Annotated in this window: 46 protein-coding genes (2 of these 46 cut by a window edge); 23 read left to right on the forward strand and 23 right to left on the reverse strand. The window is 63.8% G+C overall.

Annotated features, from left to right (window positions below; genetic code table 11):
• Positions 1-208, forward strand: the final stretch of a protein-coding gene (gene ribB, locus C443_RS10970; protein WP_005536333.1) for a 3,4-dihydroxy-2-butanone-4-phosphate synthase. It extends 467 nt beyond the left edge of the window; the window shows 208 of its 675 coding nt (coding positions 468-675); its start codon lies off the left edge, out of view; it ends in the stop codon at positions 206-208.
• A gap of 137 nt (positions 209-345) precedes the next feature.
• Here ribB and C443_RS10975 read toward each other — a convergent pair whose 3' ends face one another.
• Positions 346-576 (reverse strand): hypothetical protein, encoded by a 231-nt coding sequence (locus C443_RS10975; protein WP_005536334.1) that lies wholly within the window; start codon positions 574-576, stop codon positions 346-348.
• 213 nt (positions 577-789) lie between these two features.
• Between C443_RS10975 and C443_RS10980 the strand changes: the two genes are divergently transcribed.
• Positions 790-1,722: a branched-chain amino acid transaminase gene (locus tag C443_RS10980; RefSeq protein WP_005536336.1), complete on the forward strand. Its 933-nt coding sequence runs from the start codon at positions 790-792 to the stop codon at positions 1,720-1,722.
• 20 nt (positions 1,723-1,742) lie between these two features.
• Here the strand turns inward: C443_RS10980 and C443_RS10985 are convergent, their stop codons facing one another.
• From C443_RS10985 to C443_RS10995, 3 genes are all read right to left on the reverse strand, one after another.
• The gene (locus tag C443_RS10985) at positions 1,743-2,402 is read right to left on the reverse strand and encodes a DUF502 domain-containing protein (protein WP_005536337.1); all 660 of its coding nucleotides are present in this window, start codon (positions 2,400-2,402) and stop codon (positions 1,743-1,745) included.
• A 93-nt stretch (positions 2,403-2,495) separates the two neighbouring features.
• Positions 2,496-3,671: a galactonate dehydratase gene (gene dgoD / locus C443_RS10990; protein WP_005536338.1), complete on the reverse strand. Its 1,176-nt coding sequence runs from the start codon at positions 3,669-3,671 to the stop codon at positions 2,496-2,498.
• A 223-nt stretch (positions 3,672-3,894) separates the two neighbouring features.
• Positions 3,895-4,779, reverse strand: coding sequence for a ketopantoate reductase family protein (locus C443_RS10995; RefSeq protein WP_005536339.1), 885 nt, complete (start codon positions 4,777-4,779; stop codon positions 3,895-3,897).
• A gap of 89 nt (positions 4,780-4,868) precedes the next feature.
• Here C443_RS10995 and C443_RS11000 point away from each other — a divergent pair, with 89 nt between their 5' ends.
• On the forward strand, positions 4,869-5,426 hold the full coding sequence (locus C443_RS11000; RefSeq protein WP_005536340.1) for a hypothetical protein: 558 nt from the start codon (positions 4,869-4,871) through the stop codon (positions 5,424-5,426).
• A gap of 48 nt (positions 5,427-5,474) precedes the next feature.
• On the opposite strand, the gene C443_RS11005 is transcribed toward C443_RS11000, so the two are convergent.
• The 3 genes from C443_RS11005 to C443_RS11015 form a co-directional block, all read right to left on the reverse strand.
• Entirely contained in the window at positions 5,475-5,777 is a 303-nt protein-coding gene (locus tag C443_RS11005; RefSeq protein ID WP_004594080.1) for a DUF7130 family rubredoxin-like protein, read from the reverse strand.
• Between the two features lie 105 nt (positions 5,778-5,882).
• Positions 5,883-7,091, reverse strand: a complete 1,209-nt coding sequence (metX, locus tag C443_RS11010) for a homoserine O-acetyltransferase MetX (RefSeq protein ID WP_005536341.1) — start codon at positions 7,089-7,091, stop codon at positions 5,883-5,885.
• Positions 7,088-8,374 carry an O-acetylhomoserine aminocarboxypropyltransferase/cysteine synthase family protein gene (locus tag C443_RS11015; RefSeq protein ID WP_005536342.1) on the reverse strand — a complete coding sequence of 429 codons (1,287 nt, stop codon included), beginning with the start codon at positions 8,372-8,374 and terminating at the stop codon, positions 7,088-7,090. Before C443_RS11015 ends, metX begins: the two co-directional genes overlap by 4 nt.
• A gap of 143 nt (positions 8,375-8,517) precedes the next feature.
• Here C443_RS11015 and C443_RS11020 point away from each other — a divergent pair, with 143 nt between their 5' ends.
• A complete protein-coding gene (locus C443_RS11020) occupies positions 8,518-9,471 on the forward strand; it encodes an AAA family ATPase (protein WP_005536344.1) in 954 nt (317 codons plus the stop codon).
• Positions 9,472-9,520: 49 nt separating this feature from the next.
• Here C443_RS11020 and C443_RS11025 read toward each other — a convergent pair whose 3' ends face one another.
• Genes C443_RS11025 through C443_RS11040 form a run of 4 tightly spaced genes read right to left on the reverse strand, consistent with a single transcriptional unit; the run spans position 9,521 to position 15,904 of the window.
• Positions 9,521-11,134, reverse strand: coding sequence for a DUF7519 family protein (locus tag C443_RS11025; protein ID WP_005536346.1), 1,614 nt, complete (start codon positions 11,132-11,134; stop codon positions 9,521-9,523).
• A gap of 2 nt (positions 11,135-11,136) precedes the next feature.
• Entirely contained in the window at positions 11,137-12,525 is a 1,389-nt protein-coding gene (locus tag C443_RS11030; RefSeq protein WP_005536347.1) for a DUF58 domain-containing protein, read from the reverse strand.
• Positions 12,526-12,527: 2 nt separating this feature from the next.
• Complete coding sequence (locus C443_RS11035; RefSeq protein WP_005536349.1) at positions 12,528-13,127, reverse strand: DUF7269 family protein; 600 nt, start codon at positions 13,125-13,127, stop codon at positions 12,528-12,530.
• Entirely contained in the window at positions 13,127-15,904 is a 2,778-nt protein-coding gene (locus tag C443_RS11040) for a transglutaminase TgpA family protein (RefSeq protein WP_005536351.1), read from the reverse strand. Before C443_RS11040 ends, C443_RS11035 begins: the two co-directional genes overlap by 1 nt.
• Positions 15,905-16,207: 303 nt before the next feature.
• Here C443_RS11040 and C443_RS11045 point away from each other — a divergent pair, with 303 nt between their 5' ends.
• From C443_RS11045 to C443_RS11060, 4 genes are all read left to right on the forward strand, one after another.
• Positions 16,208-17,473 carry a right-handed parallel beta-helix repeat-containing protein gene (locus C443_RS11045; protein ID WP_005536352.1) on the forward strand — a complete coding sequence of 422 codons (1,266 nt, stop codon included), beginning with the start codon at positions 16,208-16,210 and terminating at the stop codon, positions 17,471-17,473.
• Between the two features lie 56 nt (positions 17,474-17,529).
• Positions 17,530-17,805: a hypothetical protein gene (locus tag C443_RS11050; RefSeq protein WP_005536353.1), complete on the forward strand. Its 276-nt coding sequence runs from the start codon at positions 17,530-17,532 to the stop codon at positions 17,803-17,805.
• 95 nt (positions 17,806-17,900) lie between these two features.
• Positions 17,901-18,839, forward strand: a complete 939-nt coding sequence (locus tag C443_RS11055) for an ABC transporter ATP-binding protein (protein ID WP_005536355.1) — start codon at positions 17,901-17,903, stop codon at positions 18,837-18,839.
• Positions 18,836-19,840: an ABC transporter permease gene (locus tag C443_RS11060; protein WP_005536357.1), complete on the forward strand. Its 1,005-nt coding sequence runs from the start codon at positions 18,836-18,838 to the stop codon at positions 19,838-19,840. The genes C443_RS11055 and C443_RS11060 overlap by 4 nt, the downstream gene beginning before the upstream one ends.
• 164 nt (positions 19,841-20,004) lie before the next feature.
• Here the strand turns inward: C443_RS11060 and C443_RS11065 are convergent, their stop codons facing one another.
• From C443_RS11065 to C443_RS11085, 5 genes are all read right to left on the reverse strand, one after another.
• Positions 20,005-22,203 (reverse strand): hybrid sensor histidine kinase/response regulator, encoded by a 2,199-nt coding sequence (locus tag C443_RS11065; RefSeq protein ID WP_005536359.1) that lies wholly within the window; start codon positions 22,201-22,203, stop codon positions 20,005-20,007.
• Between the two features lie 154 nt (positions 22,204-22,357).
• Positions 22,358-24,436, reverse strand: coding sequence for an NAD-dependent DNA ligase LigA (gene ligA / locus C443_RS11070; protein WP_005536360.1), 2,079 nt, complete (start codon positions 24,434-24,436; stop codon positions 22,358-22,360).
• A gap of 143 nt (positions 24,437-24,579) precedes the next feature.
• Positions 24,580-24,897: a HalOD1 output domain-containing protein gene (locus C443_RS11075; protein WP_229727272.1), complete on the reverse strand. Its 318-nt coding sequence runs from the start codon at positions 24,895-24,897 to the stop codon at positions 24,580-24,582.
• Between the two features lie 139 nt (positions 24,898-25,036).
• Entirely contained in the window at positions 25,037-26,140 is a 1,104-nt protein-coding gene (locus tag C443_RS11080; protein ID WP_005536362.1) for a pyridoxal-phosphate-dependent aminotransferase family protein, read from the reverse strand.
• Positions 26,141-26,436: 296 nt separating this feature from the next.
• Positions 26,437-26,910 (reverse strand): hypothetical protein, encoded by a 474-nt coding sequence (locus C443_RS11085; RefSeq protein ID WP_005536363.1) that lies wholly within the window; start codon positions 26,908-26,910, stop codon positions 26,437-26,439.
• A gap of 137 nt (positions 26,911-27,047) precedes the next feature.
• Here C443_RS11085 and C443_RS11090 point away from each other — a divergent pair, with 137 nt between their 5' ends.
• Both C443_RS11090 and C443_RS11095 read left to right on the forward strand, forming a co-directional pair.
• On the forward strand, positions 27,048-27,674 hold the full coding sequence (locus tag C443_RS11090; RefSeq protein WP_005536364.1) for a hypothetical protein: 627 nt from the start codon (positions 27,048-27,050) through the stop codon (positions 27,672-27,674).
• Positions 27,675-27,707: 33 nt separating this feature from the next.
• Positions 27,708-29,453, forward strand: a complete 1,746-nt coding sequence (locus C443_RS11095) for an excinuclease ABC subunit C (protein WP_005536365.1) — start codon at positions 27,708-27,710, stop codon at positions 29,451-29,453.
• Between the two features lie 107 nt (positions 29,454-29,560).
• Here C443_RS11095 and C443_RS11100 read toward each other — a convergent pair whose 3' ends face one another.
• Complete coding sequence (locus C443_RS11100; RefSeq protein ID WP_005536366.1) at positions 29,561-30,277, reverse strand: fumarylacetoacetate hydrolase family protein; 717 nt, start codon at positions 30,275-30,277, stop codon at positions 29,561-29,563.
• Between the two features lie 262 nt (positions 30,278-30,539).
• On the opposite strand from C443_RS11100, the gene C443_RS11105 reads away from it, so the two are divergent.
• The 7 genes from C443_RS11105 (at position 30,540) to C443_RS11140 (ending at position 40,882) form a co-directional block, all read left to right on the forward strand.
• Positions 30,540-31,496, forward strand: coding sequence for a M48 family metallopeptidase (locus C443_RS11105; RefSeq protein ID WP_049944010.1), 957 nt, complete (start codon positions 30,540-30,542; stop codon positions 31,494-31,496).
• 1,270 nt (positions 31,497-32,766) lie between these two features.
• Positions 32,767-34,212, forward strand: a complete 1,446-nt coding sequence (gene xacF / locus C443_RS11115) for a 2,5-dioxovalerate dehydrogenase (RefSeq protein WP_005536372.1) — start codon at positions 32,767-32,769, stop codon at positions 34,210-34,212.
• A gap of 670 nt (positions 34,213-34,882) precedes the next feature.
• On the forward strand, positions 34,883-35,965 hold the full coding sequence (gene gfo6 / locus C443_RS11120) for a D-xylose 1-dehydrogenase Gfo6 (RefSeq protein WP_005536374.1): 1,083 nt from the start codon (positions 34,883-34,885) through the stop codon (positions 35,963-35,965).
• Positions 35,966-36,009: 44 nt separating this feature from the next.
• Positions 36,010-36,876, forward strand: a complete 867-nt coding sequence (locus tag C443_RS11125; protein ID WP_005536376.1) for an MBL fold metallo-hydrolase — start codon at positions 36,010-36,012, stop codon at positions 36,874-36,876.
• Between the two features lie 127 nt (positions 36,877-37,003).
• Positions 37,004-38,179, forward strand: coding sequence for a mandelate racemase family protein (locus C443_RS11130; protein ID WP_005536378.1), 1,176 nt, complete (start codon positions 37,004-37,006; stop codon positions 38,177-38,179).
• Between the two features lie 140 nt (positions 38,180-38,319).
• Positions 38,320-39,627 carry a DUF7405 family protein gene (locus tag C443_RS11135; protein ID WP_005536380.1) on the forward strand — a complete coding sequence of 436 codons (1,308 nt, stop codon included), beginning with the start codon at positions 38,320-38,322 and terminating at the stop codon, positions 39,625-39,627.
• A gap of 94 nt (positions 39,628-39,721) precedes the next feature.
• A complete protein-coding gene (locus tag C443_RS11140) occupies positions 39,722-40,882 on the forward strand; it encodes an iron transporter (protein WP_311241269.1) in 1,161 nt (386 codons plus the stop codon).
• A 173-nt stretch (positions 40,883-41,055) separates the two neighbouring features.
• Here the strand turns inward: C443_RS11140 and C443_RS11145 are convergent, their stop codons facing one another.
• The gene (locus C443_RS11145; protein WP_005536382.1) at positions 41,056-42,744 is read right to left on the reverse strand and encodes a bifunctional metallophosphatase/5'-nucleotidase; all 1,689 of its coding nucleotides are present in this window, start codon (positions 42,742-42,744) and stop codon (positions 41,056-41,058) included.
• 269 nt (positions 42,745-43,013) lie between these two features.
• Positions 43,014-43,940, reverse strand: coding sequence for a nucleoside hydrolase (locus C443_RS11150; RefSeq protein ID WP_005536383.1), 927 nt, complete (start codon positions 43,938-43,940; stop codon positions 43,014-43,016).
• Between the two features lie 365 nt (positions 43,941-44,305).
• Between C443_RS11150 and C443_RS11155 the strand changes: the two genes are divergently transcribed.
• Together C443_RS11155 and C443_RS11160 are read left to right on the forward strand one after the other, a co-directional pair.
• Positions 44,306-47,758: a CehA/McbA family metallohydrolase gene (locus C443_RS11155; RefSeq protein WP_049944011.1), complete on the forward strand. Its 3,453-nt coding sequence runs from the start codon at positions 44,306-44,308 to the stop codon at positions 47,756-47,758.
• 3 nt (positions 47,759-47,761) lie between these two features.
• Positions 47,762-48,487 carry a hypothetical protein gene (locus C443_RS11160; protein ID WP_005536385.1) on the forward strand — a complete coding sequence of 242 codons (726 nt, stop codon included), beginning with the start codon at positions 47,762-47,764 and terminating at the stop codon, positions 48,485-48,487.
• An 84-nt stretch (positions 48,488-48,571) separates the two neighbouring features.
• Here the strand turns inward: C443_RS11160 and C443_RS11165 are convergent, their stop codons facing one another.
• Positions 48,572-48,766 (reverse strand): XapX domain-containing protein, encoded by a 195-nt coding sequence (locus tag C443_RS11165; RefSeq protein ID WP_004518274.1) that lies wholly within the window; start codon positions 48,764-48,766, stop codon positions 48,572-48,574.
• 459 nt (positions 48,767-49,225) lie between these two features.
• On the opposite strand from C443_RS11165, the gene C443_RS11170 reads away from it, so the two are divergent.
• The 3 genes from C443_RS11170 to C443_RS11180 all read left to right on the forward strand — a co-directional run bounded on the left by C443_RS11170 (position 49,226) and on the right by C443_RS11180 (position 51,949).
• Entirely contained in the window at positions 49,226-50,266 is a 1,041-nt protein-coding gene (locus C443_RS11170; protein ID WP_005536388.1) for a zinc-binding dehydrogenase, read from the forward strand.
• Positions 50,267-50,631: 365 nt separating this feature from the next.
• Positions 50,632-51,405 (forward strand): CbiX/SirB N-terminal domain-containing protein, encoded by a 774-nt coding sequence (locus tag C443_RS11175; protein ID WP_005536390.1) that lies wholly within the window; start codon positions 50,632-50,634, stop codon positions 51,403-51,405.
• 76 nt (positions 51,406-51,481) lie between these two features.
• On the forward strand, positions 51,482-51,949 hold the full coding sequence (locus C443_RS11180; protein ID WP_005536392.1) for a DUF2062 domain-containing protein: 468 nt from the start codon (positions 51,482-51,484) through the stop codon (positions 51,947-51,949).
• A gap of 24 nt (positions 51,950-51,973) precedes the next feature.
• On the opposite strand, the gene C443_RS11185 is transcribed toward C443_RS11180, so the two are convergent.
• From C443_RS11185 to cobN, 3 genes are all read right to left on the reverse strand, one after another.
• Positions 51,974-52,732 (reverse strand): cobalt-precorrin-7 (C(5))-methyltransferase, encoded by a 759-nt coding sequence (locus tag C443_RS11185; RefSeq protein WP_005536394.1) that lies wholly within the window; start codon positions 52,730-52,732, stop codon positions 51,974-51,976.
• A gap of 66 nt (positions 52,733-52,798) precedes the next feature.
• A complete protein-coding gene (locus C443_RS11190) occupies positions 52,799-53,524 on the reverse strand; it encodes a precorrin-8X methylmutase (protein ID WP_005536396.1) in 726 nt (241 codons plus the stop codon).
• Positions 53,514-57,410, reverse strand: a complete 3,897-nt coding sequence (cobN, locus tag C443_RS11195) for a cobaltochelatase subunit CobN (RefSeq protein ID WP_005536398.1) — start codon at positions 57,408-57,410, stop codon at positions 53,514-53,516. Before cobN ends, C443_RS11190 begins: the two co-directional genes overlap by 11 nt.
• Positions 57,411-57,445: 35 nt before the next feature.
• Between cobN and C443_RS11200 the strand changes: the two genes are divergently transcribed.
• Positions 57,446-57,671, forward strand: the start of a protein-coding gene (locus C443_RS11200; protein ID WP_005536400.1) for a VWA domain-containing protein. It continues 1,931 nt past the right edge of the window; only the first 226 of its 2,157 coding nucleotides appear in the window; it begins with the start codon at positions 57,446-57,448; the stop codon falls past the right edge of the window.

Below are 57,671 nucleotides of genomic sequence, written 5' to 3' on the forward strand. Positions count from 1 at the left end.
TCCGGACGGCCTTTCCGACCGCGAAGGTCACACTGAATTCGCGCTTGCGCTCGCAGCCGCGGCCGACCAGCCCGAAGCCGCCGTCGTCTGTGAGATGTTGGACGACGAGACGGGTGCAGCGCTGCCCCCGGCAGCAGCACGGACCTACGCCGACCGCGAGGGACTCGTGTACGTCGAAGGTGCCAGCTTGCTAGAGCGCTTCGACTGATACTGGCGGCTGTAGCTGAGACAGAGTAGTCGCCACTTCGTGGCATCGGGAGTATTGAGGGACGTACGTCCGACACCATGAGAAGCGGGCAGCCAGTGTTTATGTCCGGCAATCATGGGGCTGGACCGGTTTGCGAGTCAGAAGGGTGTATCCGCGGCCGCGGCAAGTTGTCTGAGACCGCTGACGACGAGGTACAGCACCGCTCCAGTGAACAACGCGATACCCACGGCCCGAGAGAGCCCGGGGACCGGTGATTCGACGACACCGGAGAGATTGCGCGTGATGACCTCGGCCTGAATCAGGAGCAGGCCCAGCGGAAGCAACAGAACAGCGACGCTACGGTGGAGCGACCGCTTCAGCGAGGACATGTAGGTGCGAACGGCCAGATTTTACTAAAGCGTTTGCGGTCGGCAGGGCAGTGCGCCGTGCCAGACGTGCCAGACGGCGCAGCCCTGAGCCGCAAGGGTATCGTCAACACTCTTAACCACGGGAATCAATGGGGTAGATATGACACACGACGAGACAGCAGGAGGCATCACCCGCGGACATCGCGACGGCCGACTCAGCGGAGGGGTCGTGCGATGAGCGACCGTCCGGAGATGTTCGAGGGAACCGAGCGCATCTGGATGGACGGCGAGTTCGTCGACTTCGAGGACGCGCAGACCCACGTCCTCACCCACGCGCTGCACTACGGGACCGGCGTCTTCGAGGGCGTCCGTTGTTACGACACCGAGCAGGGACCGGCCATCTTCCGCTGGGAGGAACACCTGGACCGCCTGTACAAGTCCGCGAAACCGTACGACCTCGACATCGAGTTCAGCAAAGACGAACTCACCGAGGCGACGACGGAACTCATCGAGACGGAAGGGTTCGAATCGTGTTACATCCGCCCCATCGTCTACTACGGCTTCGACTCGCTCGGCGTGAGCCCGAAAGACTGCCCGACGAAGACCACTATCGCAGCGTGGCCGTGGGGCGCGTATCTGGGCGAGGAAGCGCTGGAGGAGGGCGTCGACGTGATGGTGTCGTCCTGGCGCAAGCACGCCTCCAGCCAGATTCCGACCAACATCAAGACCACGGGGCTGTACGTCAACAGCATGCTCGCCGGCGAGGAGGCCCGCCGGAACGGCTACACCGAGGCCATCGTCCTGAACAAGGAGGGCAACGTCGCCGAAGGGCCGGGCGAGAACATCTTCATGGTCCGGGACGGCGAAATCTACACGCCCGGGCTGGCAGAAAGCATCCTCGAAGGCATCACCCGCAACACCGCAATCACGCTCGCCGAAGAAATGGGCTACACCGTCCACGAGGAGGCGACCATCTCCCGCGGTGAGCTATACACCGCCGACGAACTGTTCTTCACCGGGACGGCGGCGGAAGTCACGCCGATCCGGAGCGTCGACGACAACGAGATCGGTGAGGGGACCAAAGGGCCAGTCACCGACGAGCTGCAGTCGGCCTTCTTCGACGTGATCGAGAGCGGCGACCGCGAAGAGTGGTTCCACTACGTCTGAAAGCCCGCTAAACGGCGCTGTTAGTCGTTCGCGAGGTCGTCCTCGTCGGCGACCGGAATCGGCGTGGCGGTGCTACGGTCCGTATCACCGAAGCCAGCGCTGAGGATGCGCGTCAGTGCTTCCTCGACGCGTTCGTCGACTTCCTCGTAGCGGTGCGGTTCGACCTCGACGACGTAGCCGGTCGTGATGTTCGGCGCCGTCGGTAAGAAGAGCACGTCGCGGCCGTCGTCAGTCGTCTGTCCCGTTTTGAACGCCGTCATGCGCATCCCGTCCCACACTTCGAGTTTCACCGGTGCCTGGAGGTCTTCCGTTCCCCCGACAGCCGTCTCGACCGCCATCTTCGAGGCGTTGTACACCACCCGGAGCCCGGGGACGTGGTTCATCGCGTCGTCGATAGCTCGTTCGACGATGTCGCCGAAGGCCGTCCGCATCAGATAGCCGATAGAGAACACGATGAGGATGAAGATAATCAGCGTCGTGAACACCCGGGCGAGTTCGACAGACGAAGTTCCCGAGGGTAGGCCAAGCATCGCTAGCAGTTCACTATCGATTGCAGGGATGACCGCCGCAGACGCGAGGATAGAGTAGAGATAGAGGATAACGTAAATCGTCACCAGCAGGGGCAATAGGACGATGAGGCCGCTCGCGAAATCGCGCTTCCACGACGTTGAGGAGGCCATACAGGTACGTGTCGGGCGCGGGATATGAGCCCTTTCCTTTGGTGCGTGTTCGTGCTGTTACCCACGTAGTTCTGACAGGGAACTGCGACCGGACTACCACTCGGCGACGCTGCCGTCGTCGTGTCGCCAGACGGGGTTGTGCCAGTCGACCTCCTGCTGGGACTGCGCCCGGAGAAACGCCTCGTCAATCTCGATTCCGAGGCCGGGGTCGGTGGGCACGGTGACGAACCCGTCCTCGTAGTCGAACACGGACGGGTCGGCGAGGTAGTCCAGCACGTCGGTGGTCTCGTTGTAGTGGATGTCGATGCTCTGTTCCTGAATGAGCGCGTTGGGCGAGCAGGCGTCGACCTGAACACACGACGCCAAGGCGACCGGGCCGAGCGGGCAGTGAGGGGCCATCGCCACGTCGTAGGCCTCGGCCATCGACGCGATCTTGTACACCTCGGTGATGCCGCCGGCGTGGGAGAGGTCCGGCTGAATCACGTCGACGGCACCGTCCTCGAACACCTCCTTGTAGTCCCAGCGCGAGTACATCCGCTCGCCGGTCGCAATCGGGATATCGGTGTGGGCCGCCAGTGCCGGCAGCGCGTCGTTGTGTTCGGGCAACACCGGCTCCTCGATGAACATCGGCTCGTAGGGCTCCAGCGCGGACGCGAGCCGTTTGACCATCGGCTTCGTGACGCGACCGTGGAAGTCGACGCCGATGTCGACCTCGGGACCGACGGCCTCCCGGACTTCTCGCAGGCGTGTCGCGGCGGCCTCAACGGTGGCTGGGGTGTCGACGCGCTCGATTTCGGGCGTCGCGTTCATCTTCAGCGCCGTGAACCCAGCGTCGACCTGCGCCTGAGCGGCGCTGGCTACGTCGGAGGGTTCGTCGCCGCCGATCCACTGGTACACCCGAATCCGGTCCCGGGCCTGCCCACCGAGCAGCTGGTGGATCGGCGCGCCGAGTTGCTTGCCCTTGATGTCCCACAGCGCCTGGTCGATGCCGGCGATGGCGGACATCAGGACCGGGCCGCCGCGGTAGAAGCCACCGCGATACATCGCCTGCCAGTGGTCCTGAATGTTCTCGGGGTTTTCGCCGACGAGATAGCTGTCGAGCAGTTCCTCGACGGCTGCACGCACCGTATGCGCCCTGCCCTCGACAACGGGTTCGCCCCAGCCGACGGTGCCATCGGCTGTCTCCAGTCGAAGGAAGAGCCACCGGGGCGGCACCTCGAACAGTTCGTAGTCGACGATACGGTTCCCACCCGCGCCGTCGGCTGTCATGCCGGTGTCCTCCGCGCTGTGCCATGCAGATCAATCCTCTCAAGGACAATACGCGACGTTTCGAACCGTACTCTGTCGGTGTGTGGAGTCATGTGAGACACACATAGGAGACGTGTATATAGTCATTGTGTGATTCCAGAACGGCCGTCAGCGCCGGTATCTCGGTGTCGGTGAGCAGCGCAGACCGTCCGCTATCGCATCGGTAGCGGTCAGTTTCGGCTAGTTACTGCTCACGGTGGCGCTCCCACGTACTGACGAGCCCGGCAAGCGTCTCGTTGACCGGGGCCCGCTCGGTCGCAGTCTCGGCGACGTAGCCGTTGATGGCGTCGATTTCCGTCCGACGGCCGGCCGAGGTGTCCTGAAACATCGACGAGTGATTGGCGGCGGTGTCGTCGACGACACGCTCAACGAGCGACACCGCACGCTCGTCGGAAAGGTCGATGTCCTGTTCGCGGGCAACGGCGGCCGTCTCGCGGGCGGCCTCTGCGGCGATAGCGTCGGCCGGTGAGTCGGCCAGCGCACCGTTCGGCACGCGGGCGAGCGCTGTCACCGCGTTGATGCCAGCGTTGACCGCGAGTTTCTCCCAGAGGCGAGTCGGCATGTCCGCTGCGACAGTCGTCTCGATGCCAGCCATACGGAACGCCGCCCCGATGTCGTCGGCGACTGCCGACCGGCCGCCGTTGCGGTCCCCCAGCACGACTTCACCGCGGCCGGTGAACGCGACGGTGCCCGGCTCTCGAAGTCGCGCGCCGTAGGAACACGTCCCTGCCAGCACCGGACAGTCGAGTTCGGCAGCCAACTGCGATTCGTTGCCCATCCCGTTCTGGAGTGAGAGGCAGGCATTGAGCGTACAGTCGGCAAGGTCTGCTGCCGTTGCAGCGGTGTCGTATGCCTTGACTGTCACCAGCGCGAGGTCGGCACGCTGCGGAATCGTCGTCTGTGCGTTCGGGTGGACCCGAAACACCTCGGTCCCGACGACGGAAAGGCCACGCTCGGTAACGGCGCTCACGTGTGGCTCGCGGCCCACGAGCGTCACGTCGTGTTCGCGGGCGAGCAGGCCACCGACGAGACTGCCGAGGCTCCCGGCCCCGACGACGACGATATCCATACCGCCTCGCAGGGACGGCCGGGACAAAAACCTACCACTGGCGCGTCGGAATCAGCACGCACTTGGCCGCGAGTGGCGAACGAGTGGGCATGGGCGACTCCGACGACGCCGAGGCAGTAGTTCGGGCCATCGACGAGATCGGTATCGACCGACTGACCGAGACGATCGTCACGGCGTGGGAGGGCATCGGTGGCGACGGCGAACCGGGGCCGACCTGGCCGGAAGACGAAACCAGGCGTCGGTTCGAACTGGCCGACCCGGACGAAGCGGTCGGGCTGGACGTGCTCGCCGCGGTGCTAGACGCGTCACCGCGGTCCCCCGAAAAGGCGTTTGTCCACCTCGGTGTCGGACGGCGAGACACCCCCCAGCACGAACGGTTCGCTGTCGAGACACTCGCAGGCCATACCGGTGTTTCAGCGACCGACACACATACGACCGGGACGGTGCCGATGACGGCAGAAACGTTCGACGCGCTGGCGCGAGTCTACGGGGGGACGTTGGTGTACGTCGTCATCGGTGACGAAGACGGACAGGCGATTGTCGAACTCGACTGGACGACCCTCCGGTTCTCGCTCCCGCCGTCGGCCGCCGAGACTGTGCAGGAGACAGTCGGACCGGCCGTTGCCGAGCGATTCGAGCAGGCGTAATCACTGCCACGTATAGGATCGGTGGGTCCAGACAGCCACCGACCCGCCTCAATCCTCCTGCCAGTAGTAGATGTCCTCTTTTGGCGCGTTGCAGGACGGGCATTCGTCGGGGATGTCCTCTATCTGTCCCATCTCGCCACATTCCCAGCAGCGCCACATCAGTTCGGCCTCGCCCGCGGCCCCGGCGCTGAGGTGCTCGCTCGACATCGCTTCGATGCCGTCCTCGACCGTGACGTAGAACCCGTGTTCGTCGAACCCGCGGATGGTCCCGAGTTCGTTGCCGTCCTCGTCGTACACCGTCTGTCCGAACGAATACTCCTCGCTTTCGATGTTTGTTGTCATGTCAGCCATACATAGAGCTAGTCGGCCCGAGATGTNCCTCGCGCCATCAGAGATGTGTATAAGAGACAGGGGGAAGAGTGAACCTCCCAGTTGGCCGCTGCTACGCCCGCTCTACTACCGTGAGAACAGACTGTTGTGGACCGGGGCGAAGTCGCTCTCCTGACTGTCCTCGACAACGGAGTCGGTGACGGCGTTGCCGTCGACGCCGGCCTCTAAGAAGTCCGCCAGCGGCGGCCCGACGTTGTCCGGTTCGACGAGGAACGCGTCGTGGCCGTGGTCGGAGTCGATGACGTGGTGGGCGACGTTCGCGTCGGCGTCCCGGAGCGAGTCGGCCAGTGCCTCCGCCTGCTGGGTGGTGAAGTGCCAGTCGGCGGTAAAGGACATCACCAGCGCATCGCCGTCGAAGGCCGCCAGCGCGTCCGCGTCGGACTCGAACCCGGCGGCGAGGTCGTAGTTGTCCATCGCGCGCGTCAGGTAGAGGTAGCTGTTGGCGTCGAAGCGCTCGGTGAACTTCTCGGCGTTGTAATCGAGATACGATTCCACGTCGCGGTACGGGAAGAACGCGCCCGCGGCGTCGGTGGGGAACGTGCGGACGGCGTCCCGGCCGGCGGCGCGGCGGCCGAAGCGGTGCTCCATCGATGCCTTCGAGAGGTACATCACGTGGCCCAGTTGGCGCGCCAGTGCCAAGCCGTCACTCGGCGGGTCCTGGTCCTCGCCATAGTAGTGGCCCTGGTTCCAGTTCGGGTCAGTCGTGATGGCCCGGCGGGCGATGGCATCGAGCGAGAGACACTGCGTGTCCAGTCGCGCGGCCGCGGCAATGGGGACGATGCGGTCGACGTGGTCCGGGTGGCGCTTGGCCCACTCCAGAACATTCATCCCGCCGACGCTGCCGCCGACGACGGCGTGGAGGTGGGGAATCCCGAGTTCGTCCAGCAGGGCGCGCTGGGCTTCGGTCCAGTCTGTCACGGTGACCGGCGGGAAATCGGTGCCGTATGGTTCGCCCGTCTCCGGGTTCTCGCTTTTCGGGCCTGTCGACCCGTAGCAGGAACCCGGGATGTTCGCACAGACGACGTAGTACTCCGTGGTGTCGATAGCTTTGCCCGGCCCGACGATGTCGTCCCACCAAGCGCGGGCCTGATCGGCGCTGTCGACCCGGTCGCGGCCGGCGACGTGGGCGCTGCCGGTCAGGGCGTGACAGACCAGCACCGCGTTGTCGCCGTCGAACTCCCCATAGGCTTCGTAGGTAATCTCCAGATCCGGAATCGTCTCCCCGCAGTCAAACTCGAACTCGCCGAGCGAGATAGTGTTATGTTCGACGTTCATGTGACTCGTTCGATGGCCTCGTCGATATCTGCGATGATGTCCTCCGGGTCCTCGATGCCGACGCTGAACCGGAGGAGGTCCGGCGTGACGCCGCTGGCACGCTGTTCCGCCTCGCTGAGCTGGGCGTGGGTGGTCGAGGCCGGGTGGATGACCAGCGTCTTGGCGTCGCCGATGTTCGCGAGGAACTGGGCGAGGTCCGTCTCCTCGCAGAACCGTCGGCCGGCGTCGTAGCCGGCTTCCAGTCCGAACGTAACGATGCCACCGAACCCACCGGAGAGGTACTGCTGTGCCAGGTCGTGGGTCTCGTGGCTCTCCAGTCCGGGATAGGTGACCCAGGCGACCTCGGGGTGGTCGTCGAGGTGCTGGGCGACAGCCATCGCATTCTCGCAGTGGCGGTCCATCCGCAAAGAGAGCGTCTCAGCCCCCTGAAGCGTCGCCCAGGCGTCGAACGGCTTCTGACCGTCGCCGAGCGAGCGGAGCGCGCGCTGTCGGGCGGCGACCGAGAAGGCGCGGTCGCCGAAGGCCTCGGAGAAGTTCTTTCCGAAGGCGTCGTTTTCCCCGCCCAGTTCCGGGAACTTCTCGGGGTACTCGTCCCAGGGGAACGAGCCGCCGTCGACGAGGACGCCGCCGACGGTCGTCCCGGAGCCGTGGATCCACTTCGTCGTCGACTCCCAGAGGAGGTCCACGCCGTGGTCCAGTGGGTTACAGAGCGCCGGCGTTCCGAACGTATTGTCGACGAAGACGGGCACGCCGTGGTCGTGGGCCACCTCGGCGATCTCCTCCATCGGTGGGACGACGAGCGACGGGTTCCCGATGGTCTCGAAGTGGACGTAGGCCGTGTTCTCGTCGATGGCCTCGGCGTAGGCGTCCGGGTCGAGCGTGTCGACGAACCGCGTCTCGATGCCCCGCCGACTGGCGGTACTGGAGTAATAGGAGTGGGTGCCGCCATAGATGGAGGAAGCCGTCACGATGTTGTCGCCGTTGGCCGCGAGGACGAACGTCCCAGCGTCGAGCGCGGCCATCCCCGACCCCGTCGCGACGGCGTCGACGGCGTTTTCGAGCGACGCGATGCGGGTTTCGAGCATCCGAACGGTAGGGTTGTCGAACCGCGAGTAGACGTTGCCGTCGTCCTCTAGCGCATACCGGTCGGCCGCAGTGTCGGCGTCCTCAAAGACGTACGACGAGGTCTGATAGATGGGCGGAGCGCGTGCCCCTGTGGCCGGGTCCGGCTCCTCCTGGCCGGCGTGGACACAGCGCGTCCCGAATCCGTAGTCGTCGGTCATGTGCAGTATGCATATATCTCTAGCTATCTATAACTCAGAGTTACGGCAATTCTCTCTTATTGTGATAGGATACCACGGTATCGGTTCGCCAACCGGCGAAACCGAGGGAGAGGGTATATGTCGGTGGCTATCTACACGCCGGTATGGACCACGACACTGCCGGACGAACCAGCCGACAGATTCTCGACGCCGTCGGCAGTGCCGTCATCGCTGACGACCACTTCCTCGAAACCGTCATGACCGGGATTCTCGCCCGGGGGCACGTCCTGCTCGAAGACGTGCCGGGCACGGGGAAGACGCTCACTGCCCAGTCGTTCGCGACGGCGCTTGACCTCTCGTTCAAGCGGGTGCAGTTCACGCCGGACCTGCTCCCGTCCGACATTACCGGCTCGAACGTATTCAACGAGGCCACCGGCGAGTTCGATTTCCAGCCCGGCCCCGTCTTCGCCAACGTCGTGCTGGCCGACGAAATCAACCGTGCGCCGCCCAAGACACAGGCCGCGTTGCTCGAAGCGATGGGTGAGAAGCAGGTGACCGTCGACGGCGTGACCCACGACCTGCCCGAGCCGTTCTTCGTCATCGCCACGCAGAACCCCGTCGAGCAGGAGGGGACCTTCGGCCTGCCGGAGGCCCAGCGGGACCGGTTCATCGTCAAAACCACGATGGGCTATCCCGACTTCGGCGGCGAACGCGAACTCATCGACCGGCGGGCCGACCGCACAGCACAGGCCCCGAGCGTCACCAGCGTCATCGACGGCGAGCGGCTGCCGGCGCTCCAACGAGCCGTCGAGTCGGTCACCGTCGACGGCACGCTGCGGGACTACGTCGTCGAACTCGGCCGCGCCACCCGCGAGGACGACCGCGTGGACGTCGGCGTCTCCCCGCGTGGTATTCAGCGGCTGTTCGAGGCGACTCGCGCCGCCGCGGTCCTCGACGGCCGCGACTACGCCGTCCCGGACGACGTGAAAAGCGTCGTCGAGGAGGCATTCGCCCACCGGCTCGTCCTGACCGCCGACGCAGGCGTCCGCGGCGTCGACCCGGTGACCGTCGTCGACGACGTGCTGGACCGCGTCGAAGTGCCGGCGGTCAGTCCCTAACTGTTCAGGTTCGCTCGGCGTCACGGCGGCACGGGCGTTTCAGCGGTAACTACCGTATCGCGGCCACCAGCGCCAACACGGCGACGAGACAGACCGCGAGGCCGGCCACGGCGACCGATGGCTCGACGGCAATCGAACCACGGGCGACGCCGGAGAGGCCCAGCGTCGCCACCGCACCGACGCCGCCGACCGCGACGGTTCCACCGGTGTGGACGATCTCGGTGCGGCGCGTCGTGGCCCCGGTGCCGACCTCGTGTCCCAGCGTCGTCCCGAAGGACCCGGCGTCCCAGACGACGACTGCACCGACTAGGCCAGCGAGCACCAGCCACGTCGGCGTCGAAAGCGTCGCAGCAAAGGCGCTTGCTCCGAACAGGCCGGCCGCGGCGAGCGTGACGCCAGCCGTCCGCGCACGCAGATAATTCGTCGCCAGCGCCACCCACAGCTGTCCAACTGCACCGACGACCGAAAACAGCGCCACGACGGCCAGCGCCAGCGTGACGGTCTCCGCGCCGTACACGTCCAGTACCGGAACGAGGAACTGCTCGACGGCCGCCGTGGCCGGCGTCGCCCGGAGCGCCGTTTCGATGCCATCGACTGCCGGTCCCGCGACCGCCACCGCGCCGAGCGTGATGACGCCACCGCCGACGTACGGTGCGAGGACGGTCCCGACACGGTCGGCCGAGCTCTGGACCGTCCGCCGGAGGAACCAGACAGCCACCGAGACGACCGTCCCGCTGAGGAACAGCCACCAGAGGAGGCCGCGGAGGCCCGGCGCGGCCGTGACTGCGGCGATAAGCTCGTACAGCCCGGCAGGGAGTAGGTCGCCGATGGATTCCTGCCCGAGACCCAGTTCGAACAGGCCGGCGACCGGTGCGACCAGCAGGGCGAGCCGGCCCGTCCACCGGAGCGTTCGATCGACGGCAGCGACGGCTGTCTCAACGTCGGGCGCGTCGCTCGTTTCCGGGACGAGTTCGGAAAACGGCAGGGCGTCGAGCCCCCGGGCCAGTGCCGCGGCGGCGAGGGTGAGCAATAGGCTGAAGATAGCGATGTGCGTTCGTCCGGGGATCGGGTCGAAAATCGGGTCCAGCACCCGAGTGAGCAGTTTGCCAGTCAGTTGCTGAATGCCTGGCGTCTCAGCGTTGGACTGCAAGAAGTCGACGGCACCCTGCGTGAACAATACGAGACCAACGGTGAACGGAACAGCGGTCGTCCGCACGACGACGCCACCGTAGACTTCCACCCGCTCGGTGTCGACGACGCCGCGGGTGGCCGCGGTTGCGCCGAAGACGGCGGTCAGACAGCCGAGGACGACGACCACTTGCGACAGCAGTGTGACGACCGCCGGTCGGACGCCAGCTTGGGAAGTGACGGGGAACAGTTCGGCACCGAGCGAGACGACCGTCCCGCCAGTGGCGACGGACAGCCCGACGGCGACCGGCAGCGTGAGAACGCTGGCCAGAACGGTCCCGACCGCCTGCCAGCGGTCCCAGCCGCTCAACCACAGCGACAGCGCCAGCAGTACGCCGGTCGCCACGCCGACGAGCGCGGCCCGATCGGCGGAAACGGTTCCCAGCAATCCCGCGACCAGCAGTGCCGTCACGCCGACGACGGTGGCGAGGCTGGTCCAGGGCATCCGGGTCGGAGGCGAGATTGTGTCGTCCATTGTTACACGCTGAACAGGTCCGCAAGCGAGGCACGGAGCGCCACGTCGATCGGGCTGTCGAGGTCCCAGTCGATGACGGTCGCACCGGACAGTTCGGCCCGCTGGAGGCGGGCGGTGCGTTCGGTACCTGCGACAGCCGCGCCGAGCGAGTCCCCGCGGGCCAGCGATGGGCTGACGAGCGTCGTCGGGTACTCACGGACCGCGAGCGACGACACCAGCGAGACGGCCCAGTCGTCGGCGGCCGGCGAGAACACGACCACCTGCGCGGTCGGCGGGAGCCGAGCGAGCACGGCGAGCAGGTCCGGGTCCTCGATAGTGCCGCCGTCGGCCGTCGTCGCCCCCGTAGCTTCGCCCCGGGGCTGCTGTGGAGACTCGTCCTCGGCCACGGCAGCGTCACCGGCCGTATCGGTGTCCGACTGCCGGGCCGCGGCGCGGCCGACGCTGTCGAATATCTGTCTCGCGTGGGCGGCCGCGTGGCCACCCGAGGCGTCGACCCACGCCAAGCCGTCTGGACCGAGCCCACCGGGGACATCCGCTTCGGCCAATCCGACGGCACAGACGCTTGCGACGACGCTGGTCCGGGAGAGCGCGTCGAACAGACGCTCGGCGGCATAGGCCGACAGTTCGGCTCCAGTCGGGAACCCCGGCTCCGGCGTCACGCGGGCCGGCGGCCGAGCATCAACGACCAGCACCGTCCTGACGGCCTGTTCCTCCCGGTAGTCGATGGTGGTCAGCTCGTCAGTTTTGGCGTAGCGCCGCCAGTCGATGCGGTTGACCGGATCGCCGGGCTGGTAGCTCCGCGTTGAGTGGAACTCAAGCCCGCTTCCGCCGGTGTCGGTGGGAAGTGTGCCCGCCCGCGGGAGTGTCGCGTCGGCCATCGGGACTTCAGAGACGGTGTTCGAGCATGTCAGCGTCCCGTCACCGGCCACGGGCAGGTCGACAGTCACTTCGTCGCTGGCCGACAGCGTCCGTACCCGCACCGCGGCGGCGTCGAACGTGTAGGTTCCGCGCTTTGCCATCACCGCGTAGGACAGCGTCGCGCTCTCGTCGGGCCGCAGCGAGGTGCAGAGCCGCGGTGACCCCTCGACGACGGCCAGTTCCTCGGGCACGCCGTCGATGACCCGCACGTCCGTCAGCGAGTTGCTGCCGGTGTTCGTGAGGGTGAGTTCGACCGCGACCGGCTCGCCCGGCGTCGGCTGTGCGTCAGAGACAGACCGTACCGCTTGCAGGTCGGTTCCCGCCGGCACCCGCGAGAGCGCGCCGTAGGCGACGTAGATGAGCGGGATTGCGGTCGCCGCAAGCAACAGCGGCTCGGCGGTCAAAAGCGAGACGCTAACGAGAAACAGCGCGGCCGCGAGGCCGCCGCTCCAGCGCCGCACACGGCGGTGCATCGTCAGCGCTCACCTCCAGACACCTGCTCGATAGCATCGACCGTCCGGCGGATGCGGCGGCGGCGCTCGCTCTCCGGGTCAAGCCACAGGCGAAGCCGGGCCAGCAGCGACTGTGGTTCGTCCGGGGCGAGCAGCGCCGCCGCGACGGCGTCGTCGGTCCACGTCCCCGTACGGACTGCCTGGTGGGCGGACGCCTGCGAGACACCGGCTCCGATAGCATAGGCCGTCGTCGCTGCCGCGGTGAGGCGCTCGGTAACCGTGTCCATCGCCGCGTCGTCGCCACCGACGGCGTCGTCGATGGCCGCGTCGATGTCGGCGGCGAACAGTCGGCTCTCCGTCGCTGTCACGTCTTCCGGTGGGCTGTCGACGGCCACGTCGAAGGCAGTCGGTGAGCCACCGCCGAGGAGTCCACCGAGCCAGCCGGCAAAGACCGCACAGAGTCCGACTGTCAGACTGCCAGCGAGGAGGATGGTTGTCGGGGCAACACTCCCGAATACGGCGACCAGCGACTCGCCGGCGATCGTCGGCGCGAAAACAAGCGAGGCCGCGACGGTGGTCGCCAGCAGCCCCACAGTTCCGAAAACGACCGTTCGCAGGCGCATCAGGCCCGCCCCTCCGTCGCGTCGTCAGTGTCGTCGGTTGCGCTGGACTGTTGCCCGGCGGCCGTCTCGATGTGCCGGATGGCGTCTTCGACAGCCGCGACGTGTTCCTGTGGGTCCCGCTGGCCGTACTCGACCGCCCGAAACGCGTCCCGGACCGTCCGAACCGCGGCCGGCGGGAGACCGTCGCGTTCGATGGCGTGAGTCGCGATCTCTCCGGGCGTCCGCGTCCAGTACCGCCGAAGGGAAACGTGGGTCAGGAAGCGCGTCCATGCCTCGCGGATGGTGACGCGAGCCGCGGGCGTTCCGTCCTCTCCGTTTGATTCAGTCGTGGAGACAGATGCCACCGCATCGCTGGCTGCGTCTTCGGCCGCTGCAAAGCGTTCAGTGAGCCACGCTCGCAACGCGTCGAGCAACGCCGCCGGCGACCGGTGGCCGGCAAGCAGGTCACGGAGCGCCGCGGCAGTGAGTTCGAGTCGCGTTCGCAAACGGCCCAGCAGGTCGTCGGCCACCACCGCAACGCCGACGAGTGCCCCGACAGCGAGTTCGCGTGCGGCCCGCACCCATCCCCATATCGTTCCCGGCGCGACGTTCCGCCGACGAGCGCCGACAACCGCCCCGGCGATGAGGATGCCGAGAGCAACCACGACGCCCGCGGCGTTGACGAACAGACCATTGACGGTCGTCGTGGCCGTCTGTCCGTACTTCGAAACGGAAATTTCGGCACTCGCTGCGAGCGGCATCCCGACCGTCGCCTGACCGGCCGCGCCGGTCCGTGCCGTCGGCTCGCCGCCGAGTGTAACTGTGGCGTTCGTGACCGGGTCCCCGCCCATCGTCGCGTTCACCGTCTGGCCAGCGACGGGGAAGGCCAGTGGGAGCGACGGCGACGTTGCTACGGAGAGCCGTTCGAGTACGACAGTCGTGTTGCCGCTGACGGCGTCGCGCTCGACGGCAACCGAGACGTTGCCAGGCTCGGTCGGAAGCGTGACCGCTGCCCGCCCGTGCCGGTCCGTCGTCGCCACCTGCTCGCCATCGAGCAAGACATCGCCGTCCCGAATTGGGACGCCGTCGACAGTCGCGGTGACAGTCACCTCGCCGCCGGTGACCTGCTCGCCGGTGATACTCACCGACGCGGTCGTGTTCAGTTCGTAGCTCGCGTTCGTCGACTGCTGGGCCTGCGGGCCGGTCACAGCGAAGGCGCGAGTGCTGTCATGCGGGACCGACGGAGCGATGAGTGAGTCCGCGTCGCCGACTGCATCGATGGTAATCGTCAGTTCGTCTTCGTAGGGCACCGTCCCGGAAACGGTGCCAGCCGGGCCCGTCGTTCCGACCGGCTCACCGTTGAACGAGACCGTCACGCCCTCCACCGGTGCGCCGTCGCGGGTCACTGTCGCGGCCACCGCCGCGCCCGGCGTCGCCGTCCGGTTGAGTTCGATGACGAACTCGCCGGACTGGGAGACTGTCTGTCCGTCGCCCGAGTCGCCGGTGCCGTCGCTCTCACCAGTCCCGTCAGTACCCGTCTCAGTGCCCTCGGTTCCGTCGCTCTCTGACTGCGCTCCGGCCTCGGCAGTCGGGACTTCGGTCTGTGGTTCGTCCGTCGGCGTCCCGACGGCGAACTCCTCGTCGGGGCTTCCGGACTCCGCGGCGCTGTAGTCTTGACTGCTGTTTTGCATCGCCTGCTGTTCGGACGCAAGGCGCTCCTGTCCCGGCGTTGGGTCGAACTTCACCCAGCCGACGCCCTCGAAGTACACCTCGACCCACGCGTGGGCGTTCATGCCGCGAACAGTGTACTGGTTCTGGCCGGTCCGCTCGCCGGTCGAGTAGCCGACGACGTAGCGCGCCGGGATGTCCTGACTCCGAAGCATCACTACCATCGACGTGGCGAAGTACTCGCAGTACCCCTCGTCCATCTGGAAGATGAACTCCGAGGCCACGTCGTCCTCTGGCGGCTGGCTGACGTTCAGCGAGTAGTCCTTGTTCGCCTCCAGCCACTGCTCGATGGTCGTCGCCGTCTCGTAGGGCGAGTCGCTGTCCTCGGTTAGCCGGTCGGTGAACGGCCCCACCTGTGCCGAGGTCGACGCCGGGACGCCCGTGTAGCGTGATTCCACGGCGTCGGGGTAGTCCCGGCCACTCGTCCGCAGCACTTCCGGGTCATCGGGCGGCGTCACGCTGGTCGCGCTGTAGGTCGTTCCGGCAGGGAGCGGTCGCTCGGACGTGACCGCGCCGTACTCGGTGACCATCACGTCGTCGCGCGAGACGGACTTCGGCCGCCAGACGGTCGGTAGCGACGTGGCGGACTTTGCCAGTCGCACCTCGTAGTCGACCGTTGAGTCAGCCATTCCGTCGACCGCCATCGGTCCCTGATAGGCCTGCGGGTCCGCCCGTCCGTCCCACCCCGTCCCGGTGTAGGTTTCGTACGCGCCGGTCCGCCAGTACGCCGGTTCCGAACTCGTGACGGTGAAATGCGGGTCTGTATCCTGTGACTGGTAGGGACTGTCGCCGCTACCGATCGAGCCGCCGACGCTGGTCTGGCTCCCCGGGTTCAACGCGCCGAGTTGGCCACCGCTGCCGCCAGTTGCGGTCCCGCCAGCCTCCCCGAACGGGTTCTCCTGGGGGAGCGGAATAAGAGATTCTAGCGGGCTCTGTGTCCCACCGGGTGCCAGAATCGGGAGTGTTGCCGTCGCCAGCACCACAGCGACGACACACACGGCAGTGAGGAGGACACGGAGGTAGTCCCGGTCTGCCGACACGTCGTCTAACGGCGAGTCGTCGGAGCCCACGTCGGATTACCGTATCGTCCCGGCGCTGTCGGCATAAATCTGCTGTCAGCGGCGGGGATGGTGAGACCTGGCGTCTCGTTCTATCGTCTGAAGCGCCACGTCGACAGCAAATAGACAGCCAGAGATTCACTAATCGGCGTTAGCTAGGCCTGACAGTTCAGGTATTGGCGAATACGTATGTTTCAGACCGCTATTATAAGCGGTTATTGCGAGCGACCGGGCAGCCGTGCATGCATGACTATTGACAGAAACGGTGCCGGTACTAGGTCACGACAGTCGGGCTGGCAGGCGTCACGTCGGTCCATGCTGTCGAGTATCGGTGCTGCAGCAGGTATCGGACTATTCAGCGGCGCCGGGAAGGCACAGACGGGGGCTGGACTGTCAGGGGCGGGAGCGCTGTACCTCGTCACGACGGGAGCGGGCCAGCCAAACGGGAACGGCAGCGGAAACGGGACGGAGTATGTTGTACTTGCTCCCGGCGGCAACGTCGCGTTCTCGACCGGCGGTACTGCCGATGCGGCATTCCAGTACGCCTTCGACAACGTACCGGACAGCGGCGGGACCGTTGTCGCTAGTGCCGACACCTTCCGCTTTGGCGGCCCGGCGACGATGGGCGACAACACCGCATTGACCGGACAGCAGGGGACCCGTTTCGTCGTCTCGCAGACGGGGACGGCTGAAGATCCCGCGCCGTCTGAATCACAGTCGAACCCGCTGCCCGCCGGCCACGACCTCATCCGCGTGCGCGGTGACGCTACTTCGATCACCAATATCGAGTTCGACGCCGACGGGACGCAACTGAACAACCAAGCTATTCAGGCAGATCAGTGTGAGGGCGTCTACATCGCCCGCAATCGCACGGTAAACGGCTTCCAGATGGCGCTGTCGTTCACGCGGTGTACCGGCGTGACGGTCGAGCACAACGAGGTCGTCAACCCGAACTGGTACGGTATCACCAGCCGGGCCGCACCGACCGGCAGCGACCGGGACCTCCGGCAGTCCAGCGACGTTGTCATCGCCGGAAACCGCGTCGTCGGCGTGAAGTTTAACAACATCGCCCCGTACAACGTCTCGAACTTCGCCGTCGTCGGCAACATCGCCGTCGACGGCGGCCACAGCCTCATCGCCTGCTCGCCGGCCCAGCGCGGAACCATTGTCGGAAACGTCTGTCGGGACCTGATCGAGTTCGCACCCGATCCCGGCGGCGAGGCCGGCATCGAAATCGAGTACAAGGAGACCCACCTCCGGGACGAGGTAGCCGGGACCCCCACAGCCCGGTCGTCCGATATTACCATCTCGGGCAATCAGGTCGACAACTGTCCGGTCGGGATACTCGCGCGAACAGTCCCAGCAGATGCAGACAACACCGACGCACGGACAGAAGAGCGACCGTACAGTTTCACCATCACGGGCAACACGGTCAGCGACGCCTCGGCGGCCGGTATCCGACTCCGGTCGGGCGACGCGGGCGTGGTCGCGACGAATACGGTCCGGAACGCCGGGACTGTGATCGACATCGACGAGGAGTTCACCGCGGGCATCGAGCAAGGGCTGAACGTGACCCGGTAACGGCGGTTCGAGAGGGGTTGTAAGATATAAACCGCCGGCATGCAAACGACAGAGCAATGACCGACGACGAGGAGACGGTCCAGTGCTGGCTGGTCGAACGCTCCAGTTACGGCGACGAACGGATGGTGACGCTCATCTACGCGCCCCCGGAGGGCGACCGTCACCTGACTAAGCAGCTCTCGCCGAACCTGCTCAGGCGCAAGCGGATTACAGCGGCCATCGATGTCGAACCCGAACGGCTCGAACCCGTAAACGACGAAGAGACACAGGAGCGCTACGCCACAGAGGCCCAGCGGATGGCCGAGCGCCACGACCCCGACGCCGAAGTATAAGCGAGCGTTTCGGCAGCTAGGACCCGTCTATTGAGTTTTTTGATTGATAACTGAAACACGAAAGATTATACACGCGGCCGTCACAAACGCGCCGTATGGCAGCGATAGAACTGGATGGCGTCACCAAGCAGTTCGGGAGTCTCACCGCACTGCAAGGGGTCGACCTCACCGTCGAGGAGGGCGAAATCTTCGGCTTCCTCGGCCCAAACGGGGCCGGGAAGTCGACGACGATCAACATCCTCCTTGATTTCGTCCGCGCGACCGACGGGTCGGCGACGGTGCTCGGCCACGACATCCACGAAGAACCGAAGCGAATCCGTGCCCGCACTGGAGTCCTCCCCGAAGGCTACGACGTGTACGACCGGCTCACCGGTCGACAGCACCTCTCCTTTGTCATCGAATCGAAAGACGCCGACGAGGACACCGACGAACTGGCTGAACGAGTCGGCATCGCCGACGCCATCGACCGCAAGGCCGGCGGCTACTCGAAGGGGATGCAACAGCGTCTCGTGCTGGCGATGGCGCTCGTCGGCGAGCCCGACCTCCTCATCCTCGACGAGCCGACAACCGGGCTCGACCCGAACGGGGCCCGGCTGATGCGTGAAATCATCCGCGAAGAGAACGAGCGTGGCGCGACCGTCTTCTTCTCCAGTCACATCCTCGGCCAGGTCGAGGCCGTCTGTGACACGGTCGGCATCCTCCAGAACGGTCGCCTGATTGCCAAAGACAGCGTCGCCGGACTGCGTGAGGCTGCCGCTGGGGACACCGTCCTCCGCGTGACGCTTGCCGACGGCGACGGCACCGACGCCGCAGTCACGGCTATCGAGGGGCTCGAGGAAGTGTCGACGGTGACCGCGGACGGAACGACGCTCACTGTCGGCTGTGATAGCGACGCGAAGATGGCTGTGCTCAACGCCGTCGAGGAAAGCGGGAGCGAGGTCGCCAACTTCGAGACCGAGGAAACCTCGCTTGACGAAGTGTTCGCCGCCTACACCGAGCAACAAGAGCAAGAGCAGGCGGAGGTCGACGCATGAGCGCCGAACAGAACCCGGTCAAGCGCCTTCTTGGAGACATCGACACGAGCATCAAGAACTCCGAGTTCGCCGACTGGTACCCCATCTCGAAAAAGGAGTTCCGTGACACGGTCCGCTCGCCGTGGATCTGGGTGCTCTCGTTCATCTTCATCGTGCTGTTCGCGCTACCGGCGGTGCTGGGCCTGTATTTCAACATCGGCCAGCAGTTCGCCGAAGCTGGGGCGTCGCTGACGACGGACGCGTACGTCCGCTTTGCGCTGCCGATTGCGGCACCGCTGCTCCCCGCAGTCGCAATCGTCATCGGCTATGCCGCGATTGCCCGCGAGAGCGAGCGTGGCTCCCTGAAGATACTGCTGTCGCTCCCGTACACACGCGGTGAACTGCTCGCCGGCAAGTTCGTCGGCCGGAGCGCAATCACGCTCATCCCGGTGACAGTCGGACTCCTGACGACCCTGTTAGTGTTGCTCCCGTCGGAGATCGAGATCGCGTGGGAGTCGTTCCTGCTGTTCGCGCTCGCCACGATGGCGTACGGCGTCGTGTTCACGGCGTTCGCGATCGGCCTCTCCGCGGCGCTGAAAACCGCACGCCGGGCGATGGCAGCGTCGCTCGGGATTTACGTCTACCTGCAGGTGTTCTGGTCGAACCTCGGGGCAGGCCTCGGAAATCTGCTATCGGACCACGCGAACATCGACCAAGTGACCCAGCTTCACGTCGAGCTGTTCGTCTCGCTGCTGAGTCCCATTGCATCGTACCGCACGCTCGTCCAGGAGATCCTGCAGGGGTCGCCGATCCGCTCTCGGCTCCTCCTGACATCGAGTCCGCAGGTGACGTGTGAGGAAATGCTGGGCGGGACGCTCGAAGTGACACAGGCCGGTGCCGAATGTACCAACGCAGCGCTGCCGCCCCAGTACAGCACTATCGCAGTTATCGCCTACCTCCTCCTGTGGCTGGTCGTCCCGCTGGTCGCCGGCTACTACGTCTTCGAGAACAAGGACCTGTAACGGTCGTCGCTGACGGCGATCTCGTGCCGGCAACTTTGCAGCCACAACGAACGGCGATAGCAACAGTCGGAACGGTACCAAACCGATTGCCTGCCGACGGCGACCGGATGTGTGTTGGTTCACAACGGCTCCGACAGGAGTGTCGTAGCACCACAACGGATTCGTCACTCGGGAAACTCGACACCGGTGATTTCGAACCGAGCGCCCCCGTCCTCGCTGTCGGTGACGTGGATCTCCCAGCCGTGGACCTCGGCGATCTGTCTGGCGATCCGGAGCCCGAAGCCGGTCCCGTCCTCGGCGGTCGAGTAGCCCGCTTCGAACACCGTCTCGCGCTCGTCGGCGGGGATACCCGGGCCGTCGTCGGACACGTAGAACCCCGTTCCGTCGTCGAGGAGCCCGACCGAAACGGTTACCCCCGGGCCGCCGTGTTCGATCGCATTCCCGAAGAGGTTCTCGAACAGGCCCGACAGTCGGTCGCTGTCGGCCTCGGCGAGCCACTCCCGGTTCTCGACAGCCACATACCGTAGCTCGGCGGCTTCGTCGCCGTCCGCGACGATCGTCCAGGCGGCGTCGCCCGTCTCCCGGAGATCGACGGGCTCTGTCATCCCGATATCAACACCCTCGCGGGCCAGCCTGAGGACGTCGTCGGCGATGTCGTTCATCCGCTGGAGCGCGTTATCCATCGAGTCTAGGTGCTCGCTGTCACACTCCTCGCGAGCGAGCATCAGTCGGCTGCGAGCCACCTGTAGCGGGTTTTGAAGATCGTGAGAGACGACACTGACAAACTCTTCGAGGCGCTCGTTTTGCCGGGCCAACTCCCGTTTTTGCTCCGTCAGGTCTGTGATGTCTCGAAAGGTCCACAGCCGGCCGAACCGCGTCCCGTCCTCGGCGACGACGGGTGCGGTATAGCGGTCGAACACGCGACCATCGGCGAGTTCGAGTTCGTCTCTGGCGGTCATCTCGGGGCGTTCATACAGTGCCTCGACATCTACGCGAAACGCCTCGGGTTCGGCGACTTGCTCCATTGCCCACTCCAAGGCGACTTCCTCGTCGCCACGTTCGACAATGTCACGCGGGATGTCCCACATATCGACGAACCGTTCGTTGTAAGAAACGATAGTATCGTCTTCGTCGACGACGAGTATCCCGTCGATCACCGCCTCTTGCTGTGCTTTGAGAATCGACCGCTGTCTGGCGATTTTCGTCTCGTGTTCCCGTTGCTCGGTCACTTCGCGGGTGACACTGACCACGCCCTCGACCGTCCCGTCGATCACAAGCGGCGTGAGCCGGTACTCTAGCACCTCATACCCGTGGCCGGGGAACTCGCCGCTCACCTCCCCACGGAGTTCGTCGCGTTCACCGTCGATTAGGTCCTGGTACGGGTCTCCCTCGTACTCGCTCCGGATCTTCGGCAGGAGGCTACTCGGTTTCCCTTCCAGTTCGTCTCTGGTTGTTCCGTAGAACGAGGCTAGATACTGATTGACGAGTTCGAACCGCCCCGCCGTGTCGTAGATGCAGGCCGATTCCGGCATCGTGTTTACCATCCGCTTGTATCGCTCCAGTTTGCGCTCTCGCTCCCGGAGGTCGGTGATGTCCATGACGAACCCCTCCAGTGCGTCCGGTTTGTCCGCTGCCCCCGGAACTTGGTGTCCATGTTCCCACATCCACTTCTCGATGCCGTCGGCAGTGATAATCCGATAAGTCACCTCGAACTCACCCTGGGCCGCGAGCGCGTCCTGTACCGTCTCCCAGACCCGGTCGCGGTCCTCCGGATGGAGCACGTCGTCGCCCCAGACTACCTCCCCAGTTTCGAAGTCTGCAGCCGTGTAGCCGGTGAGAGATTCGATCTCGCCCTCGACGGTTTCCATCGGCCAGCCCGATGCGTTGGGACGGCGATAGACCATCCCCGGAAGGCTGCTGATGAGCGACTCCAATCGTCGGGTTCGCTCGTCAAGCTCTCGCCGGGACCTGCTTGCGCCGACGGCGTTGCAGATCCGGTTCGCGAGCAGTTTGTACTGCTCGGTGCCCGAACCCTTCTGGAGGTAATCGGTCACGCCAGCAGAGATCGCATCGCTCGCGATTTCCTCGGACCCTTTCCCGGTGTAGAGGATGAATGGGAGGTCACCGTGGTCCTCACGAACAGTTTCGAGAAACTCGATTCCGTTCTGGTCCGGCATGTCGTAGTCGGAGACGATACAGTCGAAGCGCTCCACGGAGAGTCGCTCCATCGCCGCATCGACATTCGTCGCGGTCTCGACACACAATCGGCCGTCCTCGTGTTCGAGTACCGTCGCCGTCACGTCCACGAGGTCCGAGTTGTCGTCGACGTGAAGAACGCGGACTGTCTCACCGGCGAAGTCCATAGTCTTCCAATTACTATAGGAATACGCAAACAAAATAGATAGGGTCAAGAAAAGACACGAGACGGGTAATAGCGCGACTGGTCGGTTCAAGTGTGCGTCCGACCGCTATTTCGATGGCCGACGGCGGCTCACTCGGGACTGTTCGACCCGACTCTCACAGCACACCCGCGTCGTCCAGCAGTTCTTCGAACTCTGCTTCGGTAAGCGTCGTCACGTCGTTTTTTTCGGCGTCGTCCTGTTTTCGCTGGCCGGGGTTGTCGCCGAGTACCAGATAGTCCGTGTTGCCGGAGACACTACTCGTCGCCGACCCGCCGTTGCGCTCGACTAGTGCCTGCGCGTCGCTGCGGGTGTAGCCGTCGAGTGAGCCAGTGAAGACGAACGTCTGGCCGTCGAGGGCGTCGCCGCCCGTTTCCTCTGCGGCCTGTGGGTCGACATGTTCCAGTAGGCGGTCAATGACAGCGCGGTTCCCCTCGCCCTCGAAGAACTCCACGATGGAGCGGGCAACTGTCTGCCCCACGTCGGGGACGGCCTCGAACGCGTCGGTGTCGCCCTCATCAGCAGCGTCGAGTATCGCCCCGAACGTACCGAACTCCTGAGCGAGGTTTCGCGCCGTGACAGTCCCGACTTCGGGGATGCCCAGCGCGACGAGGAAGTCCGCGAGCGGTGGCTCGCGGGCGGCGTCCATCCCGTTGACGAGGTTCCGGGCGCTGGTCTCGCCCCAGCCCTCCAGGTCAGTGAGATCCTCGACAGTGAGTGCGTACAGGTCCGCGGGGTCCGAGACGAGACCGGCGTCCAGCAACTGCTGGACAGCCTTCTCGCCGACACCCTCGATATCCAGCGCGTCGCGGCTGGCGTAGTGCTCGACGCTGCGCTCGCGCTGGGCGGGGCAGGTCAGCCCGCCGGTGCAGAACGCCATTGGGCCATCGCGCTCGACGGGACTGTCACACGCCGGGCAGGTCTCGGGGAACTCGAAGTGGCCATCGCCGTCGTCGTCGAGTACTTCGACGACATCCGGGATGACGTCGCCGGCTCGCTTGATGCGGACGCGGTCACCCACGTCGACGCCGAGGTCCGCGATGAGCGACGGGTTATGTAGCGAGGCACGCGAGACGGTGACGCCGCCAACCTCGACTGGGTCCATGAGCGCGACAGGGGTGAGCCGCCCGGTCCGGCCGACCTGCACCACGATGTCCCGCACCGTCGTCTCCTCCTTGCGGGCCGGGAACTTGTAGGCGAAGGCCCACCGCGGGGCGCGCGAGGTCGACCCGAGTGCGTCGCAGGCGTCCATGTCGTCGACCTTGATGACGACACCGTCGATCTCGTAATCGAGGTCATCGCGGGCCTGCTGCTGCTCGGTCCGGTAGTCGATGGCGGCGTCGATGTCCTCGACGACGGCAGTTCGGTCACAGACTCGCAGTCCCCACTCGGGAAACCGTTCGTGCATCTCGCTGTGGCTCTCGAAGTCGACCGAGGCGTCGAGGACGCCGAAGAAGAACACCGACAGCGGGCGCTTGGCGGTCACCGACGGGTCGAGCTGGCGGAGCGTCCCGGCGGCGGCGTTGCGGGGGTTCGCGAAGGGGTCCTCGCCGCGCTCGACGCGCTCGCGGTTGAACGCCGTGAAGGCGTCCCGCGGGATGTACACCTCGCCCCGGACGGCCAGATACTCGGGGTACTCACCGCGGAGCCGCTGGGGGACGCTGGAGATGGTCCGGACGTTCTCGGTCACGTCCTCGCCGACCTCGCCGTCACCACGCGTCGCGGCCCGCTGGTAGACGCCGTCCTCGTAGACGATTTCGACGGAGAGGCCGTCGAACTTCGGCTCGCAGAAGTACTGCACGTCGTCGGTGTCGAGCCGGTCCCGGACCCGCTCGTCGAACTCCCGTACGTCCGCTTCCTCACCGCCCTGATCAATAGAGCCCATCCGGGCGACGTGTTCGACATCGGGGAGTTCGTCCAGTGGCTCGCCGCCGACGCGCTGAGTCGGACTGCCGTCAGTGTCGAGATCGAACGCCGATTCGAGTCGCTGGAGCCGGGTAAACAGCGCATCGTAGGCCCGATCGCCGATGACCGGGTCGTTCTCGACGTAGTACCGGTAGTCGTGGTCGCGAATGGCCTCGCGCAACTGGTCTGCCTGCTCGCGGGCGGTTTCGGCGTCGATGGTCTCGACGGGCTCGAACTCAGTCCGCGGATCGGAGAGATAGGGGTTCTCGACGGCGTCCTCGGCAGTGGTCATGCTGACGGAGTGTTGCGCCTCGGATACAAAAACGGCTCTGCTCCGGCCCTCAGGTCAGGGGAGCAACGGGTGGAAGCTGGGAGTGAGCGTTACCCACGTCGCTGCCGCCCGTGACAAGAGAGAAATAGTGCAGAAACTGCCAGCTATCGGCCGATACTGGAACTGGGGGCCTCGATGACGAGTTCCCCATCGCTTCGGACGGTGACCGAGTGACCGGCGTATTCAAACGAGATGCTAACAGGTGTCGAGCGCTTCGGAGAGTCGAGGAGTGAATCGAGCGCTTCGGGGTCGATAGTCTCGTACAGCGGTGCGAAGTCAGTCTGTTCCCGGCCGGTCATGGCAGAGATATACTCAGTCACTGCCGCGCTGGGCCGCGTCTCGCTCCAGTCGAACTGTTTTCTGGTCACGTTCATCGATGTTGGGGTGTCGCCGTCCCTACTCCGCCTGTTACTTTTACTCATACGGTTTGTCTGTTTACATCAAAGTAGCAATCAGTAATATAGTCTTCCCAGCATTATCAAACTGTGAAAATGCCATATCGTAGAATCGAACTGCCCCAAATCCACCTATAGCCCCGGCCTCCGTTGATTATCTCTCTGTTTACAGGTCGGCGACGTCTTCGATTGCGTCGGTTAGTTCCTTGATACTCTCGACGGTGTGTTCGCCCATATGTCCGATGCGGAAACTCTCCTCGCTGATGTCGCCGTAGCCGCTGGAGAACACCATGTCGTACTTCTCGGAGACGGCTTCGACCGTCTCAGCGACGTTGATACCCTGCGTGTTCTCGATGCAGGTGACCGTCTGGGACTCGTAGCCCGCCTCGGGATACAGATCGAAGTGCTCGCGGGCCCACTCGCGCGTGTACTCGGCCATCTCTTGATGGCGCTGGTCGCGGGCATCGTGGGTCTCATCGAGCATATGTTTCATCTGCTGTCGGTAGGCAAGCATAAGCGGGATCGCCGGCGTGGAATGGGTCTGACCCTTCCGATCGTAGTAGTCCAGACAGCGCTGGAAGCCCCCGTACCACGACGCAGAGTCCTTCTCCAGTTCCCGCTCGTAGGCCGCGTCGCTGACGGCACAGACGGCCAGCCCGGGTGGCATGGCGAACGCCTTCTGTGTGGACGTGAAGATGGCGTCGATGCCGTGAGCTTCGATGTCGATCTGGTCGCCGCCGAGACAGGAGATCGCGTCGACGATGAAGTAGGTATCCGGGTACTCCGCGACTACGTCGCCGATTTCCTCGATCGGGTTTCGGACACCGGTCGAGGTCTCGTTCATCACGGCCCCGACAGCGTCGTAGTCACCGGATTCCAGCGCGTCGCGGATATCGTCGGGTTTGACCGCCTGCCCCCAGTCGTACTCGATGCGGTCGACGTCCTTGCCGAGGCGCTCGGCGACGTTGGCCTGGCGCTCGCTGAACGCGCCGGAGGTCGGCACGAGCATGCTGTCCTCGACCAGGTTGAGCGTCGTCGACTCCCAGAACTCCGTGCCCGACGCCGTGAGCACGATGACGTCGTTGTCGGTCCCGAGGAACTCCTTCGTGTCCTCGACGATGGTGGTGTAGAGGTCCGTCATCCGGTCCATCCGATGGCCGAACATCGGCTCGGCCATCGCCTCGATAACGTCCTCGCGCACCTCTGTCGGCCCCGGGAGATACAGCGTCTTGTCCTGGTAGTCGTCTTTGTATTCGCGTTTTTCGGTCACAGAACCACCTGTAGTAAGTACACTCTCGAATCCGGAGGGCATGGTAGTTTTGATACCGGGCGAAGCGAACCGGCGTGCGGCCTGAGAAGAGCGGACCGCTCACGAGGAAAAGACACAGCTGGCGGTTGTACCTTCCACGAAGTATTTATCATTTGAATAACTACATTCGACCATGGGCCGCCACACCCCGCTCACAGACGCCCAGCGAGCGGCCGTCGCCGATAGAGCGGTTGAGCAGGTCGCCGACACGTTGGTCGAGATACACGACGGCTCGCAATTAACTCACTGCAAACCGCTCAGCGACGACGATACCAGCGGATACCGTACATGACCAGCCCGGCGTAAATCGCCGGCCCGACCAGAACTGTGGCACTGGTCGCCACCGCTTCGCTGGACAGGTATCCGAGGAACACGTGGATAAACACCAGCACGAAGGGGGCGAGAGCGAGGGCTTTCCCGCCGGTTCTGAGCGCCGCGTCGAACGTCGACTGTGTCGCAGCAATTGCCCCGACGCCGGCGACGACGAGGAGATACAGCGCGGCCCCCGGAGGCGAAACGAGTGGGAGCGTGAACAGTGCGATACCGGCGAGTACGACACCGACGATTGTCGGCCCGTTGTCGCTCTGTGCGAGCGCGTTCTGGATACCGTCGAGGTCACCGGCGTTGAGGGCCGCTTCGAGGTCCGACGTGGTTTGACTGCCGCCAGCGTCGAGGACCGTTGTCCCGGTTCCAGCGTCGACCGGGCTGTCAAAGTCCCGACCACAGTGCATACACCACGTCGCGGTCGCACTGACTTTCTCCGAGCAGTGAGGGCAGCGGGGATCGGCGGTCATACTGTCATGTTCGAGGGCGCACAGTTAGCGGTTACGGGGGGAGAATATACACGTCTCCGGGGTAAACGGGGTGTATGGATTGGGTCGCACGGGCCGAAAGCCTCCTGTACGACGGTGAGGTGATCGAAGCGGACGTTCGGCTGGACCGTGGCGGTGTCGTCGTGACGAGCCACCGTGTCCTCGTGTTCACGCCCGACCGCGAGGGGTCGAACTACCGGCAGGTCGACCGCCCCAACGTCGAGGGGGTTAACGTTACCACCAGCGGCGACTGGTCGTTCCTCGAACTCGGCGTGAAGGCACTGGTCATCGGCGTCGTACTGGTAGCAGCCGGGATGACCGTGAGCCTCGACAGCCTCGTCAGTAACGTCTCGCTGGATAGTGGCGGTGCCGCCAGCGCCGTCGGCATCGGCGGAATGCTCGGGATGCTCCAGACGATGCTGACGCTGATGGCGCAGCTAGATGACCTAATGCGACTGTTCGGCGGGCTCGCGCTGGCCTTTGCCGCCGTGGTCCTCGGGGTCTATCTCTGGAGCCGCGACCGCCTGCTCGTCGTGCGCGTCGCCGGTGACGACGACATCGAACTGGCCGCACCAGACGACGAGAGCGTCGTCGAGCGGATCGAAGCCGCCATCGTCCCGGAGGCTCCCCCTTCCGAGACCGAAGGGACGGCACAGCCACCGCCCGACGACCCGCTCCCGTGACGTTCAACCCCGCCGAGCGCTAACCCCAGAGTAATGGACGCCGACGAGGTTCGAGAGCGCGCGGGGTCGTTGCCACAGGAGCCCGGCGTGTACCTGTTCGAACAGGGCCGGGACGACACGCGCCGGGTCTTCTACGTCGGGAAGGCCGTCGACCTCCGTGACCGCGTGCGCTCCTACGCCGACCCGCGGAGCGAGCGCATTGCCAAGATGGTCGAGCGAGCCGAGACTATCGACTTCGCCGTCACCGACACCGAGACGCAGGCACTGCTGCTCGAAGCGAACCTCATTAAGCGCCACCGGCCGCCGTACAACGTCCGGTTGAAAGACGACAAGTCCTACCCACTGGTCCAGCTGACCGACCATCCCGTCCCCCGGGTTGAGGTGACACGCGATCCGGCGGATGGCGCGACCGTCTACGGGCCGTTCACCGACAAAGGACGGGTGGAAACAGTGGTGAAGGCCCTGCGGGAGACGTACGGCCTGCGAGGCTGTTCCGACCACAAGTACAGCAACCGGGACCGGCCCTGTCTCGACTACGAGATGGGCATCTGTACTGCGCCCTGTACCGGCGAAATCAGCGAAGCCGACTACGCCGAGGACGTCGAGGCAGTCACGCGGTACTTCGAGGGCGAGACCGGTGTCCTCGGGGACCCGCTGCGCCGCGAGATGGAGGCTGCTGCACAGAACCAGGGGTTCGAGCGCGCCGCGAACCTCCGGGACAAACTCGGGGCCGTCGAGGCGCTCCACGGCGAGGGCGACACCGCCGTCAGCGACTCCGGAGGATACCAGACGACGGACGTCCTCGGGGCCGCTATCGAAGGCGAGCGCGCCATCGTCGCCCGGCTCCACGCCGAGGGCGGCAAGCTCGTCGAGCGAGACCGACACACGCTCGAAGCACCGGACGGCGAAGGCACCGCCGGCGTGTATCGGGCGTTCATCCCACAGTACTACGCCGAGCGGGAGCTACCCGACCGAATTCTCTGTGCCGAAGACCCTGCCGATCCAGACATCGAGGCGTGGCTGGAGAGTGAGGGCGTCACGCTCGGGGTCCCCGGTGCCGGCCGAGAGGCGACGCTGGTCGACCTCGCGCTGAAAAACGCCCGCCAGCGCGGCGGGACTGACGACGAGAGCGGCCGGCTGGCCGATGCACTGGGAATCAGCCGTCCGAGCCGTATCGAGGGCTTCGACGTGAGCCACGCGCAGGGCCGGTCGGCCGTCGGCTCGAACGTCACGTTCGTCGACGAGACACCCGAGAAGAGCGATTACCGGCGGAAGAAGCTCACCGAACAAAACGACGACTACGCGAACATGCGCGAACTCCTCCGCTGGCGGGCCGCGCGCGCCGTCGAGGGCCGGGACGACCGGCCAGACCCGGACCTACTGCTCATCGACGGCGGCGACGGCCAGCTCGGTGCGGCTCGCGACGCCCTCGCAGAGACTGGCTGGGACGTGCCAGCCATCGCGCTCGCGAAAGACGATGAACTGGTCATCACACCCGACCGTGTGTACGACTGGGACGACGACGCCCCGCAGCTCCACCTGCTCCAGCGAGTGCGTGACGAAGCGCACCGCTTTGCCGTCCAATACCACCAGACGCTACGGGACGAAGTCTCGACGACGCTGGACGACGTCCCCGGCATCGGCCCGGAGACCCGGAAGCGGCTGCTCCGACGTTTCGGTAGCGTGGACAGCGTCAGAGCGGCCTCCGACGAGGAACTAACGGCTATCGACGGTATCGGCGAGCAAACCGCGGAGACGATTCGGACCCGGCTACAGTGATTTTGTATAGCAGATAGTAGTTTATCGTCGCTAGCTGGCCAAACCCACGATTCTGCGGATAGATGTCGTAAAAAGCCGCTACGCTACGTTTTCGGCGACCTGATACGTTATAGCTCGACAACCGAGTTACGGAGCGTGCCGACGCCCTCGTAGGTTATCTCGATCGTGTCGCCGGGCGCGACCGTGCCCGGGTTGGCCGGGCTGCCGAACGCAACGACATCGCCGGGCCGGAACGTGAACCGCTCCGAGAGGTACGCGACTACCTCGTGCGGTCCGAACAGCATCTCGCTGGTATTGGCAGACTGTCGGCGCTCGTCGTTGATGTCGGTGTACATATCGATACCGGTGGGGTCGACGTCAGTCTCGATCCACGGGCCCAGGGGCCCGGAGCCGTCGAAGGCCTTTCGGGCGGTTCGGCCCTGCTGGTCCAGCGCGTCGACGTCGTTCAGGATCGTGTAGCCCGTAACGGCGTCAGAAACATCAGCCGGATCGATATCGTGACACCGCTTGCCGATGACCGCAGCTAGCTCACCGGCGTAGGTGAGCTCGTCGGTGAACGGTGGGTAGGAAATGTCCTGTTCGTGGGCGAGTAGCGCTGTCGGAGGCTTGATGAAGAAGTCCGGCTCCTCGGGGCGGTCGTAATCCATCTGGTCATTGGTAGCGGCGTAGTTCCGGCCGACGCAGTACAGCGCGGTCGGTTCACACGGCGGGAGCAGTCGGCCATCGCGGCCAACCACGTACTGGCCGTCATCAGCGTGGATGACGCCGTCAGCGTATTCGCCGGTGACCGGTCCATCCTCGGTCAGGAGTCGTGCAGTTCGCATACCGAGTGGTCTGTGTGGCGGTGAAAAAGGCGTGTCGGCTACCGCGGACACCGCTCGACAGTCATCACCAGCTACGAGGCCGAAAACGCCGTTCTGTGACCAGTATAGCAAATCATCGATCCGTTTGCTGTAGTCAAGGTAAATCTAATATCGCTATATCAAATAGTCCAACGACCGCGGAACAGGCATCGAAGGGGTCAAACGATGGAACGGCGGTGACACCACCGAAGCGACTTTTTCGCACAACGGCGTACCAGCATACATGGCTGTGACCCGACGGCTACTCATGGCCGTCGTCGGACTGCTGTCGCTGCTGGTCTATCTCGCGGCGGCATACGTCGGGTATATGCTGCTTCTGCCAGTGTGGGACAGCCGTCCATCGCCACTGATGGCCACGCTGGTCATTATCGGGACAGCGATTGCTCTTGGCGTCTTGAACTACTGGGCTGCAACGGCGCAGCTCAAGCGATCCCTCGATGCAGTCGAACTCTCACGGGCGCGCGTGCCGGAGGTCTACCGCCGCCTCGACACGCTTGTCGATCAGATGGACGTCGAGACGCCAACGCTGCTACTGGCGGAGTTGCCAGTCCCGAACGCGTTCGCCATCGGCGGCGGCGCTGGGGCGATCGTCGTCGACAGGCGGCTGTTCCGGCTGCTATCCGTGTCGGAGTTCGAGGCGCTGCTGGCGCACGAACTCGCGCATCTGGAGACCCGCGATGCGCTCGTTCAGACTGTCGCGTACAGCCTCGTCCAGACGTTTATTGGGCTCGTCGGCCTCGTGGTGTTCCCCATTGTGGTACTCACCGGCGGTATCGCCCGTTCACTCGCATTGCTACGCGGCGACCCGTCGTCGTGGTCGCGCTCCTGGCTTGGGCGGGCACAGCGATACGCGCTACAGGTCGTTGCCGGTCTCGGATTCGCGGTGACGCTGCTGATACTCGGCTATTCCAGACGTCGCGAGTTGGCAGCCGACGACCGTGCGATCGAGATAACAGAGAATCCCCTTGGACTTGCTCGTGCCCTCGCGAAGATCGAGCAGGCGTCGAAACCAGACCCCGGTCTCCTGCGGCAGTTATACGTACACAACGAAGCGGACAGTGATCTTTCGCGCCTCTTATCGACGCATCCACCGATAGACGAACGAATACAGCGGCTACAAGAGCGAGCGCAGCACGGTAGTTCCACAAAGGTGAGCAAGTCGTCAGGCAGCCGTCGGTAGTTGTGTCGTTCAGTAACGGGCGAAAGCGCAGTAACATATTCGATCAGCGCTTTCAGGTATAGACAATCAGATTTAACAGCCATATCGGAGAGAGATAGTCAAAAGACGGTCAGTTTCGCCATAGATACTGCTCGTAACACGTCGGTTTCAGTAAGCTGGTCTGACCGGTCAAAATCTTGTTTGAGGTGTGAATAGAAACACGACTGTGTGGATCTGTCGCGACGCCGATCGAGACAAGTAGCTGGGTAGTGTTGCGTCCGATGCCGACGTGTGGAAAGTCTCTATATGCACATTGAGAGCAACATAGCGGTCCTAGAAACCGCTATGTTCGGCAAGGTGCTACGTCCGCATATGCAAGCCAGCATCCCAAAACGAGCAACGGAGGGGGCAAAGAGCGACACATATGGATGCCCGCTGTGTAACTGTGGTGCGGACAGTGAAGAGGACATTTACTGCCATCTGCTGGTATCACACCGGAAGAGCGCACTTGTTGACGCACTTCTCGAAAGGGTGGACAGCGACGAGTTAGCACGGGTTTAATTTCGGTATAGACGCCAGCACCAATTTAAGTACTAAATAGTGCCTCCTGGAGAAATTGATGTGGTATTTGTGTCCATACTTGTCAAATTGGTATCCAGAGTCTGAAATCGAGAGATAGCACTGGAGCCGTTAGCATGGTAAATTCGACCTGGTTCGAGAGAATTGGGCCGTCCTACAGCGCATTGACTGGTATTTTTTCGCCGGTACTGTTTATCGCTATCAATCAAATATCGCTATATCAAATGGCGTGAGAGCGCCTCACCGACGACAGCCAATCCAGCAACGACCAGCACGGATCGATAACATACATACACATGTTATACTATGAAGTAGATTTATATACTAGGAGAGGGCGAAGCAACGAGCAATCATAACGACACGGCAACAGAATAGCTCAGGGAGACCGGTACGGACCGACATAGTATTTCCAGCAACACAAATATCACAACGCGGCCACGCCCCCCGTTGTGACAGATCTGGCAACACACAGATTCCGTGTTGTCGCGGTGTTTGACAGCGGTAGCTATTTTAGTGGTCTTCGATTGCGATTCCGCTATGATTCAGTTGTCACAATCCGGTTGGGTGGACAGGCGGCGATGGCACCGACTTCGGTGTTATCGAGCATTGCCGTGACCCACCCGCATCAGCCGGTCGTTCCATACCGTCGAACGACGCGGCACAGCGAAGCATGGGAAACGCGTAAGTATTGGGAATGAGATGAATCAAACGTATGACGCAGACGTATGAGAACTATATCGGCGGTGAGTGGACCGGGAGCGGAGAGACACAGGACGTCACGAACCCGGCAGACGAGACTGACATCGTCAGCACGGTTCCGGTGGCCTCGGCGACGGACGCCGACGAAGCGGTCGCGGCCGCGGCAGCAGCAACAGACGAATGGGGCGGGATGCCCGGCCCGGAGCGCGGTGCGATCCTGCGTGAGACCGGTGAAATCCTGAAATCCCGGAAAGAGGAGCTTGCGGAGACGCTGACTCGCGAAGAGGGGAAGCCGCTCGGCGAAGCCGAAGGCGAGGTACAGCGGGCGATTGATATCTTCTATTACTACGCGGAGAAGGCCCGTGACTTCGGAGGCACCGTCAAACAGCCAAGCGGCGGCCGCGCCGGCCTGCAGACGAAGAAAGAGCCGATGGGCGTCGCAGCGCTCATCACGCCGTGGAACTACCCCATCGCGATCCCGGCCTGGAAGATCGCCCCGGCGCTTGCAGTCGGCAATACTGTCGTCATCAAGCCCGCGATGCAGGCGCCGACCGTCGGCGCGATGATCGTCGAAGCGCTGGACGAGGCTGGCATTCCGGACGGCGCTATCAACCTGGTCTGTGGCCCTGGTAGCGAAGTCGGTGAGCGGCTGACCACCCACGACGACGTCGACGTGGTGTCGTTCACCGGCAGTGCCTCGGTCGGCGAACACGTCTACGAACAGGCGACGAGCAACGGGAAGCGTGCCCAGGCAGAGATGGGCGGGAAGAACCCGACTGTGGTCATGCCGAGCGCCGACGTGGACAAAGCGGCCGACATCGTCGGAGCCGGAGCCTTCGGCGGGACGGGCCAGGCCTGTACGGCGACCTCCCGGGCTATCGTCCACGAGGACGTGTACGACGAGTTCCTCGACGCCATCGTCGACTACGCCGAGTCCCTGGATATCGGAGACGGCCTCGACCGGGCCGGCATGGGTCCCCACGTCAGCGAGGACGAACTCGCGGGAAGCCTGGAGTACATCGACATCGCACAGTCGGAGGGGGCGACTCTCGAAACGGGCGGCGAAGAACTCACCGGTGGCGAGTACGACGCCGGGAACTTCATCTCGCCGGCTGTCTTCTCCGACGTCGAGCCCGACATGCGTATCGCGCAGGAAGAGGTGTTCGGGCCGGTGCTCGCCGTAATTCCCGTCTCTGACTTCGACGAAGGTGTCGAGGTCGCCAACGATATCGACTACGGGCTCTCGGCCAGCATCGTGACCGACCGAATCGAGGAAGAAAACGAGTTCATCGAGCGGTCCGAGTCCGGCGTGGTCAAGGTCAACGAGAAGACGACCGGGCTGGAACTGCACGTTCCCTTCGGCGGCCTCAAGCGCTCCTCGACAAACACCTACCGCGAGCAGGGTGACGCCGGACTGGAGTTCTTCAGCTACATCAAGACGGTGTACCGCAACAGCTAATCGAGGCGGCCACTACCGCTGACCGCAAAGTAGCATTTCTGTTGCATAGTTTTTATGTCGTACTAATCGCTACTTCCTATTGCTCTTGTCAACCGCAAGAGCGTGCAAAGTCATGGTCGTAGCCCAACCGACCGACGATGGTGGACCGCTCCCAGCATCGGCACTGTCTGTCCCATACAGACGTTCCACTTTCGTTATTAGCGCCCCAGCATCCGGACCAAGCGTCACTCCGCGAAATACCACCAACCGGGCCAGTCTGAGTGCGGCGGGAAATACCCCGTGTGCACACAGCGAGTGGGGCAAAAATCCGAATCGACACTCTGTCAAACGAACCGAGGTACTCTACTCACGGCCCTTCGTTCATAATGATGGAACACCTTCCGTAACGGTTGTACTGTCGTTATTCTCGATACGGAAACCGGAGAGCGGAGACGAAGACAGACCACAAACGGCCCGTGAGACAGCATTTTCCACTCGAACTGTCGACCCGGTCGGTGTAAGATATCTGCGGGTGAGACTATCGTATTGTTCCACAATACCAAACATCTATGTCATCTGTCGGGACGAGTTTACTTATCTAATGAACTATCATTCGCCGCTCTGGAACAGTGCAGGCTGACACGGGCGTGCCAACACAAAAGATAATATCCAGCCAATTGACCACAATGGTATGAACGTTGACGCGCTCACGGGAGGATTCGACCGTCGAGACTGGCAAGAACAGACAGAGACCGACGACCCAGTTCGATTCGCGATGATCGGCGTCGGCTGGTGGACCACCGAACAGGCGATGCCCGCCGTCGACGCGGCAGAGCTCTGTGAAACGACTGTGCTGGTCAGCAGCGACCGCGAGAAAGCGGCGGACGTGGCAGCCAATTCGGAGACAGTCGAACACGCAATTACGTACGAGGAGTTCCACGACGGGGCCGCAAGCGACGCGTACGACGCCGTCTACATCGTCACCCCGAACGCGCTCCACCTCCCGTACGTCGAGACGGCGGCAGAACTGGACAAGGCGATCCTCTGTGAGAAGCCAATGGAGGCCACCATCGAACGCGCCGAGCGAATGGTCGAGGTCTGTGACGAGCACGACGCAACGCTGATGATCGCCTATCGGATGCACACCGAGCCAGCCGTCCGGCGAGCGAAGGACCTCATCGACGAGGGATACATCGGCGAGCCGCTGTTCGTCCACGGCAACATGACCGAACCCATTCTCGAACTCGTCCCCAACCCCGACCAGTGGCGGCTGGACGGGGAGCTGTCCGGTGGGTGTGCCGTCATGGATATCGGCATCTATCCGCTGAACACAAGCCGATTCCTGCTGGATGCCGACCCCGTGGCCGTCCGGGGAACCGTCGCATCGGTGCAAGAGGAGTTTGCGGACGTGCCCGACGAACACGGGGCGTTCCAGCTAGATTTCCCTGGCCACGCGTACGCGGTGTGTACCGCCAGCCAGAACGCACATCTCGACAGCCACATCTCCGTACTCGGAACTGAGGGCAAGGTCCGCGTCGAACCGGCTTTCTACCCCTGGGACGACCGCGCGCTCCAGTTGTCTCACGAGGGGACGACAGTCGACATCGACTTCGAACAGATCGACCAGATGGAAGAGGAGTTCGAGTACTTCGCCCACTGCCTGCTGACCGGCACTGAGCCCTACGCCGACGGCAAACACGGCCTCGTCGATATCAACACGATCAAGGCCGTCTACGAGGCCTCAGAGACGGAGTCGACGGTCACGCTCGATTGACCGCGGTGCGAGATTTTTTGACCCGGCCAGGCATAGTTCGGCGCATGGTTCAGTCAACGTGGGACGACTGGTTCGTCCGCGACGAAATAGAGGCGACAGACCCCGGCGACGGCGTCATGATCTGGTATCTCGGCTGTAACGGGTTCGTGCTTCGCTCACAGTCGACGACGCTGTACATCGACCCCTACTTCGGGACTGGCGACCCGCCGAACCTCATCCGTATGATTCCGGTGCCGATGGACCCTGCCGACGCAACCCAGTGCGATGCCACACTCGTCACACACGAACACATCGACCACATGCATCCGCCGTCGTACGGCCCGCTGGTCAAGGACCTCGGCGCGGATCTGTATGCGCCGTCGGCATCGTACGAGTCCCCGGACTACGACGGTGAGATACGGGTGCCCGACGAGCAGCGCAACGAGATCGCCGTCGGTGACGAGTTCGCTGTCGGCGATTTCACCGTCCACGTTACTGGGACGAACGACCCCGACGCCATCGAACCAGTGGGGTACGTCATCGAGCACGACGCCGGGACGTTCTTCCACGCCGGCGATAGCCGGTCTGCCGAGGCGTTTTCCGATGTCGGCGAGCGGTTCGACATCGACGTGGGGGCGCTGGCGTTTGGCACCGTCGGCTCCATCTACGAGCCCGAGCCGGACCGCGGTGTCAGAACGAAGTGGTATATGGACGAAAACGAGATCATCGAAGCCGCGAACCAGCTCCAGCTATCCCGGTTGCTCCCCTCCCATCACGATATGTGGCAGGGTGAAGCCGGCGACCCGAAGGTGCTTCACGAGCACGCGGTGTCGTTCGACTACCCCCGAGTCATCGAGCCGCTGTACATCGGCTGTTCAGTGCGGCTGGGTGAGCCCGGGATTCGCCGTCTCGACGCGCTGGGCGACGGCTGATGGCGTCGCCGTTTCCGCCCTGCCTTTCGTTTGATGAAGCGGATACAGGTTCAAACAGCCACCCGGCGTGCTGTCGTTCGTTTGCCGCGGGATAGCTTTAATATCCCAACCTCGGAACATCAGACAAATGTCGCCAACGATAACGAAGATCGAAAGCCGAGAGTTCGAGTACCCCCTCGAAGACGTGGGGACCGACAAGCACGGTTTCAATCTGGTCTATGCGCCGGGCGAGACAACCACGCGGAAACTATTCGGCGTACAGATCCATACCGACGAAGGAATCACGGGCGAGTACGTCGGCGGCAATTCGCCGGCAGCCGCCCAGTACAACATCGTCTCACAATACCTCATCGGCAAAGACCCGCTGAAACGCGAGAAGCACTGGTCCGAATGCAAGCGCGCGCTCCGGAAGTACGACCGGATGGGTATCGGGCCAATCGACATCGCGCTGTGGGACTTCGCCGGCAAGTACTACGACGCGCCGATTCACGAACTGCTGGGGACTTACCGCGAGCGCATTCCGGCGTACGCGTCGACGTATCACGGCGACGACGCTGGCGGGCTGGACTCGCCGGAAGCCTTCGCCGACTTCGCCGAGGAGTGCCGCGACGAGGGCTTCGGCGGCTTCAAGATCCACGGCTGGGGCGGCGGCGACGACTCTCGAAGCCTCGACCGCGAAGTCGAGGCGGTACACGCTGTCGGCGAAGCAGTCGGCGACGAGATGGACCTGATGCACGACCCGGCCTGCGAACTGGAGACGTTCGCCGACGCGCTGGAGCTGGGTCGGGCGCTCGATGAACAGGACTTCTTCTGGTACGAGGACCCGTTCCGCGACGGCGGCATCTCACAGCACGCCCACAAGAAGCTGGCACAGAAACTCGACACGCCGATTCTCCAGACCGAACACATCCGCGGACTGGAAATCAAGTCCGACTTCGCAGCCAGCGAGGCAACCGACTTCCTCCGGGCCGACCCCGAGTACGATGCGGGCATCACCGGCGCGATCAAGGTGGCCCGCATGGCCGAGGCGTTCGGGCTGGACGTGGAGTTCCACGCGCCTGGTCCCGCCCAGCGCCACTGCATCGCCGCCTGCCGCAACTCCAACTACTACGAAATGGCGCTTGTCCACCCGGACTGCCAGAACACTCAGCCGCCGGTGTACGATGGCGGCTACTCCGACCTGATGGACGCGGTCGACGACGACGGAACGGTCAGTGTCCCTGACGGCCCCGGCCTGGGTGTGGAGTACGACTGGGACTACATCGAGGACAACACCACCGGAAGCGTCCACGTCTACGAATAGCGGCACATAGCACATCCCGTCTGTTTTGATCGCTCAGTAGCGGAAGCGCCTTGTCGCCAGCGAGGACAGGCCACCAAACGTCGTCCTGTTGGATGTCAGGCAAATATTTATGCCGAACTCGTCCGAACGAACAGTAGTTGATGACGGACGGAGACAGGACCCTGACCCGCCGGGAAGCGCTCCGCGCAGCCGTCGCGGTCGGAGGGTCGGCAGGGCTCGCAGCCTGCCTCAATCTAGAGAGCCAGCCAACGGAGACGGGGGAGGCGAACCGCAATACCGACCCGCCAGACGGAACCGAATCGGCGGCTGAACTACCGAATCGACAGCACGCATGGACCGAGTTCTCTCGAACCGACAAGCACGGGAACCCGGTGCTCGCTCGGCATCACGTGTTGCTACTGGCTAACTATGTTGACGACGGGCCGGTCGACGACGTAGACCGGAAGCAGGCTGCGAACGCGTTTCGCGAGCTAGAGGAGACGTATCGGTGGGCATCCGACGGGCTGCTGTTTACTGTCGGCTACTCTCCAGCATACTTCGACCGATACGACGAACCGCTTTCGGAGTCGGTTGACCTGCCCCGGCCGGCGGCACTAGCCCCTTTCGAGGACCCGTCGTTCGATACTCCGGATCTCCTCGTGCATCTGGCAAGCGACCGTGCTTCAGCGGTGCTCGAGGCCAAGCAAGCGCTATTCGGTGAGTTGGAAACGGCAAACGGGAGCGAAGTCACCGAAACCATAGATGGGATAGTCGAGTTGGTCGACCGGCGGACGGGATTTATCGGTCCAGGGCTCCCGGCGGAACACGACGATGTAAATGGCGTTCCGGACGGAGCGGTCTCCGAAGATGCACCGCTGTTCATGGGTTTCAAATCGGGGTTTGTAGAGAATCAGGCAACAGAAAACAGCGTAACGATCACCGAGGGTCCGTTCGCGGGCGGCACCACGCAACACCTCTCACTGCTACGCACGGAACTGGACCAGTGGTACAACCAAGATTCCCGGGAACAGCGCGTCGCAAAGATGTTCTCGGCGACGCACGCGGCGGAGGATCTGGTCGAGGGTGTCGGCGACAACCTCGGTGATTCGTCGCTCGTATCGGAGACTGGTGTCGGTGACCGCGTCAGTGACGACGCATTTGAGGAAGGCGTGGTCGGGCACGCCCAGAAGCTCGCACGTGCGCGAGACGAGGACGGCGACCCACGGCTCCTCCGACGCGACTTCGCGACGGTAGACGATGGCCGAACCGGTGTCCACTTCCTCAGTCTCCAGGAGAGCATCGCGGACTTTATTCAGACCCGGACCGCCATGAACGGCACCGATGTTGCGAATGTCGGCGGCGTCGGCACGAAAAACAACAACGGGATACTGCAGTACATTACCACAGTTCGACGCGGGAACTACTTGCTCCCGCCCCGCTCGAAGCGCTCGTTCCCCCGTCCGTCGTGACCCGACTGGACCCACAGTCCTTCCGAACGACGGCGATAGTGTGTCCCTGACAAGGTTTTATATCCTTTCCGAGAGACTAATCGCCATACAGACCATGTGGCCCGAGAGAGACCCTACGCGCCGTGACTTCATCGCTACGAGCGGGGTAGCACTTGGGATGAGTGTCGCCGGCTGTGCAACGGGGGACGACGCCGCGGGCGAGACTGAGACTCCATCCGGGGCTGCACCTGGCGGGACCGAAGCAACGCCCGAGGGAACCGACGCGGGGCGGGAGAACGAGCTCCCGACAGCTACTGCGCAGGAACGCCCATTGGTACACATCCCGGCACATCAGGACGGGATGCGGATGGTCGGTATGACCGAGGTGGGGCCGTACATGGTGGCGATGTCCTATACACTGCCTCACGACTTCTGGGTACTAGCTGGCCAAGAGAAGAGTTACGTACGGATCAACGATGGGCAGGGACTGCACCTTATGGCAACCGTGTGGGACCCGGAGTACAACCAGCGTATCCCGCTGGGTAGCCCGCCAGTCGAGGTTCGAGACGCCGCGAGCGGCGATAGTGTGGCCGAGAAGTCGCTGTGGCCGATGCTGTCCCAGCAGATGGGCCCCCACTTCGGAGACAACGTCGCGTTTCCCGACGAGGGTGAGTACACGGTGCAACTCTCGTTTGACCCGGTTTCGGCGCGGCAGTTAGGGGAGTATCGCGGGCGGTTCACCGACTCGGTGGACGCCGAGTTCGACCTGCTGTTCAGAACCGACATCACGAACAACATCCGCGAGCGGTTCGTCGACGAGGCGGGACAGGCGGGGGCGCTCGAACCGATGGAGACGAACATGAAACCCAACGGATCACTGCCGGAGGTGAGGGCGCTACCGGGAGATCACGGTGGTATCGTCGATGGTGGGGCTGCGAAATTTGTGGTCCAGGTTCTGCGCAAGACCCCGGCGGGAATCGACAGTTCGGGCCCGTATCTCGCGGTGTCCGCTCGAACACCGTACAACCAGTATCCACTCCCGTTCATGGGCCTCCGAGCAACTGTTTCCAGCGCCGGTGAAGAGGTCCGCGAGCCACTGAAGGCAGCCATCCACCCCGAACTGGGGTATCATTACGGTGCCCCGTTCCCTGCTATCGCGATGGGTGACGAGGTGACGCTAGAAGTCGGAGCCCCGCCGCAGATCGCGCGACATCGCGGCTACCAGACTGCGTTTCTGGAGTTCGACGACATGACGCTCACACTTGGAGAGCAGTAGTCAGGGCCGTTCAGAGATACAGCGAAGAGACAATGTTTCTCACGTGAGGTGTGGCTTGGCCGTGTCACGCCAGCTACGAGCGAGATGGAACGCCGACACGGAGCGTCAGACCAGAAGACGTCTGCTAGCGCCGAGACAGTACTGGTTGGCACGAGTGAAGCAATATCCGTGTATTATTCTGTCGTGATGCGGCCTTCGACCGACGGCGAAATCGTTCCGTCTTCCTTGATTGCGTCCTCGACGATGACCGACAGCAGTTCGCCCTCGTTCGCGTCGATAATGCGTGGAGCGTCCTGGAACATCGTGTAGCCGTCGCCGCCGGTGGCGGTGAAGCCGTTTGTTGCGACGGTGTAGGTTGCTTCGGTGTCGAGTGGCTCGCCGCCGACCGTTACCTCAGTGACGCGGTCGCCCTTCGATTTGTCCGGGTCGTAGGTGTACCGCATACCGCTCACTTGCAAGAACCCGCCCCCGCCAGTCGAACTGAGTTCCAGCGCCTCGACCAGCGTGTCACCGGGAACCTCGATGGTCACTTGGTTGTTTCCGAACGGGAGAACGCTGTAGACCATCCGTCTCGTGATGTCGCCTTCAGGGTAGAGTTCGTCAGTCCGGATACCGCCACCGTTCTGGATTGCGATGTCCGCATTGCCGTGGCTGCGGAGCGCATCGGCAATGTAATTCCCGAAGTTCGATTCCTCGGAACGGACAGTGTCCTCGCGGGCATCGAGCGGAACGGTTGTCTCCCCGATGACGGCGTCGAGTTCGTCACTGAGCTGGCTTTCGTAGTTCTGCGCGACTTCGAGCACGTCTGGGTGCGGTTCGACACGGTCCTCCTCGACCGCAGCAGCGGTGTCGTACACCGTCAGGCTGTGGTCGGTTCGCTCCCCGTCTTCGACGGTGAGCGTCAGTTCGCCGAGGTACTCGTACTCGTCCCCGACAAACGAAAGCACCGTGTCGTTCACGACTTGCGGCTCCTCGGAGAACTTCGCGGCGTGGTCGCCGACGATAGCGTCGATCCCGTCGACAGACTTCGCGAGTTCGACGGCGACCGGGCTCGCCACGTGGGACAGCACGACGACGAGGTCGGCACCGTCGTCCCGCATTTCGGTCACGACCTCGTCGACGGGTTCCTCAAGGCCCGGGACATCCGTCGTCTCACCCATGGTCGTGATCGTCGGCGCTTCGACGTTGATTATGCCCGTGATACCGACCGTCACGTCGCCGGCTTCGACGAGTTCGTACTGGCTCGCTCCCTGTTCAGCACCGAACACGTCGCCCGTCTGTGTGTTGCGGGCGTTCGCGCTTACCCACTGGAACTCGCTGTCGATAATACGGTCCCGCAAAACGTCCGGCCCTCTGTCAAAGTCGTGGTTTCCAAACGTGTCGAACTCCAGCCCGCCTTCGTTGAACGCGTCGACAATGTGTTTCCCGTCGAACTGTGCGGAGAGAATAGAGGTGGCCAGATCGTCCCCGGATCCAACCTTTATCGAGTGTTCGTTATTGTCCGCAATCTGATTCATCAGATCGAAGTAGGTGGCGATGTTCGCCGCCTCTTCGAGGTCGCCGTAGCTACCGTGTACGTGAGTGTCGTGGACGAGCGTCACCTCGCCCGTTGCAGGTTCAGATTCGGTCTCGACAGTTCCAGCTGAAGTCGCGGTCTCCTGAGCGGCTTCGGATTCTTCGTCGGTCTGCTCGGTCCCATCCTCGGTACTGGAAGAACAGCCAGCGAGACCCACAGCGCCGAGTGCAGCAGTCGCCGAGAGGAACTTCCGCCGGTCGACTGGTCTGCTCTCCGTATCGTTCTCCGTTCGGTCCGCTGAAGGGGTTTCTACGTCATCTTTGTTGCTTCGTGCCACAGTACCCATTAGACTGAACTTTTATATAAAATGTTTGCCGGGGTCGATCTCGATAAGAGTCCGACAATCGATCGACATAGACGCTGGTGCGGGACTCTGGCGCAAAATGAGCCACAGAAGTTATGCCATATTTCGCCCAGTCGGCAATGGCACAGTAGAGGGCCGAGTACGCGTGATGCAACGGGTCAGTCGTCTGTGTTTCTGTGGTCTGGTTTCGATGTAGTTTCATATCGCTCTAAGAGGAATTTATACTAGCAAAACCGCACAGCAAGCAGCTGTTACTGTGTCGCGTAGGCCTGAAGCCCCGTTTCAAGGACATCCCGATAACGGGCCACATCAATGTCAACAGCGACACGACTGTTAGGGTCGTTGTCCGTCGTGTCGTGCTCGTCGCAGATGACGGCCCCGTGGCAGGGGCCGCCGGTCGTGTCGACCTCGAGATAGTACTCCTCGAAGGTGAGTACCGAGTCGTCGACGAGGTCGGCGACGACAGCGGCGTCGTGGATGGCCGGCGCGTCGGCCAGCGGGTAGGTTCCGGAGTCGGGCCGGTAGTCGAGCCACTCAGCCACGGTCGCTCGGACGCCACCAGCCGTGCGGAACTCCTCGATGAACTCGGAAGAGACGGTGGCGCGGTTGGTCACATCCAGCCCGACCATCCGCGTGTTGGCGTCCTGCAGGACGCGGCTGGCCGCCGCAGGGTCGTTGTGGAAGTTGGCCTCGGCCATCGGCGTCACGTTCCCGGTTGTCATCGCCGCCCCGCCCATGAGATAGATGTCCTCGACAAGGTCGGGTAACCGGGGCTCCTTGGCCAGTGCGAGTGCCAGATTCGGAAGCGGACCGACGGCCGCGATCGTCAGTTCATCCCCGTACTCGTAAGCGGCTTCGATGATTGCGTCGGCCCCGTGGATGTCCCGTGTATCGCCGTCGGCGTCGGGGATATCGCCGCGGAGTCCGTTCTCACCGTGAATCCACTCGGCGGTCGTGAGGTCGTCGACGAGCGGGCGGCCACAGCCCTGGGATACCGGAACGTCGTAGCCCCCGATATCCAGTATTGCGTGGGCGTTTCGCGTCGTGTTCTCGATAGTCGTGTTCCCACAGACAGTCGAAAGACCGACAACGTCGATTGCATCGTGACCGAGCGCCATCGCCAGCATGACCGCGTCGTCGCAACCAGGGTCCGTATCGAAGAAGACTTTCCGTGACATACCTTCGGAATTCCGCCCACCGGGTGTTAAAAGCTGGTACGTCCCAGTCGTGACACGGCAGCCCCGCTGTAGACAGACCGCAGTATTCTGTGGGAATCTGTTGGGCTGTCGTCGCTACCACAATCGGTGTGTCGGAATGTGTGGCCGACAGATCAGGTGTGTCCGTCAACGCCGTCTTATATTGGCCAAGCGGTGTGATAGCAGGGGACAGCAAGGAGTAGGTCCATCCCCAGAGTCGAAACCCGAGCCACGGTTCGCAGGGACGAGGCGAAGTCGATTATTCGTTACGGAGAACAGTCAGTATCCCGAAACAGTGCGTCTATGATAAATTTTAACTATATAGTCACAATACTGTACAGGAAGTGATGGATAGAAATCACATACGGCCAGTACTACTCAGCGTACTACTCGTTTTGTCGGTTGTCAGCACCGGCTTCCTCGGAAGCGCCGCTGCTGCATCGAGCGAACAAAACGAGCTGGCAACGGCGAACAGTCAGACAGCAACACAGACGGCCTCGGGTGGTGGGGCGACCTGTCAGCTGGACCGTAGCTGTCCAGTTCCTGATAATTCAGTCGATCTCAACAACAGCGGTGCCGGGGTCGACGTGTTGATCGACGGGAGTCATCAGGGCTCGACGTTCACGAAGTTCGCAAACCGACTCAGCGAACGCGGTTACGACGTCGACACGAAACGGTCGACGTCAGGCGGACTAACCTCGTGGAACAGTTCGGCCGCGAACGGGCTGTCGGACTACGACGTAGTCATCATTCCCGTCCCTCAGACGGCCTATAGCGAGGCCGAACAGGAGGCGATCGACGAGTACGTCAGAAACGGCGGCAGCCTGTTCGTCGTCGGGGAGTGGACCTCACCACTGCAGGGCCACGCCGGCAAGCTCAACGACATTACCGACCCGTACGGACTCCACTTCAACGGCGAGAGCGACAAGTGGCTCCGGAACATTCAGGACCCGACCAACAAGACAGTCGAAGACTACGAGTGGCGAGTTGTGCTCCACAACACGGGCCAGCATCCCATAATGAACAACGTGGACACCGTGGAGTACGACGGCGTCAGTCTCAACGTGACCGACACGGACAACGGGACGCAGGCCCCGTTGCTGTACGGTGACAGCGATACCTACGAGTACACCTACTCCACGACAGAGAAAGAGTATCCTCGTGGCGAGCGCATCGTCGGTGCAGCCGCGACGTGGGACATCGGTAACAACGGCCGCGTCGTCGCCTTCGGTAGTCAGAAGTCGGTCACGACGTATCTCACCGACGAGTGGCAGGCCGAACACCAGCAGACCGATACGCGGCCGTTCCTCTTCCGGACGGTGAAGTGGCTGGCCTCGTCGGGCCACGTCGAGCGACCGGACAAGCCGGTCGCCGTCACCGGCGAACGAGTCAAGGGCGGCGAGACGCCGGCGAACGAGACGATCGTCCTGAAAAACAGCGAAGTCGCCGCCGCCATCGGCACCGAGACGAACGGCCCCTTCGGCACGCTGCCGGGCGGTATCTACGACGCCAACGCGTACGGGCTGACGACCGATCAGATCGGCGTCGCCGAGTTCGCGTTCAACAACTTCGGGACGTGGCCGGACTACGAGTCCTTCGAGCGCCAGAACGCAACCGGTCCGAACGGCGCAGCAGTCGTCACCGCGACCGGTCACGTCAGTACGAACCCGAACGTGTCCGTCACGACGACGTACACGCTGCCGGCCAACTCCAGCCACATCTGGATTAACACCACGATGGAGAACGGGGGCGACCAGCGCCTCCCGGTCAACGACTCTGAGCGCCTCCAGAGCGGGGCCGCACTGAGTTCCGAGGGGCAGTCGACCTGGCTCCCCGGTTCGGGGACAGTCGAGGAGACGCGCTCGCCGCCGGTGAGTGCCGACACGCTCGACCAGCCCTGGGCTGCGCTCACCGGTGACCGCGTGAGCTACGGCGTCTGGGGCGGGAACGGCTCATTTACCTCGTACACGGGGTCCACAACCTGGGTTGATCCGTGGCTCGAACACCGCCTCGATCCCGGCGAAACGCGGTCGGCGGAGTTCGCCTTCTTCGTCGGCGAGGACGGTTCAAGTAGCGCGACCAGCGAGTACTACAACAAGCAGCAGGGAACCGAGACGGGGACGGTGACCGGCAGCATCGAGAGTACGGACAACGAGTCCGTCTCACAGGCCACAGTCACTGCCTCGAAAGGCGACCGTGCGTTCACCTACACCGTCGGATCGGAGACCGGAACGTACGAACTCGAACTCCCCGCCGGTGAGTACACGCTGACGGCCGATGCCAGTGGGTTTGCGGCGTCAGAGCCCAAGTCCGTTACCGTCAGCGGCGGCGAAACGGCGACCGCCGACTTCGACTCGCTGGAGGGGCCGGCCCCCGTCAACGTCACCGCGACGATAGACGACGAGGGCGAGGTCAGGCCCGCCGACGCCCGGATTACGGTACTCGACGGCGGCACCGCGATCCAGACCGTCTACACCGAAACGACGCCGGCCGGCACGGCCTCGTTCCAACTCCCGCCCGGTAACTACACGCTGGTGTTCAACCACGGGACCGGCTACATCGCCGAACCGGTCGAGAAGAACATCTCGGTGACGCCCGGCGAGGCAGTCAGCGTCAACGCGACGTTCACCGAGGAACTGGACCCAAGCGAACGCAACTGGGTCGGCATCGACCCACACGCCCACAGCAGCGTCAGCTTCGACGGCAAGACGCCTATCGACAACTTCGTCGCCATCCAGAAATCGGCGGGCGTCGATGCGGTGTTTATCTCCGACCACAACGCCATCGGCGGCTGGGGGTCGATGGAGTCACAGGCTCAGGAGCGCGACATCATGTTCGTCCGGAGTGAGGAGATCACCACGGGCGACCTCGGGCACTTCAACCCCTATCCGATGCACGGCGAGGAGATGGTCGATTCCGACGGGACCCTTGTGGAGTTCATCGAGGAGTCCCGCAGCCGACACAACGCGACGGTGTTCCAGATCAACCATCCGGGTGACCGCTTCGTCAGCCTCGACAGCGCGCCCGGCCAGCACGAGGAGTACCTTCCGATGGTCGACGCCATCGAGGCGTACAACGGCCCGTACGGCGAATCTGACGCCGCCAGCGTTCAGGGGCTGTTTACGCTCTGGAACAACGGCTACGAGATCACGGCGACCGGTGTCAGCGACGACCACTGTTCGCAGTGCTTCCCGGCGAAATACGGGAGCGCCCGCACCCGGGCATACGTCGAAGGGACCGTCACGCCCGAGAAGTGGGCCCAGTCCGTGAAAGACGGGCACACGTACGCGACGTACGGTCCAGCCGTCGAGTTCACCGTCGACGACAGGATGCCCGGCGAGACCGTGAACACGACCGCCGGGTCGTCCGTGGAGGCGTCTGCAACGGTCCGGAACCTCGACGAACTGGCCTACGCCGAGGTCATCCGGAACGGGACGACCGTCTCGAACGTCACGCTCGACGGCACAAACGACACCATGAGCACCGACGTTGACATCGATGGGAACGCCTGGGTCGCCTTCCGCGTCGTCGACGAGGACGGCGATCGGGCGCTGACCAGCCCGGTCTGGATATCGGCCGAGCAGGGAGCCGAATCCGGAACGGACGGCAACGGCGAATCCAGCGGTACCACGGCGACCGCCACGCCAGACACCGAGGACGGGTCGGCGGGAACGATGGCCGGGGACACTGCAACCGCGGAGTCGGAGACGACCGCCGCGTCCGGACCCGGGTTCACCGCCGTCGTCACGCTGCTCGCGCTCGTCGGCGCAACGCTGCTCGCAACGCGACGGAGGCCCTGAGCCATGGCAGACACCAGCCAGCGGCAGAGTCGGCGTGGGTTCCTCGGAACCCTCGCGCTGGCTGCGGTGACCAGCGCTGGCTGTAGCAGCCTCGGCGGTACCCAGAACGGCCAGCAGGGCGATACCGGAGCGGGTGGCTCGACGGTAACACCCGAGGCGAGTGACACGCCCGCACAGGCAGACGATGGGGCGCATCACAACGAAGCGAACGGCCACACGCACACAGACGGCGGTCACGACCACGGCGATGGACACAGCCACGACGGTAGCGACGACGAAGCCGATATCGCTGCCGACACCGAACTCGCCGCGTTCGAATCCCACCTGCGCAAGTGGTTCGTCGATATCGACTCCCTCGCCGTCGAAGACAGTCGCGTCAGGTTGACCTACGTCACCAAGAGCACGCGCGGCCACGAACTCGCGGCCGGCATCGAAACGGTCGTCGTCTCATTCATCCAGGCGTACACGGACGACTGGGGGGTCGAGGGCCTGGATGCGGAGGTAATCGAGCCGTCCGGCGACGTGATGGGCTACTGGCGAACTGAATCGCGGTGGGTCGAACCGGTCGTCGAGGGCCACGAAACGCGGACCGCGCTGCTCGAACGGACACTCGACACGTACCACGGCCGCCTCACTCGCGATCACGACCACGGGGAAGCCGAAACCGACCACAGCGGGAACGAAAGCACTCACCAACATCACAACGGGACCGAGCACGCAGACCACTGACGGCGGTAGTGTAGTCACTGCCGTCGTCGCCGTTCTGGGCGCGAAATGTGAGACGATTCGGTTCGAAAAGAGCCGTGTCGTTGCTCAGACCTTCAGCAGCGACAGCAGGCTGACGCCAACGTCGAAGTACTCGATGAGGCGATAGCCGACGAGGATTCCAAGGATTCCCATGACACCGGCGAGGTTCGGTGGGGCCGGAATTGGAACATCCAGCAGTCCGAACACGACACCGGTAGCGACGCCGGTCATCGTCGCGACGATAACAAGTGAGAGATTCATCGGTCGGTCACCACTGTCCTGCAGCGAGGACCCACGCAGTCGCGTGTCGGAGCGACCTGAGAGCGGCCGATGGGTGTGTTTGAAGTGTGTGCCATTGGTGCCATAAAGAACGGATTCAAGCGGTAAGTATGCTCCTCATCGAACCAGCAGTGGTGAATAGTAACACACACCAACCAAGATAGATCTAGAGCACCCAAAAGTACATCCGAATGTCCGAGCTAATCGCAATTTGGCAGCCTTATTCTCGTATTTCTCAACAATATGCCGCTATATAAGAATATAATATAGCAAGAAGGAGCAGAACGGGAACTTCCGACACACTGTGTAAACAAATATTCCATAAAGAAACAGAGTATAGAAAAGACGCACACAAATTGATGGGTCCCGAGTAGACCAACCACGACCAGAATAGCCTCCGGGAGGCTGGCGTTTATAACCAAGCCACGGGAAGTGATGACGATGCAAGCCGTTCAGTTCGACAGTCACGGCGACCGTGATGTACTCGAGTATGGCGAGTTTCCCGACCCCGAACCGGGCCGCGACGAGGTGGTCATCGACGTGAAGGCGGCCGCGCTGAACCACCTCGACATCTGGACCCGGCGCGGGCTTCCCGGCATCGACCTCGATATGCCACACATCCCGGGCAGTGACGCCGCGGGTGTCGTCGACGAGGTCGGCGACGGCGTCTCGCGGTTCGAACCGGGCGACCGCGTCGCCGTCCTCGCCGGCAAAAGCGGCGGTGGCGACGAGTTCACGCGGAAGGGTGACCCGACACTCGCGCCGGATTTCCACATCATCGGCGAACACGTCCGGGGTGTCCACAGCGAGTACGCCGCCGTGCCCGCGGAAAACCTCACCCCGGTTCCTGAGGGCGTCGACTGGGAGACGGCCGCCGCGTCACCGCTGGTGTTCCAGACCGCCTGGCGGATGCTGCGCGACCGCGGCGACCTGAAGGCCGGCGAATCTGTCCTCGTCCTCGGGGCGTCCGGTGGTGTAGGCCACGCGGCCGTCCAGATTGCCGACCACGCCGGCGCTGAGGTGTTCGCCACCGCCAGCAGCCGGGAAAAGCTCGACTACGCCGAAGAACTGGGCGCGGACCACACAATCAACTACGAGGAGACGGACTTCGCGGGCGAGATCCGGGACCTGACTGACGGCCGCGGCGTCGACATGGTCGTCGACCACATTGGCGCACAGACCTGGCAGGACTCGCTCAAGAGCCTCGTCAAGGGCGGCCGGGTCGTCACCTGCGGCGCGACCACCGGCGGCAATCCGGAGACAGACATCAACCGCATCTTCTGGAATCAGTTACAGGTCATCGGCTCGACGATGGCCACCCCAGGGCAGGCTGATGAAGTGCTGGATCTGGTCTGGCAGGGAGAGATGGAGCCACGAGTCCGCGAGACGCTGCCGATGAGCGAAATTGCCCGGGCACACGAAATAATCGAGGATCGCGAAGGCTTCGGGAAGGTCGTGGTCGTTCCCGACAGCGAGCTGTAGTCCACCCTCGCGTTTTTGTTGGTACTCCGCCTCGAACAGAGCCGTTGCGAACTGGTCGAAGAGAGCCGAGTACTGCATCAGCATCGTTCCAAGAATGCGGATCACAACGGCGCCAGTCAGAAGTTGGCAATATAGAGCGAACTCGCTACGAGTGACCATCCCGAGGCCGACACGTATCGACCGGCACGGAGCGACTGGGATTGCAGTCGAGCGTCGATACGACCCGCTTTTCAATGCGCTGAACAGACGGCCGTCGGTAGTCGATACGACGGGGGACCCAAAGGTATTAGTGGGTTCCTGCCAACGTTCAGGCAAGCCAACTTTCGCTAAAACAACTCAACTTGTTTTAGCGTTGGGAGCTACCAATGCCACACGACACACTCCTGCTCATCGGTCGGGACACGTCACGCGCTACGCCCTACGAGACACACGCTCGCCGGTTGCGCGAGCGCGGCGTAGCAACCGACGTGACGGTGCTGACCTACGACCACGAACCTCGTCGGGAGTTACGCGACGAACTGGTAGCCATCGACGCCGACCGCGTGTTCGCGCTGCCGATGACCGTCGCGCACGACCACGCGACAGTCACAGACGTGCCGGCGGTACTCGACGAGGTCGACGCCGAGATGCACTACTGTGAACCAGTCGGCCGAAGTCCGCTGTTGACCGAAGCGCTCCGGGACCGCGCCGCTGCTGCAGTCCCGGAGGCCACCGACTCCTCCGTCGCGCTCGTCGCCTTCGGCTCCAGCGGCAAGCCGTACCAGCGTCAGGTGACGGAGTACCACGCCGAGCGCCTGCGCGAGCGCTCGGCCTTCGGCGAAGTCGAACCGTGCTATCTGCTCCAGAACCCCGCCGTCGAATGTGTCAGGTACAACCTCACCCACGACCACGCCGTCGCCGTACCGCTCTTTCTCGCTCCGAGCGACGCGACGGAGACACAGATTCCCGCCAAACTCGACCTCGACAGGGGCGGACTCGCCTACACCGACACGCTGGACGACCACCCGCTTGTCACCGAAGCCATTGCAACCGCCGTCGAGACGGCACGGACGATGGCAGACACACGTACCCCACAGACCTTCGAGGCGACGCTGGCTGCCACAAACCGGCCGATGGCGACCGACGGCGAGGGCGATTAGGGCTGTCGCGGCGGCAGAACCGGGAGCGCCGAACGAGAGGAAGCGATTTGTACCCACGGTACGTTCTGGCACGTAGATGGTTCGCCGACGAGTAGCACAGACGCGGGACCAGGTCAAAGAGAAGCTAGTGGCCGCGCTGATAGAAGACCACTCTCCGCGAGAGGTCGCGATGAGCTTCAGCGTCGGCGTGTTCCTCACTGCACTGCCGACGCTGGGCACTGGATTTATTGCCTTTCTCGTCCTCGCGTACCTGTTCAAACAGCTCAGCAAAGTCGCGCTGTTTGCGTCCGTGCTGATACTCAATCCGCCGGTCAAGTGGGGCGTGTACGCGTCGAGCTTCTGGCTCGGCAACCAGATTCTAGGGCCGGTACCCGGGCTGTCATTCGACGGTGTGTCAATGTCGATGGGTGGTGACGTGCTGGTCCGACTGTGGACGGGGAACGTCATCCTGGCCGTCGTGTTCGCCGCTATCGGATACGTGCTCGCGTTCCGGCTGATCAACGAGTACAGGCGACGGCAGGGACAGACAACCGCAGTTAGCTAAGAAAGACTGGAGCGGGGACCTGCGTCACTCCCGCCGGACGACAAACACGGACAGGTCTGAGAACTGCGTGTCGTCCCTGCTGTCACCGCCGGCATCCTCCGCGAGTTCACCGAGCGTCGTCGCGGTCCGGACCTCGTCATCATGGGTGAGGCGCTCGTAGACCAGCGCCGGCAGATCGGGATCGCCGCCAGCATCCAACAGCTCGGAGGCGATGTCCTCGGGCATCAGGTCGAACGGGCGCGGGAGGACGAGCAGGTGTCGGTCGCCCACGTTGCTCCGAAGCCGGTCGAGATCTGCCGAGAGATCACCGCTCTTGTGTAGCGTGACAAACGTCGTGTCTTCCATCGGCGTCCGGGCGCGGCTGGCAGCGATCTGGAGCGAGGAGATGCCCGGCACGAGACGAACCGGACGGTCGACGGCACGCTGGACCTTCCCCACGAACTGGTAGCCAGAGTGGTTCGGGTCGCCCATCGCGACCGCAGTCCCGCGCTCACCGCCGGCCACGCGCTCGGCAAAGGCGTCCAACGTGTCGAGTTCGTCACGGTAGCCACAGGTCAGCAGGTCCGCATCGGTCCGGTCAGCGACGAAATCGACGACCGTCTCGAAGCCAACGACGACGTCGGCCTCGCGGATCGCCTGCTCACCGCGCGGCGTCAGGAAGTCAGGGTTCCCCGGGCCAATGCCGACGGCGTGGACCGGCCCGTCCGCGTCGGGGTCCTCGGGCGTGCTCGCCGCAATATCGGCCGGGTCAGGCCCGGAGTCAAGATCGTAGTCGTCAGCCATCCAGCAAAACTCCTCCCTCGCGGCTCGCAGGTCGTTCCTCCCCGCTCGCTCGTTCCAAGGGTGTGGTCATAGATCGACCACACCCTCGCGCACGTCCGACGCAACGTGCACCAGTTCGTTCGTCAGCCCGGCGGCCAGCCCGCTCCCGCCGCGGCGGCCGACGTTCGTGATGGTCGGGACGCCGTGCTCGGCGGCGACCTCGCGGAGCCGTTTTCGGCTCTCTGCGGCCTTGACGAAGCCGACGGGCGTGGCGACGGCCACTGCCGGGCGCGTGCCGTCCTCGATGCAGTCCGCCAGCGCGAGTGCGGCCGTCGGTGCGTTCCCGACGACGGCGATAGCGCCGTCGTAGACGCCCTGTTTGTCGAGTTCGAGCACCGACGCGGCCGTCCGGGTCATCCCGGTTTCAGCGGCCAGTTCCGCACCGTTGCCGATGGCCTTCCGCACTGGGCAGTCGTGGCCGCGGCCGGTGATGCCGGCCTTGACCATCGTGATGTCAGTGACGATGGGCTGTTCATCGAGGACAGCACGCGCCCCCGCACGCACCGGTTCATCGTCGTCCGCCCCGGTGAAGCGAACGAGGTGCTGGAACTCGGGGTCGCCGGTCGCGTGGACGGACTTCTGGCGAATCCGGTCGGCCAGCGTCTCGTCGGGAACGAGTTCGCGCACGCGGTCCATGGACGTCTCCGCGATGTCCATTGCGTTCGAGGTGGTCGCGCCGAGGTCCGCGTACTCCTCGAAGTCGTCGTCACTGTTCGTGTCACCGTCTGTCGCATCATTCGTGTTAGTCGTCATCAGAGGTCACCTCCGTCGAATCGCTTCCAGAGCCAGCACCGGCGCGGGCCTCCAGATCACCGTCCACCTCCAGATTCAGGTCCCGCAGGCGGTCGCGAGTCTCGTCGTCGGCGTCCCAGAGCCCGCGGTCAATGGCTTCCAGCAGCGTGTCGGTAATCGAGTCCAGCGCCCAGGGGTTCACGTCCCGGAGCCAGTCCTGTCGGTCCTCGTCGAAGGCGTAGCGCTCGGCCACGTCTTCCCACAGCGTGTCGCTGACCACGTCGGTCGTCGCGTCCCAGCCCAGCACCACGTCGACCGTCGTCGAGAGGTCACCAGCGCCCTTGTAGCCGTGTTCCTCCATCGAGTCGAGCCACGAGGGGTTGAGTACGCGTGCGCGCATCGCCTTCCGGACCTTCTCCTCGTTTGTATAGACATCGACGTTGTCCGGGTCCGAGGAATCGCCTACGTAGGAGTTCGGTTCCTCGCCGGCGATCTCGGTCACCGCGGAGATGAAGCCACCGTGGAAGGCGTACCAGTCCGAGGAGTCGAACTCATCTTGCTCGGCGGTGTCCTCGATTTTGACCGTCGCGTCGACGGAAGAGAGGCGGCGCTCGAAGGCGTCGTGGGCATCGCTGACGCGACCGCGCGACCCCATCGCGTAGCCGCCCCACTGGACGTACACGTCGGCGAGGTCAGAGCGGTCGTCCCAGTTGCCCTCGTCGACGGCCTTGTTCGTCCCGGCGCCGTAACCGCCAGGGCGAGTGGTAAAGACGCGGTGTTTCGCCGCGCTCTTGGCATCACCCTCGTCCATGCCATCGGCGACGAGGTCGTCGGTCTCCTCCTCGACATGTTTCTTTACGTAGTTCATCTCGTGGGGTTCATCCAGGTCGACAACGGCGTCGACAGCGTCGTGGACGACCCCCGCAGCCGCCGGGAACGCGTCCCGGAACAGGCCGGAGACACGCGTCGTCACGTCGATGCGCGGGCGGCCGAGTTCCTCAAGCGGAATCGGTTCCACGTCCTCGACGCGGCCGGCGTCGGACCAGACCGGTTCGACGCCCATCAGTGCGAGCACCTGTGCGATGGTCTCGCCGCGGGTCCGAACCGTCGGCGTGCCCCAGACAACGACGCCGATCTCTTCCGGGTACTCGCCCTCGTCGGTTTCGTGGCGCTCTAGCACACCGTCGGCGACCTCGCTACCCACGTCCCAGGCCGTCTTCGCGGGGACCTTCCGCGGGTCCAGCGTGTAGAAGTTTCTGGCTGTGGGGAGCAGGTCGACACCGCCACGGGTCGGCGCGCCGGAGCCGCCGGGTGGGACGTACTCGCCAGCCAGAGCATCGGCGGTGCGGGGAATCTCGTCGGCTGCACCAGCTACCCGTGGGGCCGCCTCCTCACAGATATAGGCCAGCGCCTCGCGGAGGTCTTCGTGTGCGCCCGACCGCACGCGGGCGTCCCCGAGTGGTTCGATATCCACGACGAGGAGGTTCATGTTCACCTCCGAGCTGCTGTCTTCGAGTTCGCTCTCGGGGACATCGAAGTCATGCTCAGCCAGCGTCCGGACGAGGTCCTTGCTCGTCTCGTGGACGTGGTCGGCGGCTTCGGCGTAGGTCATCCCCAGCGTCTCGTCGTACTCACCGGGGGCGTTGCGGAGCTTGTCGTAGTCGATACCGAGTACACCTGCGACGCTCTCGCGCAGCGACGGCGCGCCGGGATTTTCAAGCCGAGTCAGGGCGACCAGATAGTCGATGAGCCGGTCGTCGGCCGGCGGTTCGCCCATCGTGTGCAGGCCCTTCCGGATCTGGGTCGTCTTCACGTCAGTGAGGTACTCGTGGACCCGTTCGACGAGGGCGTCGATGTCGAGGTCCGCACCCTCCACGTTACCTTCGGCGAGCGTCGAGCCGGCTTCGTCGGGGCCGCGCACGTCAGCCTTCTCGTCGATTTCGCCCGCGATGCCGAGTTCGACGGCGAGGTCCAGTTCGTCGACCGTCTGGCGGATCTGCTCGGCGAGGTGCTCGCCGTCGTCGGTCCGGGCGTCCTCCATGCCGGCCTCGCGGTAGCGGTCGGCCAGTTCCTCTAAGTCGGCCAGATCATCGTACGTCCCGGCGTTGGCCATCACCGGCGTCAAGTAGTCGACGATGGCGGCGTAGGACCGGCGCTTCGCCTGCGTTCCCTCGCCGGGGTTGTTGACGATGTAGGGGTAGACGTTCGGGATGTCGTCGATCAGCTGGTCCGGGGCGCTCTCGCCGTCCAGCCCGACAGTCTTGCCCGGCAGCCACTCCAGACTGCCGTGGGTCCCGAGGTGGACGACGGCATCCGTCTCGTAGCTGTTGCGGAGCCAGCGGTAGAAGGCGACGTAGTCGTGGGGCGGCTGGAGGTCGGAGTCGTGGTACACCTTCGACGGGTCCATGCCGAAGCCGCGCGGGGGCTGGACCGTCACGAGGACGTTTCCGAACTCAACGCCGGGAATTGCGAACGGGCGGTCCGGCGGGTCGCCCCACTCCTCAACGACGTTCTCGCGGAAGTCGTCGTCGAGCGTCTCGAACCAATCGCCGTACTGATCCGGTGAGACGGTGTCGACGCTCAACTCGCGCACATCCTCGGGCGCGACCCAGCGGTCGTCGAGGGTGAGCTGTGCAGTCAAGCGCTCGACAAGCGACTGCCCGCTGTCGGGCATCGTATCACCCAGATCATACCCACGAGCATCCAGTTCCTCCAGCAGGTTCACCGTGCTCTCGGGTGAATCCAGTCCGAACGCCGTACCGATGCCGTCGTCGCTCGGCGGGTAGTTGTGCAGGACGACGGCGACCTGCTTCTCGTCGTTCGGGGTGTGGCGCAGTTCGGCCCAGTTGACCGCCAGCCGGGCAACGTGGTCGATGCGGTCGTCGATGGGGAAGTGCTGTTTCGGCGCGCTGCCGATGCCGGCGTCGTCGTCGGTCCGCTCCTTGCCCGAAATCGGGTGTGTGATGACGTTGCCGTCGAACTCCGGCAGCGCGACTGAGAGCGCGAGTTCGAAGCCCATCACGCCCGTGTCGCTGCTGTCGTAGCGCGAGCGCGAGCGCATCGTCGTCACGGTCTGGATGACTGGAACGCCGAGTTTGTCGAGGAACACATCCTCCGCGCTCTGGCCCTCGTCGTCGGCGCTGCGGCCGCGTTCGTCCATCGACAGCGAGAACATGAACGACGAGCAGACGGCGTCGACCAGCGGGTTGCCGTCAGCATCGAGGAGCCATTCCTCAGTGATCTGCTCGGCGTTCCACTGGCCCTCGGCGTCGGTCGCCGGCTCGCAGAATATCGGGAGCGCGTTCGCCCCCTGTGCCTCGATGGCCCGGACCTGTGCGTCGACGTAGCGGGTATTCTCGTGAGTCCAGTGGGACTCGTAGAACCAGACGGCGACGGTTGGTTTCGCCGGATCGAACGTCGCCCGCAGATCCTCGATGCTCGCCCCCGGATGATCAGGATGGTAGACGCCCTCCGTCGGCAGTGTCACCGGGTCGTCGTACGAGGGGTCAGCGTCGCCGTACTTCGCCACGAGGTAGCGGACGCAGTTGGCGACGTTGCTCGCCCCGCCCTTGTCGAGGTAGTCGTAGACGGTCTCGCGGTGCTCGTCGGGGACCGACGTGTCCTCGAAGGCGAAGGCGTCGCCCGTCGCTTTCACCACGAGCGGGACGCCGGCCTCGCGCAACCGCTCGACGGCGAGGTCATAGCCGGGCATGCTGTCCTCGGCCCCGTGGAGCCAGAGGACGACGGCGTCGGCGTCGGTCAGTTCGTCGACGAACGCCTCGACCGCTGGCTCGTCGTCGAGGTCGCTCTCCGAGCGCACGACGAGGTCGGCGTCGACCTCGCCCGCGGCCCGCTGGACGGCCCCGAGTTCGTTCTCCGTCGCGGTGTAGAGTCCTAGCTGTGGCATAACGTTATTAAATCTCCGTTTGCACTAATACAAGTATGGTTGTATTCGGCGCGGGCAAAAAAGCTTCGCAGGGACCGACATTCGCGGCCGTCGTCGGCCAGCGCGACCTCAAGGACGGCCTGCTGGCGGTCGCGACGGACGACGACCTCGACGGCCTGCTGGTCCGCGGCGAGAAGGGGACGGCGAAGTCGACAGCGGTACGCGCGCTCGCAGACCTGCTGCCCGAGCAACGCGCGGTCGCGGACTGCCCATATGGCTGTC

This window comes from Haloarcula argentinensis DSM 12282, from assembly GCA_000336895.1.
In the GTDB taxonomy this organism is placed as follows: domain Archaea; phylum Halobacteriota; class Halobacteria; order Halobacteriales; family Haloarculaceae; genus Haloarcula; species Haloarcula argentinensis.

What these genes read in the sequence shown, in the direction of transcription:
- C443_RS10975 (WP_005536334.1), bottom strand. Translation starts at nt 576, where the DNA reads ATGTCCTCGCTGAAGCGGTCGCTCCACCGTAGCGTCGCTGTTCTGTTG.
- C443_RS10980 (WP_005536336.1), top strand. Translation starts at nt 790, where the DNA reads ATGAGCGACCGTCCGGAGATGTTCGAGGGAACCGAGCGCATCTGGATG.
- C443_RS10985 (WP_005536337.1), bottom strand. Translation starts at nt 2,402, where the DNA reads ATGGCCTCCTCAACGTCGTGGAAGCGCGATTTCGCGAGCGGCCTCATC.
- dgoD (WP_005536338.1), bottom strand. Translation starts at nt 3,671, where the DNA reads ATGACAGCCGACGGCGCGGGTGGGAACCGTATCGTCGACTACGAACTG.
- C443_RS10995 (WP_005536339.1), bottom strand. Translation starts at nt 4,779, where the DNA reads ATGGATATCGTCGTCGTCGGGGCCGGGAGCCTCGGCAGTCTCGTCGGT.
- C443_RS11000 (WP_005536340.1), top strand. Translation starts at nt 4,869, where the DNA reads ATGGGCGACTCCGACGACGCCGAGGCAGTAGTTCGGGCCATCGACGAG.
- C443_RS11005 (WP_004594080.1), bottom strand. Translation starts at nt 5,777, where the DNA reads ATGGCTGACATGACAACAAACATCGAAAGCGAGGAGTATTCGTTCGGA.
- metX (WP_005536341.1), bottom strand. Translation starts at nt 7,091, where the DNA reads ATGAACGTCGAACATAACACTATCTCGCTCGGCGAGTTCGAGTTTGAC.
- C443_RS11015 (WP_005536342.1), bottom strand. Translation starts at nt 8,374, where the DNA reads ATGACCGACGACTACGGATTCGGGACGCGCTGTGTCCACGCCGGCCAG.
- C443_RS11020 (WP_005536344.1), top strand. Translation starts at nt 8,518, where the DNA reads ATGGACCACGACACTGCCGGACGAACCAGCCGACAGATTCTCGACGCC.
- C443_RS11025 (WP_005536346.1), bottom strand. Translation starts at nt 11,134, where the DNA reads ATGGACGACACAATCTCGCCTCCGACCCGGATGCCCTGGACCAGCCTC.
- C443_RS11030 (WP_005536347.1), bottom strand. Translation starts at nt 12,525, where the DNA reads ATGCACCGCCGTGTGCGGCGCTGGAGCGGCGGCCTCGCGGCCGCGCTG.
- C443_RS11035 (WP_005536349.1), bottom strand. Translation starts at nt 13,127, where the DNA reads ATGCGCCTGCGAACGGTCGTTTTCGGAACTGTGGGGCTGCTGGCGACC.
- C443_RS11045 (WP_005536352.1), top strand. Translation starts at nt 16,208, where the DNA reads ATGCTGTCGAGTATCGGTGCTGCAGCAGGTATCGGACTATTCAGCGGC.
- C443_RS11050 (WP_005536353.1), top strand. Translation starts at nt 17,530, where the DNA reads ATGACCGACGACGAGGAGACGGTCCAGTGCTGGCTGGTCGAACGCTCC.
- C443_RS11055 (WP_005536355.1), top strand. Translation starts at nt 17,901, where the DNA reads ATGGCAGCGATAGAACTGGATGGCGTCACCAAGCAGTTCGGGAGTCTC.
- C443_RS11060 (WP_005536357.1), top strand. Translation starts at nt 18,836, where the DNA reads ATGAGCGCCGAACAGAACCCGGTCAAGCGCCTTCTTGGAGACATCGAC.
- C443_RS11065 (WP_005536359.1), bottom strand. Translation starts at nt 22,203, where the DNA reads ATGGACTTCGCCGGTGAGACAGTCCGCGTTCTTCACGTCGACGACAAC.
- ligA (WP_005536360.1), bottom strand. Translation starts at nt 24,436, where the DNA reads ATGACCACTGCCGAGGACGCCGTCGAGAACCCCTATCTCTCCGATCCG.
- C443_RS11075 (WP_229727272.1), bottom strand. Translation starts at nt 24,897, where the DNA reads ATGAGTAAAAGTAACAGGCGGAGTAGGGACGGCGACACCCCAACATCG.
- C443_RS11085 (WP_005536363.1), bottom strand. Translation starts at nt 26,910, where the DNA reads ATGCACTGTGGTCGGGACTTTGACAGCCCGGTCGACGCTGGAACCGGG.
- C443_RS11090 (WP_005536364.1), top strand. Translation starts at nt 27,048, where the DNA reads ATGGATTGGGTCGCACGGGCCGAAAGCCTCCTGTACGACGGTGAGGTG.
- C443_RS11095 (WP_005536365.1), top strand. Translation starts at nt 27,708, where the DNA reads ATGGACGCCGACGAGGTTCGAGAGCGCGCGGGGTCGTTGCCACAGGAG.
- C443_RS11100 (WP_005536366.1), bottom strand. Translation starts at nt 30,277, where the DNA reads ATGCGAACTGCACGACTCCTGACCGAGGATGGACCGGTCACCGGCGAA.
- C443_RS11105 (WP_049944010.1), top strand. Translation starts at nt 30,540, where the DNA reads ATGGCTGTGACCCGACGGCTACTCATGGCCGTCGTCGGACTGCTGTCG.
- xacF (WP_005536372.1), top strand. Translation starts at nt 32,767, where the DNA reads ATGACGCAGACGTATGAGAACTATATCGGCGGTGAGTGGACCGGGAGC.
- gfo6 (WP_005536374.1), top strand. Translation starts at nt 34,883, where the DNA reads ATGAACGTTGACGCGCTCACGGGAGGATTCGACCGTCGAGACTGGCAA.
- C443_RS11125 (WP_005536376.1), top strand. Translation starts at nt 36,010, where the DNA reads ATGGTTCAGTCAACGTGGGACGACTGGTTCGTCCGCGACGAAATAGAG.
- C443_RS11130 (WP_005536378.1), top strand. Translation starts at nt 37,004, where the DNA reads ATGTCGCCAACGATAACGAAGATCGAAAGCCGAGAGTTCGAGTACCCC.
- C443_RS11135 (WP_005536380.1), top strand. Translation starts at nt 38,320, where the DNA reads ATGACGGACGGAGACAGGACCCTGACCCGCCGGGAAGCGCTCCGCGCA.
- C443_RS11140 (WP_311241269.1), top strand. Translation starts at nt 39,722, where the DNA reads ATGTGGCCCGAGAGAGACCCTACGCGCCGTGACTTCATCGCTACGAGC.
- C443_RS11145 (WP_005536382.1), bottom strand. Translation starts at nt 42,744, where the DNA reads ATGGGTACTGTGGCACGAAGCAACAAAGATGACGTAGAAACCCCTTCA.
- C443_RS11150 (WP_005536383.1), bottom strand. Translation starts at nt 43,940, where the DNA reads ATGTCACGGAAAGTCTTCTTCGATACGGACCCTGGTTGCGACGACGCG.
- C443_RS11155 (WP_049944011.1), top strand. Translation starts at nt 44,306, where the DNA reads ATGGATAGAAATCACATACGGCCAGTACTACTCAGCGTACTACTCGTT.
- C443_RS11160 (WP_005536385.1), top strand. Translation starts at nt 47,762, where the DNA reads ATGGCAGACACCAGCCAGCGGCAGAGTCGGCGTGGGTTCCTCGGAACC.
- C443_RS11165 (WP_004518274.1), bottom strand. Translation starts at nt 48,766, where the DNA reads ATGAATCTCTCACTTGTTATCGTCGCGACGATGACCGGCGTCGCTACC.
- C443_RS11170 (WP_005536388.1), top strand. Translation starts at nt 49,226, where the DNA reads ATGCAAGCCGTTCAGTTCGACAGTCACGGCGACCGTGATGTACTCGAG.
- C443_RS11175 (WP_005536390.1), top strand. Translation starts at nt 50,632, where the DNA reads ATGCCACACGACACACTCCTGCTCATCGGTCGGGACACGTCACGCGCT.
- C443_RS11180 (WP_005536392.1), top strand. Translation starts at nt 51,482, where the DNA reads ATGGTTCGCCGACGAGTAGCACAGACGCGGGACCAGGTCAAAGAGAAG.
- C443_RS11185 (WP_005536394.1), bottom strand. Translation starts at nt 52,732, where the DNA reads ATGGCTGACGACTACGATCTTGACTCCGGGCCTGACCCGGCCGATATT.
- C443_RS11190 (WP_005536396.1), bottom strand. Translation starts at nt 53,524, where the DNA reads ATGACGACTAACACGAATGATGCGACAGACGGTGACACGAACAGTGAC.
- cobN (WP_005536398.1), bottom strand. Translation starts at nt 57,410, where the DNA reads ATGCCACAGCTAGGACTCTACACCGCGACGGAGAACGAACTCGGGGCC.